This window comes from Umezawaea tangerina, from assembly GCF_003002815.1.
GTDB lineage: Bacteria > Actinomycetota > Actinomycetes > Mycobacteriales > Pseudonocardiaceae > Umezawaea > Umezawaea tangerina.
Window position 1 is genome coordinate 1 of sequence record NZ_PVTF01000025.1, and the last position, 57,671, is coordinate 57,671.

49 protein-coding genes and 1 pseudogene (1 of these 50 running past the window's edge) are annotated in these 57,671 nt (G+C 71.3%); 34 read left to right on the forward strand and 16 right to left on the reverse strand.

What is annotated here, in order from left to right:
- Positions 1–1,026 (reverse strand): annotated as a pseudogene (locus tag CLV43_RS45650) (hypothetical protein); the annotation flags it as partial.
- Positions 1,023–1,613 (reverse strand): RNA polymerase sigma factor, encoded by a 591-nt coding sequence (locus CLV43_RS45655; protein WP_106196829.1) that lies wholly within the window; start codon positions 1,611–1,613, stop codon positions 1,023–1,025. The gene CLV43_RS45655 and the pseudogene CLV43_RS45650, both read right to left, overlap by 4 nt.
- Positions 1,614–1,752: 139 nt before the next feature.
- On the opposite strand from CLV43_RS45655, the gene CLV43_RS48330 reads away from it, so the two are divergent.
- The 6 genes from CLV43_RS48330 to CLV43_RS45680 all read left to right on the forward strand — a co-directional run bounded on the left by CLV43_RS48330 (position 1,753) and on the right by CLV43_RS45680 (position 8,032).
- Positions 1,753–1,902, forward strand: a complete 150-nt coding sequence (locus CLV43_RS48330) for a hypothetical protein (protein ID WP_170156304.1) — start codon at positions 1,753–1,755, stop codon at positions 1,900–1,902.
- Positions 1,903–1,989: 87 nt separating this feature from the next.
- Entirely contained in the window at positions 1,990–2,535 is a 546-nt protein-coding gene (gene def, locus CLV43_RS45660; RefSeq protein WP_106196830.1) for a peptide deformylase, read from the forward strand.
- A gap of 1 nt (position 2,536) precedes the next feature.
- Positions 2,537–3,466 (forward strand): methionyl-tRNA formyltransferase, encoded by a 930-nt coding sequence (fmt, locus tag CLV43_RS45665; protein WP_106196831.1) that lies wholly within the window; start codon positions 2,537–2,539, stop codon positions 3,464–3,466.
- Complete coding sequence (locus CLV43_RS45670; RefSeq protein ID WP_106196832.1) at positions 3,463–4,908, forward strand: RsmB/NOP family class I SAM-dependent RNA methyltransferase; 1,446 nt, start codon at positions 3,463–3,465, stop codon at positions 4,906–4,908. Before fmt ends, CLV43_RS45670 begins: the two co-directional genes overlap by 4 nt.
- Positions 4,909–4,918: 10 nt before the next feature.
- Complete coding sequence (locus CLV43_RS45675; protein ID WP_106196833.1) at positions 4,919–5,458, forward strand: flavoprotein; 540 nt, start codon at positions 4,919–4,921, stop codon at positions 5,456–5,458.
- A gap of 75 nt (positions 5,459–5,533) precedes the next feature.
- The gene (locus CLV43_RS45680) at positions 5,534–8,032 is read left to right on the forward strand and encodes a helix-turn-helix transcriptional regulator (RefSeq protein WP_106196834.1); all 2,499 of its coding nucleotides are present in this window, start codon (positions 5,534–5,536) and stop codon (positions 8,030–8,032) included.
- A gap of 647 nt (positions 8,033–8,679) precedes the next feature.
- Here CLV43_RS45680 and CLV43_RS45685 read toward each other — a convergent pair.
- Entirely contained in the window at positions 8,680–9,366 is a 687-nt protein-coding gene (locus tag CLV43_RS45685; protein WP_106196835.1) for an SDR family NAD(P)-dependent oxidoreductase, read from the reverse strand.
- Positions 9,367–9,567: 201 nt separating this feature from the next.
- Between CLV43_RS45685 and rpe the strand changes: the two genes are divergently transcribed.
- From rpe to CLV43_RS49005, 7 genes are read left to right on the forward strand one after another with little or no spacing between them, the layout of a single operon-like run.
- Positions 9,568–10,230, forward strand: a complete 663-nt coding sequence (gene rpe / locus CLV43_RS45690; RefSeq protein WP_211304889.1) for a ribulose-phosphate 3-epimerase — start codon at positions 9,568–9,570, stop codon at positions 10,228–10,230.
- Complete coding sequence (ribD, locus tag CLV43_RS45695; RefSeq protein ID WP_106196837.1) at positions 10,227–11,237, forward strand: bifunctional diaminohydroxyphosphoribosylaminopyrimidine deaminase/5-amino-6-(5-phosphoribosylamino)uracil reductase RibD; 1,011 nt, start codon at positions 10,227–10,229, stop codon at positions 11,235–11,237. The genes rpe and ribD overlap by 4 nt, the downstream gene beginning before the upstream one ends.
- Before the next feature lie 9 nt (positions 11,238–11,246).
- Entirely contained in the window at positions 11,247–11,888 is a 642-nt protein-coding gene (locus CLV43_RS45700; protein ID WP_106196838.1) for a riboflavin synthase, read from the forward strand.
- Positions 11,885–13,150, forward strand: a complete 1,266-nt coding sequence (locus CLV43_RS45705; RefSeq protein WP_106196839.1) for a bifunctional 3,4-dihydroxy-2-butanone-4-phosphate synthase/GTP cyclohydrolase II — start codon at positions 11,885–11,887, stop codon at positions 13,148–13,150. The genes CLV43_RS45700 and CLV43_RS45705 overlap by 4 nt, the downstream gene beginning before the upstream one ends.
- Positions 13,147–13,617 carry a 6,7-dimethyl-8-ribityllumazine synthase gene (gene ribH, locus CLV43_RS45710; RefSeq protein ID WP_106196840.1) on the forward strand — a complete coding sequence of 157 codons (471 nt, stop codon included), beginning with the start codon at positions 13,147–13,149 and terminating at the stop codon, positions 13,615–13,617. Before CLV43_RS45705 ends, ribH begins: the two co-directional genes overlap by 4 nt.
- Complete coding sequence (locus CLV43_RS45715) at positions 13,614–14,069, forward strand: PH domain-containing protein (protein ID WP_425445812.1); 456 nt, start codon at positions 13,614–13,616, stop codon at positions 14,067–14,069. Before ribH ends, CLV43_RS45715 begins: the two co-directional genes overlap by 4 nt.
- Positions 14,070–14,115: 46 nt before the next feature.
- Positions 14,116–16,542 carry a hypothetical protein gene (locus CLV43_RS49005; RefSeq protein WP_211304885.1) on the forward strand — a complete coding sequence of 809 codons (2,427 nt, stop codon included), beginning with the start codon at positions 14,116–14,118 and terminating at the stop codon, positions 16,540–16,542.
- A 426-nt stretch (positions 16,543–16,968) separates the two neighbouring features.
- Here CLV43_RS49005 and CLV43_RS45730 read toward each other — a convergent pair whose 3' ends face one another.
- From CLV43_RS45730 to CLV43_RS45745, 4 genes are all read right to left on the reverse strand, one after another.
- On the reverse strand, positions 16,969–17,940 hold the full coding sequence (locus tag CLV43_RS45730; protein WP_106196841.1) for a helix-turn-helix transcriptional regulator: 972 nt from the start codon (positions 17,938–17,940) through the stop codon (positions 16,969–16,971).
- 46 nt (positions 17,941–17,986) lie between these two features.
- Complete coding sequence (locus CLV43_RS45735; RefSeq protein ID WP_106196842.1) at positions 17,987–18,778, reverse strand: hypothetical protein; 792 nt, start codon at positions 18,776–18,778, stop codon at positions 17,987–17,989.
- 530 nt (positions 18,779–19,308) lie between these two features.
- Positions 19,309–19,791: a hypothetical protein gene (locus CLV43_RS45740; protein WP_106196843.1), complete on the reverse strand. Its 483-nt coding sequence runs from the start codon at positions 19,789–19,791 to the stop codon at positions 19,309–19,311.
- Positions 19,792–21,348, reverse strand: a complete 1,557-nt coding sequence (locus CLV43_RS45745) for a helix-turn-helix domain-containing protein (protein WP_106196844.1) — start codon at positions 21,346–21,348, stop codon at positions 19,792–19,794.
- A gap of 288 nt (positions 21,349–21,636) precedes the next feature.
- Here CLV43_RS45745 and CLV43_RS45750 point away from each other — a divergent pair, with 288 nt between their 5' ends.
- The 12 genes from CLV43_RS45750 (at position 21,637) to CLV43_RS45805 (ending at position 32,806) form a co-directional block, all read left to right on the forward strand.
- On the forward strand, positions 21,637–22,134 hold the full coding sequence (locus CLV43_RS45750; RefSeq protein ID WP_106196845.1) for a hypothetical protein: 498 nt from the start codon (positions 21,637–21,639) through the stop codon (positions 22,132–22,134).
- A gap of 341 nt (positions 22,135–22,475) precedes the next feature.
- A complete protein-coding gene (locus CLV43_RS45755) occupies positions 22,476–22,877 on the forward strand; it encodes a Rieske (2Fe-2S) protein (RefSeq protein WP_106196846.1) in 402 nt (133 codons plus the stop codon).
- Positions 22,878–22,977: 100 nt separating this feature from the next.
- Positions 22,978–23,457: a Rieske (2Fe-2S) protein gene (locus CLV43_RS45760; RefSeq protein WP_245887519.1), complete on the forward strand. Its 480-nt coding sequence runs from the start codon at positions 22,978–22,980 to the stop codon at positions 23,455–23,457.
- Between the two features lie 58 nt (positions 23,458–23,515).
- Positions 23,516–25,474 carry an excinuclease ABC subunit UvrC gene (gene uvrC, locus CLV43_RS45765; RefSeq protein WP_106196848.1) on the forward strand — a complete coding sequence of 653 codons (1,959 nt, stop codon included), beginning with the start codon at positions 23,516–23,518 and terminating at the stop codon, positions 25,472–25,474.
- Between the two features lie 26 nt (positions 25,475–25,500).
- On the forward strand, positions 25,501–26,358 hold the full coding sequence (rapZ, locus tag CLV43_RS45770; protein ID WP_106196900.1) for an RNase adapter RapZ: 858 nt from the start codon (positions 25,501–25,503) through the stop codon (positions 26,356–26,358).
- A gap of 29 nt (positions 26,359–26,387) precedes the next feature.
- Positions 26,388–27,428, forward strand: a complete 1,041-nt coding sequence (locus tag CLV43_RS45775; RefSeq protein ID WP_245887520.1) for a gluconeogenesis factor YvcK family protein — start codon at positions 26,388–26,390, stop codon at positions 27,426–27,428.
- Positions 27,419–28,405, forward strand: coding sequence for a DNA-binding protein WhiA (gene whiA, locus CLV43_RS45780; protein WP_106196850.1), 987 nt, complete (start codon positions 27,419–27,421; stop codon positions 28,403–28,405). The genes CLV43_RS45775 and whiA overlap by 10 nt, the downstream gene beginning before the upstream one ends.
- 714 nt (positions 28,406–29,119) lie before the next feature.
- Positions 29,120–30,124 carry a type I glyceraldehyde-3-phosphate dehydrogenase gene (gene gap, locus CLV43_RS45785; protein WP_106196851.1) on the forward strand — a complete coding sequence of 335 codons (1,005 nt, stop codon included), beginning with the start codon at positions 29,120–29,122 and terminating at the stop codon, positions 30,122–30,124.
- Positions 30,125–30,132: 8 nt separating this feature from the next.
- Positions 30,133–31,296, forward strand: a complete 1,164-nt coding sequence (locus tag CLV43_RS45790) for a phosphoglycerate kinase (RefSeq protein ID WP_281262212.1) — start codon at positions 30,133–30,135, stop codon at positions 31,294–31,296.
- Positions 31,296–32,084, forward strand: coding sequence for a triose-phosphate isomerase (gene tpiA, locus CLV43_RS45795; protein WP_106196852.1), 789 nt, complete (start codon positions 31,296–31,298; stop codon positions 32,082–32,084). The genes CLV43_RS45790 and tpiA overlap by 1 nt, the downstream gene beginning before the upstream one ends.
- Positions 32,085–32,176: 92 nt before the next feature.
- Positions 32,177–32,410: a preprotein translocase subunit SecG gene (gene secG, locus CLV43_RS45800; RefSeq protein WP_106196853.1), complete on the forward strand. Its 234-nt coding sequence runs from the start codon at positions 32,177–32,179 to the stop codon at positions 32,408–32,410.
- Between the two features lie 51 nt (positions 32,411–32,461).
- The gene (locus CLV43_RS45805) at positions 32,462–32,806 is read left to right on the forward strand and encodes an RNA polymerase-binding protein RbpA (protein WP_106196854.1); all 345 of its coding nucleotides are present in this window, start codon (positions 32,462–32,464) and stop codon (positions 32,804–32,806) included.
- Between the two features lie 134 nt (positions 32,807–32,940).
- Here the strand turns inward: CLV43_RS45805 and CLV43_RS49895 are convergent, their stop codons facing one another.
- Positions 32,941–33,837: a hypothetical protein gene (locus CLV43_RS49895; RefSeq protein WP_245887521.1), complete on the reverse strand. Its 897-nt coding sequence runs from the start codon at positions 33,835–33,837 to the stop codon at positions 32,941–32,943.
- 117 nt (positions 33,838–33,954) lie between these two features.
- Here CLV43_RS49895 and CLV43_RS45815 point away from each other — a divergent pair, with 117 nt between their 5' ends.
- Both CLV43_RS45815 and CLV43_RS45820 read left to right on the forward strand, forming a co-directional pair.
- Entirely contained in the window at positions 33,955–34,779 is an 825-nt protein-coding gene (locus CLV43_RS45815; protein ID WP_211304887.1) for a hypothetical protein, read from the forward strand.
- Entirely contained in the window at positions 34,776–36,437 is a 1,662-nt protein-coding gene (locus CLV43_RS45820; protein ID WP_245887522.1) for a serine/threonine-protein kinase, read from the forward strand. Before CLV43_RS45815 ends, CLV43_RS45820 begins: the two co-directional genes overlap by 4 nt.
- A 447-nt stretch (positions 36,438–36,884) precedes the next feature.
- On the opposite strand, the gene CLV43_RS45825 is transcribed toward CLV43_RS45820, so the two are convergent.
- Complete coding sequence (locus tag CLV43_RS45825; protein WP_245887523.1) at positions 36,885–38,105, reverse strand: histidine kinase; 1,221 nt, start codon at positions 38,103–38,105, stop codon at positions 36,885–36,887.
- A gap of 158 nt (positions 38,106–38,263) precedes the next feature.
- Positions 38,264–39,139 carry a LysR family transcriptional regulator gene (locus CLV43_RS45830; protein WP_106196856.1) on the reverse strand — a complete coding sequence of 292 codons (876 nt, stop codon included), beginning with the start codon at positions 39,137–39,139 and terminating at the stop codon, positions 38,264–38,266.
- A 62-nt stretch (positions 39,140–39,201) separates the two neighbouring features.
- On the opposite strand from CLV43_RS45830, the gene CLV43_RS45835 reads away from it, so the two are divergent.
- Positions 39,202–40,050, forward strand: a complete 849-nt coding sequence (locus CLV43_RS45835; protein ID WP_106196857.1) for an LLM class F420-dependent oxidoreductase — start codon at positions 39,202–39,204, stop codon at positions 40,048–40,050.
- Positions 40,051–40,114: 64 nt separating this feature from the next.
- On the forward strand, positions 40,115–41,707 hold the full coding sequence (locus CLV43_RS45840) for an alkaline phosphatase D family protein (RefSeq protein WP_106196858.1): 1,593 nt from the start codon (positions 40,115–40,117) through the stop codon (positions 41,705–41,707).
- Positions 41,708–42,205: 498 nt separating this feature from the next.
- On the opposite strand, the gene pgl is transcribed toward CLV43_RS45840, so the two are convergent.
- From pgl to tkt, 6 genes are read right to left on the reverse strand one after another with little or no spacing between them, the layout of a single operon-like run.
- Positions 42,206–42,985 carry a 6-phosphogluconolactonase gene (gene pgl / locus CLV43_RS45845; protein ID WP_106196859.1) on the reverse strand — a complete coding sequence of 260 codons (780 nt, stop codon included), beginning with the start codon at positions 42,983–42,985 and terminating at the stop codon, positions 42,206–42,208.
- A complete protein-coding gene (gene opcA, locus CLV43_RS45850) occupies positions 42,982–44,082 on the reverse strand; it encodes a glucose-6-phosphate dehydrogenase assembly protein OpcA (protein ID WP_106196860.1) in 1,101 nt (366 codons plus the stop codon). The genes pgl and opcA overlap by 4 nt, the downstream gene beginning before the upstream one ends.
- On the reverse strand, positions 44,079–45,629 hold the full coding sequence (zwf, locus tag CLV43_RS45855; RefSeq protein WP_106196861.1) for a glucose-6-phosphate dehydrogenase: 1,551 nt from the start codon (positions 45,627–45,629) through the stop codon (positions 44,079–44,081). The genes opcA and zwf overlap by 4 nt, the downstream gene beginning before the upstream one ends.
- Positions 45,626–47,239, reverse strand: a complete 1,614-nt coding sequence (locus CLV43_RS45860; protein ID WP_106196862.1) for a glucose-6-phosphate isomerase — start codon at positions 47,237–47,239, stop codon at positions 45,626–45,628. Before CLV43_RS45860 ends, zwf begins: the two co-directional genes overlap by 4 nt.
- An 8-nt stretch (positions 47,240–47,247) precedes the next feature.
- Complete coding sequence (gene tal / locus CLV43_RS45865; RefSeq protein WP_106196863.1) at positions 47,248–48,360, reverse strand: transaldolase; 1,113 nt, start codon at positions 48,358–48,360, stop codon at positions 47,248–47,250.
- On the reverse strand, positions 48,357–50,453 hold the full coding sequence (gene tkt / locus CLV43_RS45870) for a transketolase (protein WP_106196904.1): 2,097 nt from the start codon (positions 50,451–50,453) through the stop codon (positions 48,357–48,359). Before tkt ends, tal begins: the two co-directional genes overlap by 4 nt.
- A gap of 285 nt (positions 50,454–50,738) precedes the next feature.
- On the opposite strand from tkt, the gene CLV43_RS45875 reads away from it, so the two are divergent.
- From CLV43_RS45875 to CLV43_RS45895, 5 genes are all read left to right on the forward strand, one after another.
- The gene (locus CLV43_RS45875; protein WP_106196864.1) at positions 50,739–51,662 is read left to right on the forward strand and encodes a heme o synthase; all 924 of its coding nucleotides are present in this window, start codon (positions 50,739–50,741) and stop codon (positions 51,660–51,662) included.
- A 390-nt stretch (positions 51,663–52,052) separates the two neighbouring features.
- Positions 52,053–52,922: a vWA domain-containing protein gene (locus CLV43_RS45880; RefSeq protein ID WP_106196865.1), complete on the forward strand. Its 870-nt coding sequence runs from the start codon at positions 52,053–52,055 to the stop codon at positions 52,920–52,922.
- Positions 52,919–53,644, forward strand: a complete 726-nt coding sequence (locus CLV43_RS45885) for a protein phosphatase 2C domain-containing protein (RefSeq protein ID WP_146175162.1) — start codon at positions 52,919–52,921, stop codon at positions 53,642–53,644. Before CLV43_RS45880 ends, CLV43_RS45885 begins: the two co-directional genes overlap by 4 nt.
- On the forward strand, positions 53,641–55,485 hold the full coding sequence (locus CLV43_RS45890) for a serine/threonine-protein kinase (protein ID WP_106196867.1): 1,845 nt from the start codon (positions 53,641–53,643) through the stop codon (positions 55,483–55,485). Before CLV43_RS45885 ends, CLV43_RS45890 begins: the two co-directional genes overlap by 4 nt.
- 41 nt (positions 55,486–55,526) lie before the next feature.
- Positions 55,527–57,671: the 5' portion of an AAA domain-containing protein gene (locus CLV43_RS45895; protein ID WP_106196868.1), read on the forward strand. It continues 714 nt past the right edge of the window; 2,145 of the gene's 2,859 nt are visible here — the first part of the coding sequence; it begins with the start codon at positions 55,527–55,529; its stop codon lies beyond the right edge, outside the window.

The following is a 57,671-nucleotide window of genomic DNA, read 5'->3' on the forward strand; positions in this document are numbered from 1 at the left end:
CACACCCCCCTCCGTGAACACCACCTTCCCCACCCCCGCCCGCAAACTCCCGGCCAGCACCACGTCCCCTCCCACACCCCCCGACCGGTACATCACGTCCACCGCCCCCTCGGACACCCCCAACGCCCCATCCCTCCCAACCCGAACCCCCACCAACTCCCCACCCCTGAACTCACAAAAAGCCATCCGCCCACCACTCCGAATCACCTGCACCCCGACCTCCCCCTCCACTCCCACGACAACCCCCCACCCCGCGGGATCCGAAGGCTCCGGCACGTCCACCATCCACCGATCCAGGCACGCGGCCATCCGGTTCCCCGGCACCCCCGGATCCCCCACCCCACTGGGAAAAACCCACCTCACCACCGACCAGTCCCCAGGCAGATCCCCCTTCACCACCTTCATCGTCCGGGGCGCCCACCCCCCGGACCCGAACTCCAGCGCGTCCACCTCCCGCCCCGACCGCACCACGAACCTCCCGTCCGGCAACAACGCCACCACCGCGTCCAGCGCCCCCGCGACCACCGTCCCCTCGGTGTCCGAGAACTTCACCGACGTGGACCCCGCGGGCGCCTTCCCGATGGTGAGGTGACCGGGGGTCTGCCACAGGACCACCCCGTCCCCCACCACCACGGGGTCCTTCTTCGCGGACGTCCGCACCGACGCGTACGTGAGCTCGCAGAACTCGTTCACCGGACTCACCACGATCCGCCGCCCCCGCATGACGACGGTGTAGTCCGGCCGCCAGTCCACCCCGCACCGCGCCAGGTCCTCGTCCGTCGTCGCCTCGGTCGTCACCGAGTCCGCGGGCACCGGTGTCCACCCGGCCGCGGGCGGGTGCTCACCGCCGACGGAGCGGGCCACGACCACCCCGCCCGCGGCGAGCAGCACCACCGCCGCGGCGACCAGCAACGGCCCCCGCCGGGAGGACCTGTCCCGCCGTCCTCGCATCACCCGGTCCCGCATCCGCTCCCGGACGTCGTCCGGCAGTTCGCGGTGGGCAGGCACCGGCAGCACGTCGTTCATCCCATCTCCTCCAGACTCGCCCGCAGCCGCCCCCGCGCCCTCGAGATCCGCGACCGGACGCTCGCCTCGGCGAGGCCCAGCACCACGGCGGCCTCGGCCACCGGGACCTCGCCGATCAGCACCAGCTCCACCGCCTCCCGCTCGCCCTTGGGCAGCCTCGCGACTGCGGCCATGACCGACCGCAGCTCGCGGTCGTTGTCGACGGAGGTGGCCACCTGGTCGGCGTGGTCGCGCACGGTGTCGTCGAGCGGGACGCGCCGCAGCAGCCGCCCGAACCGGGTGGTGCGCCGGAGCTCGCCCGCCGCCAGGTAGCCGGTGACGGTGTAGAGCCACGGCAGGGCGCTGTCCCGCACGAGCTTCACGGCGTGCCTGCGCCGCCACGCGGTCAGGAAGGTGCCCGACGTCAGGTCCTCGGCCGTGGACCACGAGCCGGTCAGCCGGTAGGCGTGGTTCCACACCGCCTCGGCGTGCCGGTCGTAGAGCTCGCCGAAGGCGTCGTCGTCGCCGCGCGCCCACAGCTCCGCGTCGGTGTCGGCCCTGCCCGCCAAGGTGGTCGCCCCTCGTCGGCCGGATCTCGTCAGCCTCATGCCAGTAGGTGTCCGCGACCCCTCGGGGTGTTGCGCGGGTCCGTACGACCTGGGGATGAGAGTGGACCACTACTCCGAGTGGACGCGCGCGGACGTCCCACCGGGGGACCGTGGAGGCACCAACGAAGAGGAGCAAGCCATGGTCGCCACCACGATCGCCACCCCGCACACCCCCGCTGTCGTCGTCGTCGCCGCGGCCCGCGGCGTCGTCACCGTCGCCCGCTTCCTCGGCCACTTCCTGCTCGCCCTGTTCGGCGTCGCCCTCCTCGGCACGGGTCTGGACCACTGAGTCCCCGCGGCCCCGGCCGAGGGAGCACGTCGGACCCGCCGTCCGCACTCTCCTAGACTGGACGTCTGCCCAGCGCGAGGAGTGTGCGTGACCGTCCAACCCATCCGGCTGTTCGGCGACCCGGTGCTGCGCACGGCCGCCACCGAGGTCACCGACTTCGACGCCGAGCTGCGCATCCTGGTCAAGGACCTGTGGGACACGATGACCGAGGCGGGCGGCGCCGGCCTGGCCGCGCCGCAGCTGGGCGTCGGCCTGCGGGTGTTCACCTACCACGTCGACGGCTTCGCCGGACACCTGGTCAACCCCACGTGGACCGTGGTCGGCGAGGAGTTCCAGGACGGCCCCGAGGGCTGCCTGTCGATCCCGGAGATGCGCTGGGACTGCCGTCGTCACCTCGACGTCGTCGCCAAGGGCTGGAACATGCACGGCGAACCGGTCGAGGTCGAGGGCACGAACACGCTGGCCCGCTGCATCCAGCACGAGACCGACCACCTCGACGGCGTGCTGTTCCTGGACCGGCTCGACGCCGAGACCCGCAAGCAGGCGATGCGCGAGATCCGCCAGGCCGAGTGGTTCGACGGAGGGGTCCCGATCCTCAAGCAGAGCCCGCACCCCCTGTTCGGGGGGAAGTGACGTGCGACTGGTCTTCGCCGGCACGCCCGAACCCGCCCTGCCCTCGCTGCGGGCGTTCATCGAGTCGTCCCGGCACGAGGTCGTCGCCGTGGTCACCCGCCCCGACGCGCCCGCGGGCCGCGGCCGCCACCTGGAGCGCTCACCGGTCGGCGCGCTGGCCGACGAGCACGGCATCGAGGTGCTCACGCCCGCCAAGGCGAGCGACCCGGAGTTCCAGGCCCGGCTCAAGGAGCTGGCCCCCGACGTGTGCCCGGTGGTCGCCTACGGCGCCCTGCTGCCGCAGTCCGCGCTCGACATCCCCGTCCACGGCTGGGTGAACCTGCACTTCTCGCTGCTGCCCGCCTGGCGCGGCGCGGCCCCCGTGCAGGCGGCCGTCCGCAACGGCGACGACGTCGTCGGCGCCTCCACGTTCCGGATCGTCAAGCCGCTCGACGCGGGCCCCGTGTTCGGCACGATCACCGAGGAGGCACGACCGCGCGACACCGCCGGTGAGCTGCTGGCCCGGTTCGCCGAACGCGGCGCGGCCCTGCTGCTGGCCACCGTCGACGGCATCGAGGACGGCACGCTGCGCGCGGTCGAGCAGCCGGAGGAGGGCGTCAGCTACGCCCCCAAGATCACCGTCGAGGACGCGCGGCTGGACTTCACCGCGCCCGCGCTCGCGGTCGACCGGCTGGCGCGCGCGGTGACCCCGGACCCGGGAGCGTGGGCGGAGTTCCGCGGCGAACGCCTCAAGCTGGGGCCGGTCACGCCGGTCGACGTCGAGGACAAGCCGGCACCGGGGGAGATCCTGGTGCAGCGCAGGCAGGTGCTCGTCGGCACCGCGACCACACCGGTGGCGCTGGGCGACGTGCAGGCACCGGGCAAGAAGCGAATGGCCGCGACCGACTGGGCGCGCGGCGTCCGGGTCGAGGCCGGGGAGCGGATCTCATGAACGGCAATTCCTCCTCCCGACCCTCGCGACCCTCACGGCCGCGCAAGCCCGCGCCGCCGCGTCGGCGCATGGGCCCCGAGCGTCCCCCCGTCGAGGACCCGGCCAGGCTGGCCGCGCTCGACACGCTGCGCGCGGTCCGCCAGCGCGACGCGTACGCGAACCTCGTGCTGCCGAAGCTGCTGCGGGAACGGCGGATCACCGGCCGCGACGCCGCGCTGGCCACCGAGCTCGCCTACGGCTCGGCACGCGCGCAGGGCCTGCTCGACGCGGTGATCGGGGCGTGCTCCGACCGCGCGCTGTCCGATGTGGACGGACTGCTGCTGGATGCCCTGAGGCTGGGCGCCTACCAGCTGCTGCGCACCAGGATCCCGGCGCACGCCGCGGTGGCGTCCACTGTGGACCTCGTGCGCGGCGGGCAGGGCTCGGGTGCCGCGGGGTTCGTGAACGCCGTGCTGCGCCGGATCACCCAGCAGGACGAGGCCGCGTGGATCGACGAGCTGGCCCCGGACCCGGACACCGACCCGATCGGCCACGTCGCGCTCGCCAACGCCCACCCGCGGTGGATCGCGCAAGCGTTCGCGGAGGCGCTGGGCAGCCGGGACGAGCCGCTGCGCGAGGCGCTCGCGGCCGACGACAGCCGCCCCGAGGTGCACCTGGCCGCCCGACCGGGCGAGGTGAGCGCGGAGGAGCTGGCCGCCATGACGGGCGGCGAGGTCGCCCCGTACTCGCCCTACGGCGTGCACCTGGAGTCCGGCGCGGGCGACCCCGGCGACCTCGACCCGCTGCGCGAACACCTCGCCGTCGTGCAGGACGAGGGCAGCCAGCTGTGCGCGGTGGCCCTGACCAACGTGCCCGTCGAGGGCAGCGACGAGCGCTGGCTCGACCTGTGCGCGGGCCCTGGCGGCAAGGCCGTGATGCTCGGCGCGCTGGCGGCGTTGAACGGCGGCACGCTCGACGCCGTCGAGCTGGCCCCGCACCGCGCGGAGCTGGTCCGCAAGGCGACCAAGGGCCTGCCGATCACCGTCCACGTCGGCGACGCCCGCGAGACCGAGCTGCCCGAGGGCGGCTTCGACCGCGTGCTGGTCGACGCCCCGTGCACCGGGCTGGGCGCGCTGCGCCGCAGGCCGGAGGCGCGCTGGCGGCGGCAGCCGTCGGACGTGGCCCCGCTGACCCGGTTGCAGCGCGAGCTGCTGACCAAGGCGCTGAAGCTGGTCCGTCCGGGCGGGGTCGTGGCCTACGTCGTGTGCTCGCCGCACCTGTCCGAGACGGTCGGCATCGTCGCGGACGTGGCCCGGCGGACCGGCGCGGAGCGGTTGGACACCAAGGAGTTCTTCCCCGGCGTCCCGAACCTCACCGACCCGCACAACGTCCAGCTGTGGCCGCACCTGCACGGCACCGACGCGATGTTCTGCGCGCTGCTCCGGCGGCCCGCGGAGGGGTGAGCGGCGCCCCGTGGACGGTGGAGTGCTGGGCCTGGTCGCGTCAGGCGGAGGTGGGGTCGAGCGGTGGTTGCGCACCGGCCTCGCCGCGCCCGCGGCCGAGCGCGGCTGGCGGCTGGCGGTCACGCTCACGCCGACGGCCGCCCGCTGGCTCGACGAGGCGGGGGAGCTGGAGGAGCTGGCCGCGCTGACCGACCTGCCGGTGCGCTGGACGTCCCGGCTGCCCAGCGAGCCCAAGCCGCACCCGCCGCCGGACTGCTTCGTGTTCGCGCCCGCGACGGCGAACTCCGTGGTCAAGCTCGCCCTGGGCATCTCGGACAACCAGGCGCTGACCGTCCTCAACGAGGCCTTGGGGCTGCCGGACGTGCCGGTCCTCGTGCAGCCGCAGTCCAACGAGGCGCAGCGGCGGCACCCGGCGTGGGCCGGGCACCTGGCGACCCTGCGCGCCGCCGGTGTGCTGCTCGTCCCCGAGGGCGGGCCGGGGCCGGTGCTGGCCGAGCTGGACCGCGTGCGGCGGGCGATGATCTTGCCGACCGGGTCGGACCTGGTCTGACCGGGCCGTTCGGCCATTAGAAGTATTCATCCGGGTCGAATTGACACGCACCTGACGGGCGTTGCAGGGTGCACCGTGTCGAAGGTCTGCGGGCGTGCGCGTGAGCTGGACTCGGTGCGCCGTTTTCTGCTCGCGGCCGACGCCGGTTCGGGTGGGGTGTTCGTCATCGACGGCCCGCCCGCGACCGGCAAGACGTTGCTGCTGCACGAGGCCGTGCGGCTGGCCCGCGGGCAGGGCCTCCCGGTCGTGCTGGTCTCGGCCGCGTCCGGTGACCTGTTCGGCGGGTCGTCCGATGTGGACGCCGCGCTGGCCGACGACAGGTCCGCGCTCGTCGCGATCGACCACGCCCACCTCGACCCCGCCGGTGTCCTGGCGTTGCTGCCGAAGCTGCGCGACCGACCGCTGTCGCTGCTGATGGCCATGAACGGCGCCACCGCGGGCCCCGAGGTGCAACGGGCCGTCGGGGCGCGCGCGGAGGTCGTCGTCGTGGGGCCGGTCGACGACAGCGTCGTCGACGAGATGGCCCACGAGCTGCTCGGCGCCGTCCCGCACCCGGACCTGCGCGCGCTGATCGCCGGCGCGGGCGGCAACCCCCGGCTGGTCACCGAGCTGGTCGAGGGCCTGCGCGAGGAGGGGCAGCTGGAGCTGCGCGGCGGTGTCGCCCACGTGCGCGGCGGGTGGCTGCCGCAACGGGTCGCCACGCTGGTCCGCGACCGGGTCGACGTCCTGTCGGCCAAGGCCACCCAGCTGCTGCGGGTCGCCGCCGTCGTCGGCCGGTCGTTCCTGCTGCACGACGTGGCCACGATGATGAGCGAGACGACCGCCTCGCTGCTGCTGGCCGTGGACGAGGTGTTGGACTCCGGGCTGCTGGTGCCGGTGCACGAGCGGCTGGAGTTCCCCAGCGACCTGGTGCGGCGCGCGGTCGTCGAGTCCATCCCGCGGTCGATCCTGCACGCCCTGCGCCACGACGTCGCCGTGCTGCGGCCGCCGTTCACCGTCGAGCCCACCGCCCGCCCGCCGCTGCCCACCGACGTCGGCGCCGACGTCGTGCATGGTGTCCGCACGCTCGCCGCGAGCGGCAGGCTCGGCTCGGCCATCGCGCTGGCTCGCGACACCCTCGCGCAGCGCGTGTCCCCGACCGTCGCGGCCGAGCTGCACTGCGTCCTGGCCGGGATCCTGCTCGCCGACGGCCGCCCCGGCGACGCCGTCGTCGAGACCGACCACGCCCTCACCATCCCGTCCCTGACCGGCCCGTTGCGCGGTCTCGCCGCCGCGGCCAGGCTGCTCGGCCTGTACTTCGCCAACGGCAGCCGCGTCCGCGAGCACGCGCTGTCGCTGCTGACCGTCCGCGACCGCGACCCCAGCGACGCCGACGCCGTCATGGCCGCGACCGTCCACTCGTGCCTGGAGTGGAACGCGGGCAACCTCACCGAGGGCGTCTACTGGGGCCGCGAGTCGACGAAGTGGCCGCCCACCGGCCCGTCCGCGTGGTGGTTCGCCCACACCCCGGTCGCCTACGCCCTGAAGCTCGCCGCGCTCGGCGAGTTCACCGAGGCCGAGGAGCTCCTGCTCGGCGACGGCCCCGACACCGACGAGGCCGTCACCAGCGGCGGCCCCGCCGCCCGCCTCATCGGCCGCTCCCGCGTCCTCCTCCAGGCGGGCCGCCTCGGCGAAGCCCAGGCCGCCGCCCAGGCAGGCCTCGCCATGGCCCACGACCGCGGCCTTCGACTGCTGGTCCCGCTCGCGTCCACCGTCCTGGGAACCGTCGCCATCCACCGCGGCGAGTACGACCTCGCCGCCGAGCACGTCCGCCGCTACCGCGGCGACCTCGCGGGCGGCGAGGCCGTCCTCCACTCCGGCCAGTACGACTGGGTCGAACTCCTCCTGGCCCACGCCCAGGGCGGCCCCGCCCGCGCCGCCGAGCTCGCCCGCCTCCGCGTCGCCGAGGAGAGCTCGCTCCGCCGCATGCTCATCGAGGAACCCGGCGCCGCCCCCTGGCTAGTCCGCCTCGCCCTCACCGTCAGCGACAGCCGCCTCGCCACAACAGTCCTCGCGGGCGCCGACGACCTCGCCGTCAACAACCCCGGCTACAGCTCCGTCTCGGTCTCCGCCGCCCACGCCCACGGCCTGGTGGACCGCGACATCGACGCTGTGTTGAATTCGGCAGGCCGCCACCGCCACCCCTGGGCCAAAGCCTGCGCCAACGCCGACCTCATGGTCCTCTTCACCGACCGAGGCGAACCCCGCGAAGCCGAACTCCACCTAGCCGTCGCCCGCCGCATCCTCGAACGCATGGGCGCTGATGGCGAAATCGCCCGCCTACGCACCAAACCAGACGAACCACCCCACCCCCACCCCACCTCCACCCAGGACTGGCACCGCCTCTCCGAACCAGAACGCGACATAGCCCGCCTGGTCGGCGCAGGCCTCACCAACCGCCAAGTGGCCAAACAACTCTTCCTCTCCCCCCACACCGTCAACTACCACCTGCGCGGCATCTTCAGAAAACTCAACATCAACTCCCGCGTCGAACTGGCCAGACTCGCCCACGAACAAACCACCACCCGCTCCTGACCGGGGCAAGGTGCCCGATGCGAAGCGAGGGAACGGGGGGTTGCCGGGAACGGGGGGGTTGCCGGGAACGGGGGGGTTGCCGGGAACGGGGGGTGGCCGGGAACGGGGGGTTGCCGGGAACGGGATAGCGAGGGCAGGGGATGCGGAACCGGCGCAGCCGCCACCTCGCATCCGACGCGGAGCGCCCACCCCGCTTGCCCGACGCGCAGCGAGGATCCCCACGACGGGCGAAGCCCGCCAGCGCGCATCCGGCGCGAAGCGCCTGGGGCCTTGTCCGCAGCGCAGCAAGGATGCCCGAGTCAGGCGAAGCCTGATGCTTGAGTCGAGCGGAGCTCGATGTCTGGCGAAGCCAGATCCCCTCCCGCCCCCGATACACAGCGCCCTCCTGCCTTGCCCATGTTTGTCAAGATGACTTTATCGTCTTGACAAACATGGGCAAGGCATTGAGACAATCGCGCGCCGGGGGCTGGGCTTCCCCAGGGGTGGGCATCCCAGAACGTGCCGCGATCAGCCCCACGACCACACCAAACCAGGCGTCCCCCACCCGTGAAGACCCCCCGATACACACGCTACCCACGGGGTACGACATTTCCCGGCCAAAGCCAGATCCCCCAGACCCAACCCAGGACCCTGAGCACCCCCAGTGCTCAGGCCCCCACAGCCGCCCCACCCACATACCCCGCCAACCCCGACACCCCAGCCAACACAGCCGCCACCACCCCCGCCACACCAGACGCCTGCCCCACCTCATCCACCGGCCTCAACACCGGCCCCTCCACCGGCGACACCACCGAGCAGCGCACCCCGAACCGCGCCACCTCCGCCGCCAACCCGTTCACATAAGCCGTAGCCGCCGCCTTCGACGCCGCGTAAGCCGCCAACCCACCCTGGTGCGCAACGGGCGACGCCGCGATCGTCACGATCGCCCCGCCCCGGCGCGGCACCATCCGCGCCGCGGCCGCCCGCGACAGGTGGAACACCGCGTGCGCGTTGACCGCGAAGCTCTGCGTCCAGTCCTCTTCCGTCAGCCCCACGGCGGATCCCGTCCGGACCAGGTCGGCCGCGTTCACGACGATGTCGATCGGTCCGACCTCGCGTTCCACCTGGTCCACCAGCGACTCCACGGCGGGTCCGGAGGCGATGTCGACCTGCCTGCCCGCGACGCGCAGCCCGCCGCGTTGCAGGCGTTCCACCAGGTCGCACAGTCCCCGCCCGTCGCGGTCGACGGCGGTCACCGCGGCACCTCGTGCCGCCAGCGCGGTCACCACTTCGGCGCCGACGGCACCGCACGCCCCGGTCACCACGGCGGTCTTGCGGTCGAACTCCCGGTTCATCACAGCCACTCCCAGATCAAGCCCCCTCCTCGACGGTATGCGCAGGCGCGCGCAGGCGGAACTACCTGTGTGTGTAGTGCGCGCCTCGTGGAATAACCGCAGGTCACAGGTTTTCTGACACTGATACAGCACGAACGAGTAGTCCCGGACCGCGGGAGGACCGGGGGGTACCTAGACTCCTGTCCCGTGGTCCACCAGCCGATGATCGCCCCGAGCATCCTGTCCGCCGACTTCGCCAACCTGGCGCGCGAGGCCGCCGCCGTCACCGGGGCGGAGTGGCTGCACGTCGACGTGATGGACGCGCACTTCGTGCCGAACCTGACACTGGGCCTGCCGGTGGTGAAGTCGCTGCTCAAGGCGACCGACATCCCGTTGGACTGCCACCTGATGATCGACGACCCGGACCGCTGGGCGATCGGGTACGCCGAGGCGGGCGCGCACAACGTGACGGTGCACGTCGAGGCCGCGGCGGACCCGGTGCAGCTGGCGAAGAACCTGCGCGCGGCGGGCTCGAAGGCGGGCCTGTCGATCAAGCCGGGCACGCCGCTGGAGCCCTACGTCGAGGTCCTCAAGCACTACGACACGCTGCTCGTGATGTCCGTGGAGCCCGGCTTCGGCGGGCAGTCGTTCATGGTCGAGGTGCTGGACAAGGTGCGCACCGCGCGCCGGCTGGTCGACACCGGCCACCTGAGGCTGCTGGTCGAGATCGACGGCGGCATCAACTCCGACACCATCGCCGCCGCCGCGGAGGCCGGTGTCGACTGCTTCGTCGCGGGGTCGGCCGTCTACGACGCCGAGGACCCCGGCCGCGCGGTCGAGGCGCTGCGCGCGCTGGCCGCCGCGAGCTCGCCGCACCGCGGATGAACGTCGAGCAGGCCATGGCGCTCGCGATCGGGCGCAGCGAGTCCGTGCGCGGCACCACCAGCCCCAACCCGCCGGTGGGCGCGGTCGTGCTGGACGCGCACGGCGAGGTCGTCGGCACCGGGGCGACCCGGCCGCCGGGCGGGCCGCACGCCGAGGTGGTGGCGCTGGCCGAGGCGGGGGAGCGGGCCCGCGGCGGCACGGCCGTCGTGACCCTCGAACCCTGCTCGCACCACGGCCGCACCCCGCCGTGCACGGGCGCGCTGCTCGCCGCGGGGATCGCGCGCGTCCGCTACGCCGTGCCCGACCCGAACCCGCTCGCCGCCGGGGGAGGGGCGGTGCTGCGCGCCGCCGGGGTCGACGCCGAGGAGGGCCCGCTGGGCCTGGAGGTCGCCCGCGGCCCGCTGCGCGCGTGGCTGCACTACGCCCGCACCGGCCGCCCGCACGTGACCTGGAAGTACGCCTCGACGCTGGACGGCAGGGTCGCCGCCGCCGACGGCACGAGCCGGTGGATCAGTTCGGCGGAATCCCGCCAGGAGGTCCACGCACTGCGCACGAAGATCGATGCCATCATGGTCGGCGGCGGCACCGTCCGCGCCGACGACCCCCGGCTCACCGCTCGGGGAATCCCGGTGGAGCGCCAGCCGTTGCGGGTGGTGGTGGGCAAGGGGGACCTGCCGCCCGGCGCCAGGGTGCTGGACGCCGAGGCGGAGACGGTCCACCTGCGCACCCACGACCCGGACGAGGTGCTCGCCGGACTGGCGGGTCGTGGGGTCGTGGACGTCCTGCTGGAAGGCGGTCCGACCCTCGTCGGGGCGTTCGTCGCGGCGGGCCGGATCGACAGGGTGTTGCTGTACGCGGCACCGAAGCTGTTGGGCGCGGGTCCGATGGCGTTGGGTGAGTCCGGGGTGGCGACCATCACCGACGCTGTCGGGCTGGTGGTCGAAGAGGTCAGTATGTGCGGGCCGGACGTGCGGATCTCCGCCGTGCCGGCGGTGGTTAGCGGCTGAGGAGGAACGGTGTTCACCGGGATCGTCGAAGAACTGGGTGAGGTCGTGCAGGTCACCGACCTGCCCGACGCGGCACGTCTGACCGTGGCGGGCGAGCTGGTCACCAGCGACGCCAAGCACGGTGACTCGATCGCGGTCAACGGTGTGTGCCTCACCGTCGTGGAGGTCGCCGACGGCTCCTTCACCGCGGACGTCATGCGCGAGACGCTCGTCCGCAGCAGCCTCGCCAAGGTCGCCGCGGGCGACCGGGTCAACCTGGAGCGCGCCGCCGCGGTCGGCCAGCGGCTCGGCGGCCACATCGTGCAGGGCCACGTCGACGGCACCGGCACGGTGCTGGCGCGCGAGACCACCCCGCACTGGGAGATCGTCCACATCGGACTGCCGCCCTCGTTGGCGCGCTACGTCGTGGAGAAGGGCTCCATCACGGTCGACGGCGTGTCCCTCACCGTCGTGACCGTCACCGACGACGAGTTCACCGTCAGCCTCATCCCGACCACGCTGGAGCTGACCACGCTGGGCAGGCGCGGCGTCGGCGACCCGGTCAACCTCGAGGTCGACGTGCTCGCCAAGTACGTGGAACGCCTCACCGCACCGCACCTGCGCCACAATGCACCCACGCCCGGCGCCGACCAGGAGGTGACCCGCTCATGAGGGACTTCTCCGACATCGAGCAGGCGATCAAGGACATCGCGGAGGGCAAGGCCGTCGTCGTCGTGGACGACGAGGACCGCGAGAACGAGGGCGACCTGGTCTTCGCGGCCGAGATGGCCACCCCGGAGCTCGTCGCGTTCGTGATGAACGAGTGCCGCGGCCTGCTCTGCACGCCGATGGAGGCGGAGGCGCTGGACCGCCTGGAGATCGGCCAGATGGTCTCCCACAACACCGAGCGCATGGGCACCGCCTTCACCGTCTCCGTGGACGCCCGCGAAGGCGTCACGACCGGCATCTCGGCGTCCGACCGGGCGCTGACGATCCGCACGCTGGCCGACCCGACGACCACGGCGTTCGACGTCGTGCGCCCCGGCCACGTGTTCCCGCTGCGCGCCAGGGAGGGCGGCGTCCTGCGCCGCCCCGGCCACACCGAGGCCGCCGTCGACCTGGCCCGCATGGCGGGCCTGCACCCGGCGGGCGCGATCTGCGAGATCGCCAACGCCGACGGCACCATGGCGCGGATGCCCGACCTGAAGGTCTTCGCCGAGAAGCACGGCCTGACGCTCATCTCGATCGTCGACCTCGTCGCCTACCGCAGGCGCCACGAGACCCAGGTGGCGCGCGTCGCCGAGGCCCGCATCCCGACCGCGCACGGCACGTTCACCGCCGTCGGCTACGACAGCCTGCTCGACGGCATCGAGCACGTCGCACTCGTCTACGGCGACATCGGCGACGGCGAGGACGTGCTGGTCCGGGTCCACTCCGAGTGCCTGACCGGCGACATCTTCGGCTCGCTGCGCTGCGACTGCGGCCCGCAGCTGGACGCCGCCCTGGAGGCCGTCGCCGCGCAGGGCCGCGGCGTCGTGCTCTACATGCGCGGCCACGAGGGCCGCGGCATCGGCCTGATGCACAAGCTGCAGGCCTACCAGCTGCAGGACCAGGGCGCGGACACCGTCGACGCCAACCTCCAGCAGGGCCTGCCCGCCGACGCCCGCGACTACGGCACCGGCGCGCAGATCCTCGCCGAGCTCGGCATCAAGTCCATGCGGCTGCTGACGAACAACCCGGCCAAGCGGGTCGGCCTGGAGGGCTACGGTCTGCGCGTGATCGACCGCGTGCCGCTGCCCATCTCGCCGAACCCGGAGAACCTCCGGTACCTGCGCACCAAGCGCGACCGGATGGGCCACGAGCTGCACCAGCTCGAGCAGTACGAGGCGCAGCGCGCGGGCATCGCGGCTGCCGGGACGGAAGGCCAGGAATGAGCGGCGAGGGCAGGCCGGAGATCGACGTCCCGCGGGGCGAGGGCCTGACACTGGCCATCGTCGCGACGCGGTGGCACACGAAGATCACCGACAACCTGGTGGCCCGCGCCGTCGAGGCCGCCGCCAAGGCGGGCATCGACGAGCCGACGGTGATCCGGGTCGCGGGCGCCGTCGAGCTGCCCGTGGTCGCGCAGGCGCTGGCCCGCACCCACGACGCCGTGGTCGCCCTGGGCGTGGTCATCCGCGGCGGCACCCCGCACTTCGAGTACGTGTGCGACGCCGTCACCGCCGGCCTGACGCGGGTGGCGCTGGACGAGTCCACCCCGGTCGGCAACGGCGTGCTCACCTGCGACACCGAGCAGCAGGCACTCGACCGCGCCGGGTTCCCCGACTCCGCGGAGGACAAGGGCGTCGAGGCCGTCTCGGCCGCGCTCGACACCGCGCTGGTCCTGCGGGGACTCGGGTGAGCGCGCCCGTGACCGACAAGCGGGTCGTCGAGTTCCGCCCCAAGCGCATCCGCCGCGTCACCGCCGTGTGCGCGGTCGTCCTGGTCGCCGTGTTCACCGTGGTCGGCATCCTGCTCGGCGACACCCCGACCGGCGTGATCTTCCGGGTGTCCGACCAGATCGCCATGGTGTGCCTCGGCGTGCTGCTCGCCTGCGGCGTCCTGCTGCTGGGCAGGCCCAGGGTCCGCGCCGACGCCGAGGGCATCGAGGTCCGCAACGTCGTGACCGCGAACCGTTACTCGTGGCAGGACGTTCTGCACGTGAGCTTCCCTGACGGGGCTTCGTGGGCGAGGCTGGAGCTGCCCGACGACGAGTACGTCTCGGTGATGGCCGTGCAGGCCGTCGACCGCGACCACGCGGTCGCCGCGGTTCGGGCGCTGCGGGACCTGCACAAGGCCGCCACGGCGGGGTGAAGGTTGTGAGCTGGAGGTGTTCGAGCGGTTGAGGGGTCGGCGGGGCGTGCGGAAGGACTCCGCGGCGCAGGAGGACCGTGCCGTGGTGCAGCAGCAGGTTGAGGTGGAACAGGTCATGCCGGTGGAGCAGCTCCAGGAAATGCGTCCCGAACCCGAGCCGCAGGCGCCTGCGCCGGTGAACGCCTCGGTCGTCTTCGCGGGTCCCACGCTCGTCGTCGGGCCGCCCGAGGGGGCGAGCCAGATGGCGTTGTCGCTCGCGCGGTCGCTGCCCGCCGACCGCGGCCGCACAGTGGCCGTCATCGACTTCCCGCCGGGCGGTGAGACCACGTTCTGGCAGTCCGCCGCCAACGCGCTGCGCGGCCGCGGCCCGATCCGGCTGGCCGTGTCGTACGCGGGCAGCATGCGGCCGACCGCCCCCGCCCAGTGGCTCGCCGCGCAGCTGCAGGCCGAGGTGATCGCCCCGGACGGCGCGCTCACCACCGTGCCCGGTGCCGCGTTCGTCACCGGCGCCACCGGCTACGGCAGCTGGCTGCGGTTCCTGCCCGGCGCGTCCCCCACCCCGTTCGGCAGGCGCTTCCCGGTCCCCGCGTGGGAGGCCATGGACCCGAACTCGGCCTGGCCGACCGGTGAGATCGGCATCGCCGAACCCATCCCGGCCGGTCTGTGGCTGCGCGCCCAGAGCGTGCCGTTCGACCCCAACTCGCAGGACGCGCGCGCCATCGTCGCGCTGCCGTGCCGCGAGAACGTGCTGACGATCGTGGTCGGCGGCCCCGGCCAGCCGTCGATCCCGACCGAGGAGATCTGCAGGCTGCTGACCGCGCTGCCCTCGGCCGCGCGCACCAGGGTCCGGCTCGTGCAGTACGACCTGGACGCGGGGGAGCAGGCGCAGCTGGTCGCCGAGCAGCTCGGCGAGGCCATCAACATCTACACCGGACTGCCGGTGTCGAACCTGCGCGAGGGCGGCGGCGCCGTCGTGGTCGCGGTCGACCGGCGCGGCCAGCCGACGTGGCACCCGTTCGTCACCGAGATGCGCTGCGTCCCGCGCGCCCTCCAGGAGGAGAACGAGGTCTCCGGCTACCGCAACCCGGTACCCGGCCTGGTCGAGCTGACCCCCGGCGTGTTCGGCCTCGGCGACGGCGTCGTGCTGGAGGTCGTCGCCTCCGGCCTGTGGGTCCGCGAGGCCACCAACGCGGGCGGCGCCGAGGTGCGCGCCCTGCCCGTCGACCCGGAGTGGGCGCGCCTCACCGTCGGCACCCCCGGCCGCACCACCCCCGGTGCCGTCGCCGTCGCGGGCGCCGCCCTCGTCGAACGCCTGGAGCCCGAGGTCCGCAAGCTGCTCCGCCTGGTGTTCTGCGACGCCACCGAGACCGCGATCCCGTGGCCCGAGGCCCCCGAGGAACCCACCACCGAGCCCGCCGCCGTCCCCGACCCGGTCGTGGACGACGAGGAGAACACCCGCTCCGGCCCGGCCCACGCCCTCATCACCGACCCGGAACCCGAGCCCGAACCCGAGCCCGTGCCGAGTCCCGATCCCGACACGGTCCGGGTGCCCGCGCCGGTCCCGAACTCCGTGCGGGCCCAGCTCTCCCCGCACGTCGAGCTCCCGACCCAGCTCACGTCCTCACCCGCGATCGAGGAACCTCCCGCCGAGCAACCACCCGAGGACGCCGCCGCCCTCGAGATCCCCCTCCGCATCGAGGGCCCGGTCCCGACCCCGCCGTCCCCGTCGTGGCAGCAGAAGAACTCCAGGTGGGGCGAGGAGCTGGCCAGCGACCGGGAGACCGTCGCCGCCGACCACCGCACCACCGACCTCGAACGCGACGCCGTCCGCCGCATCCTCGGCGAGCGCTACCCCGCTTTCGCCACCGCCGTCGGCCGCCTGCTCGCCCAACGCCCCGGCCCCCTCGTCGACCCCGTCCCGGTCGAGACCACCGTCACCGAACTGGCCGCCCTCTCGGCCTACTTGGGCCAAGACGAGGAACTGGTCGTCGAAACCCTCCGCACCGGCACCCTCGGCCGCCTCCAGCCCTACGTCGCCGCCGTCGTCGCGGGCCTCCGCCGCCTCCCCCTGCACCAGGGCATCACCACCTGCTGGAGCATCGCCCCACCCAACATCGCCACCCACTTCCGCACCGGCGACGTCCTCGTCGAACACGGCATCCTCAACACCCACGCCAACCCCCAGGAATCCTTCGACGGCGGCGTCGAATACCTCGTCTGGTCCCTCACCGGCCGCCGCGTCGAAGTCGTCGACCGCCGCGCAGGCGTCGTCAACGAACGCGTCCTCTTCCCACCCGCCACCGCCTTCAAGGTGCTCGCGGTCTCCGAATCAGACGGCTCCGCCCCCACCCAGGTGCTCCTCCAGGAAGTCGGCGACGCCCGCAACGAACGCCAACTGGCCCAACTACGCCCTGACGTCCTCACCCAACTGGAACGCGCCGCAATCGCCCTGCGCTCCCTCTCCAACGCCTGACAAAGGGTGTGCGCGCCTTGGCTTTGGGTGCGGCGCGCACACCTTTGTCCGACGGCGCAGCCGAGGATCCGCAGTTGGGCGCAGCCCGCCAGCGCGCATCCGGCGCGGAGCGCCTGGGGCATTGTCGGCGCCAGCCGATGCCTTGTCCGACGGCGAAGCCCAGGATGCCCTGTCGAGCGCAGCTCGATGCTGGCGAAGCCAGATCTACCCCTGCCCCCGATACACAGCGCCCTCCTGCCTCACCCTTGTTTGTCAAGACAGCATTATCGTCTTGACAAACAAGGGTGAGGCATTGAGACAATCGCGCGCCGGGGGCTGGGTTTCGCGGGGTGGGGACCCCGAAACACGCCGAGGGCTGGGCTTCGCTTCCCCACGCCCACCCCGAACCAGGCGTCCCCCACCCGTGAGAACCCCCCGATGCACACGCTACAACTCGGGTACGACATCCCCCGCCGCCCGACTCAACCGCCCCCCGATCACCCTCAAGTGCTCCCTCAACTCCTCCGGCTCCAGCACCTCGAACTCGATCCCCATCATCCCCAGGTGCACCGCCAACGCGTACAAGCTCTCCGCCCCCGTGGTCATCAAACAACTCGACTCGTCGATCGCCTCCAAGTGAGCCGACGTAGGCGACGTCTCCCCTCGCACCACCTCCAACGGCGCATGCATCACCAGCCTCGCCCGATGCCGGTACACCGCCCCGCTCACCTGCCGCGAGATGTACTCCGCGAGATCCGCGTGCGGCGGCTCCCGCGGCGGGAACCGGGCAGCCGGCACCGGTGTCCCCTCCACCCGGTCCAACCGGAAAGTCCGCCAGTCCCGCCGGTCCACGTCCCAGGCGACCAGGTACCAGCGCCGCCCCGTGTGCACCATCCCCTGCGGCTCCACGTGCCGGGTGGTCGCCGCCCCGTCCCGCCCCTGGTACCCGAACCGCAGGGCTTGGTGGTCCCGGCTCGCCCCGGCGACCACCGTCAGCACGTCCGCGTCCACCGTCGGCCCGAACGCCGCCAGCGTCGTGGTGTGCGCGCTCAACGCCGAGACCCGTCGCCGCAGCCGTGACGGCAGCACCTGCTCCAGCTTCGTCAGGGCCCGCACCGACGTCTCCTCGATGCCGGACACCGTGCCGTTCGCCGCCGTCCGCAACCCGACGGCCACCGCCACGGCCTCGTCGTCGTCCAGCAGCAACGGCGGCAGCTCCGCGCCCGCCCCGAGCTGGTAGCCGCCGGACACGCCGGACGTGGCGTTCACCGGGTAGCCGAGGCTCCGCAGCTTGTCCACGTCGCGGCGCACCGTCCGCACGTCCACGCCCAGCCGCTCCGCCAGGTCCGAGCCGGTCCAGTCGCGTCGGACCTGCAGCAGCGACAGCAGGCGCAACAGGCGAGCCGAGGTCTCCAACATGCCCCGAGTCTCGCACCGATCGCGGACACCTCGTGTCCGCGATGACTCAGAACGCCGGGACGTCGCTGGTCGACGCGTTGCCCGCGGGCGTCGCCTGGAGGTCGATCTGCCAGTCCGACTCGCCGGTGAACAGGTCGTCGAACTTCTCGTACGAGCAGTCCCGCGTGAACCCGTTGCGCCCCGCGTCCCAGTCCACCCCGGACTTGAAGTACACCTCGTAGTCCCCGTCGATCCCGCTCACCGACGTGTCCGAGCTGCCCTGCACGTACACCGTGACCTGCGGGTTCGCCGGATCTCCCGACACCACCGACACCGCGACGTCCCCCGGCGTCCCGTTCGTGATCTTCAACGTCCCCGGCCCCTGCCCACCGCCGCGCTGCACGACCTCACCGTTGCCTGCCCGCCGCTCCTCCAGCACCGGCGCGACCGCGGGCGGCGGCACGAACGCCCCGACCTGGAACCCCAACGTCGTCAACGGCGCGAAGTACACCTGCCCCAGATCCCGCACCTTGTCGTCCACAGCGGTCTTCGCCGCCGGCAACGTCGGCACCGTGACCCCGCAGCTGTTCGGCGCCGCCGCCGCCACGGTCACCCCGCGCACCCCGGTCGCCGCCACCGTCAACCCCCGCGCCAGCCCGCTGTGCGCGGTCTCCACCGCCACCGGCGCCACCAGCCCGTCCAGCACGACCGCCTGCGCCCCCAGCACATCGGCCAACTCCCGTTGCGCCACACCGAAATCCGCGTCCGCCCCAGCCCCGTGCACCCGCTCCAACACCGGCCGCACCGCCTCGTCGAACTTCGTCAACGCGGCCTGGTACTCCGCGGGCGACACCGGCACCGGCGCACTGGAACTGCTGGCCGCAACAGCCCCACCCCCACCCCCGCCACCACCGGAACACCCCGAAACCCCAACCACCACAACGGCAACCGCCACAACAGCACGACCGGCAATCCCCACCACAACCCCACCCCTCACGGCCACCCCACCGCTCCGCCGCCCACACGACGATCTTCAGTGTGACGCCCCCACCCCCACCCCAGTTCCCCAACATCACCCCCACCCCGAACTACGCTCATTCGGCCGAACCGCAACCGGAGCCGTTGTCGGCGCAGCCGCCACCTCGCATCCGGCGCGGAGCGCCCGCCGCTTCGTCCGACGCGGAGCGAGGATGCCCGAGTCGGGCGGAGCCCGATGCTGGCGAAGCCAGAACTACCCCTGCCCCCGATACACAGCGCCCTCCTGCCTTGCCCCATCTTGTCAAGATGGCTTTATCGTCTTGACAAGATGGGGCAAGGCATTGAGAGAATTGCGCTGCGGGGGCCGGGCTTCGCACGGGTTGGCACGACGCAACCGACAGCCCCCAAGACCTACCCCCTCCGAGCCCCCTCAGGCCACACCACGACCACCGGCACCCCACTCGCCCGAGCGTGCTCCACCACTTCCCCCGTCCCGCCCCGCCCCCCGGCAGGCCCCCCGTCCCACACGGCCACCAGCAGCTCCACGCTCGCCAGCATCCGCTCGTTGGCCGCCACGTACGCCTGCCGCCCCGACAGCATGAACGGCAGCACGCTCACCACGTCCGCTTTGGCGATGAGCTCGTCGTACTCCGCCACCCCGTCCGGTTTGATCTTCCCCCGGTAGTCGCTGGCGGGCAGGACCACCTCCACCTTCCCGCCCAGCTCCAGCACCACCCGCGCGAACACCTGGTCCGCGCCGGGGGCCAGGCAGGTCACCCCGATCAGGGATGACCCGCCCGCCGTCTCCTCGTGGAGCACCTCGCGGATCGCCGCGTGCACGGCGTCCACGCACTCCGGCACCAAGTTGCTGTGCCCGGTGATGCCTATCCGCATTCAGGCCGTCCGCATGGCGCGGATCGCGTCGCGCGTCTCCTGGACTCCGGGCAGGTCCCGGTGCCGCTCCGATTCCTTCGCGAAGTCCTGCAGCTTGCGCAGCACCCGGCCCGAGGAGAGCCGTTCCGCGGTCGGCAGGACCTCCTTGATGAGATCGCAGGCCTCTTCCGGCTGGCCCGCCACCATCTTGGTCCGCGCCAGGCCGATCACGTCGAACGCCCGGTTGCGCACCAGTGACGGGTCGCGCAGGTCGAGCGCCCGCCGGATGTGCTTCTCGGCCGCTACCGCCAGCCGCGGGTCGTGCCCCGCGGCCAGGTCGCGCGTCCGCGCCCCGATGACGCCCTCCATCTCGGCCTCGTCGAAGCTGTGCAGCCACCTCGGCTCGTCCTTGGCCTTGCGCTGGCTGAAGCTGTCCTGCGCCAGGCCGACGACCCGTTCGAACTCCCGCACCCGGCCCAGCTGCGCGTACGCCCACGCCTCCCTGGTCAGCAGCAGGGACTGCAACGTGGGCGTCGCCGAGCGCCGGGTGCCGTACTGCGCGAGCTGCACGAGCTCCAGCCCGTCCTCGGGACGTCCGAGGTCGAACATCTGCCTGGCCATGGCGGCCAGGCACAGGGCGGCGAACGGGTCGTTGCGGCCCGCTTTCGCCATGCGGACGGCCAGCACGTAGTAGCGCTGGGCCGCGTCGTGCAGCCCCGCGTCCCACGACATGCTTGCCGCCACCTTCGACAGTTCCGCACCGATGAAGAAGGCCCGTTCCGTGGTCGGACCCGCCGGTGCCCGCGACAGCCTCTCGGCCAGTTCGTCCAACTGGCCGAGGACCGCCTTGCGGGCCAACCCGAACCCGCCCCTCCCGCTCCAGCCGCGCAACCCGTCCGCGACGCGCTGCAACGCCGCCAACTCCTCCTCGCTGATCGCCGAACTCGACGACCACCGGGACATCGTCTGCAACGGATGTAGCCACCGCTGAAGCGGTTCGACCAGTGCGGGACCCACTGCAACCGCGGCCGCTCCCGCGAGCGCCGCTCGTCTGCTGATCGCCAAGTCGTTCCTCGCCGTCTCCTCGACCGATCGGGCAATGCTCGACGCGTCCCACGCCGCGGCGAGCACATCGGGCGGGGCACCGGTGTCCGGGCCCGCCTGGCTTTGGATCCCGGCGCGGTCGAACCACAACCGGTCACCGGGAATGCCCAACGTCTGCGCGAAGTGCCGCAGTCGGTCCATCCGGTCGATCGGGTTCTCACCGCTCTCGTACCGGGAGAGTTGCGCCTGGCTGATCCCGAGCCACCCGGCCATGCGGTCCTGGGTGACGCGGCTGACGTGCTGGGGGTGGTGGCGGTACGCGGCGAGGACCGCGCCCATGTCGCGTTCCGCGAGCGCGCCCGCGATGACCGAGTGGTCCCAGAACTCGGCGGGCACCTCGGGCGGTCCGAAGACGTCGATCCGCGCGTTGCGCCTGCACCGGTGGCACAGCCGGTCGGTGTTGTCGGCGGCGATCAGCGCCCCGCACGGGCATGCGCGCCTGGTACTGGATCCCCTGTGGCTGATCTGTGCCATGGCTTTCGCTCCCGTCACTGAGCGTGCACAACAGTGTATGTCCTGGTGATCGGGAGTCCATGCATTTCGTGCATAAGTCGCGGTCGGCGTCGTGAAAGCCCGAACGTGACGCCGAGTGGTGGATGTCGCTGATGCATCCGGTGCATGAGGCGCACCCGTCCGGCGTGTGGTGCCGGCGCCTCCGCCGACGGACCCTGCACCCATCACCGACAACGGGTTGATCCCCGTGCCGGAGGACACCTCGAACGTCCAGGAGTGCGACCACCCGACCAGGGAGGACGACAGCCGATGAGCATCACCGCCGCAACCACCGCCGAGACCGCCGAGGGGCGGCCGGGGGTCCCGCACAGTCGGGCTCACGAGCAGTTACTCGGCGAGGCGATCGCCGGGTACCGACTCCTCGGCTGGCGGGTATCCGTCACCGAGCAGGGCGTGTTCCTGCTGCTCGGCCCCTCGACCACCGCGCTCGTCATGCCCGCCCGCATCGGGTCGCGGGTGCTGGCCGACCTCAAGGCCCGCATGCTCGCGGGCCCGGTCACCGTCATCCCCGGCCCGCGCGAGCACTGGATCTTCCTGGCCGAGCTGGTCGCGCTGCTGCCCACCCACCTCAAGGCCCCGCCCGAGGTGCAGTTCGTCCGCTCCCCGCAGCGCATCGCCCTGCCGCCGACCATGACCCGCTACGGCTCGCTGCGCTGGGCGAACCCGCCGTCGCACAGCAGGCACTGGTTCCCGCCGTTCACGGCGGTGCTGGCGCTGGCCAGGAGCGCGGCGGCGAACGACCGCTGATGTCCGCCGGGCAGGACTTCGCCCTGCCCGAGCCGGAGTTCCACGCAGGTCCGCTGTCCACGGGGAAGGGGCAGGGGAGAGGACACGCCACCGCGGCATGACCGCGGTGGGGGTCCGACCGCGACGCACCTGGTTACGGCGATCCCGGGGCCAGGTGCTCGGACTGGTGATCCCGCGCTCGCCGCGGGGTGTTCGTGCTGGTGGCCGACCTGACACCGGATCCGCCTCGGGTCCGGGAGACCGGTGCGGTGCTCGTCGACGGCTGTCGTCCGCCTCCGGGCCCCGCACCCACCGCGCCACCGACCGGGAGCCGTGCCGGGGGCGCGGGCAGACTGGGCGGGGTGAACCGCCGAACCCTCCTGTGCGGACTGGCCGCGCTCGCCGTCACCGGGTGCGCCACGACCGCGACGGGCAAGAAGACCCCCGGTGTCGGGACCGCGAAGCCGGGGGACCGGGTCGCCGCGCTCGACGCCGTGCCGGTGGGCGGGGGAGTCCTCGTCGACATGCCCGGTGACGGGCAGCTGCTGCTCGTCCGGCCCACCGAGGGCGTGGTGAAGGCGTTCAACCCGGCCTGCCCGCACCAGGGGACGACGGTGAACCCGCCGACGGGTGGGGAGATCACCTGCCCGACGCACCGCAGCGGGTTCGACCCGGCGACGGGGGCCGTGCGCTCCGGACCTGCGCCGAAGGGGCTGGCGGAGGTGGCGGTGGTGGTCACCCGAACGGATGTCGTGCTCGCCTGATGGTTTCGATATGCGTCGAATACCTGAACTGGTGATCGGCCGATCGCGTAATGGGTTGGTGTACCCGAACCACCACACCCACCACCAAGCGGAGGATCGGTTGACTTCCCTCACCGAGAACGCGGCCCTGACGTCCCGCAGGTCGATGCTGTGCGGTCTGGCGGTCGCGATGGTCGTGCCCGGCGGTCTCGCCGCGTGCTCCACCACGACCAGCACCCCCAGCACCGGCGGGACGACCGGCGGCGGTTCCACGCCGACGACGGGCGGCACCGGCACGACGGGTGGCGCGGCGAGCGGGTTGGCGGCGTTGGCGGACGTGCCGGACGGCGGCGGGCTGATCGTCGAGTCGGCGGGCAAGCCGCTGGTGCTGACCCGGACCGGCGAGACCGTGAAGGCGTTCGGCGCGGCGTGCCCGCACCAGGGCACCACGGTCGGCGCCCCCAAGAGCGGCGTCATCACCTGCCCGAACCACGGCAGCCAGTTCAGCGCCACCGACGGCTCGCTGAAGAAGGGGCCCGCCACCAAGGGCCTCACCGAGGTGCCCGTGAAGGTCGCCGACGGCCAGGTCGTCATGGCCTGAGCCCGGCCTCGGGTCGGCCACGCGAAGAACTGTCGGTGGCCGCACGTAGGCTTGTCGCGTGGCCGACCCGTCGACCTACCGCCCCCCGCCCGGCACCATCCCGGAAGCCCCCGGCGTCTACAAGTTCCGCGACGCCGGCGGCCGTGTGGTGTACGTGGGCAAGGCGAAAAGCCTGCGCTCCCGGTTGAACTCCTACTTCGCCGACCTCGCCGGGCTGCACGACCGCACCCGGCAGATGGTGACCACGGCCGCCAGTGTCGAGTGGACGATCGTCAGCACCGAGGTCGAGGCGCTGCAGCTCGAGTACAACTGGATCAAGGAGTTCGACCCGAGGTTCAACGTCCGGTACCGGGACGACAAGTCCTACCCGGTCCTCGCGGTCACCCTGAACGAGCAGTTCCCCCGGCTGCACGTCTACCGCGGCCCCCGGCGCAAGGGCGTCCGCTACTTCGGCCCGTACGCGCACGCGTGGGCGATCCGCGAGACGCTGGACCTGCTGCTGCGGGTCTTCCCGGCGCGCACCTGCTCGGCGGGCGTGTTCAAGCGGCACAACCAGATGGGCCGCCCCTGCCTGCTCGGCTACATCGACAAGTGCTCCGCGCCCTGCGTCGGCCGGGTCAGCGCGGACGAGCACCGCGACATCGTGGACGACTTCTGCGACTTCCTCGCGGGCAGGACCGACGCGATGGTGCGCCGTGTCGAGAAGGAGATGCTGGCCGCCTCCGAGGAGCTGGAGTTCGAGCGCGCGGCCCGGCTGCGCGACGACCTCGGGGCGCTGCGCCGGGCGCTGGAGAAGCAGGCCGTGGTGCTCGGCGACGGCACGGACGCGGACGTGGTGGCCTTCGCGCAGGACGAGCTGGAGGCCTCCGTGCAGGTCTTCCACGTGCGCGGCGGCCGGGTGCGCGGCCAGCGCGGCTGGGTGGTCGACAAGGTCGAGGACGTCGACGTGCCCGGCCTGGTCGACCAGTTCGCCACCCAGTTCTACGGCGAGCAGGTCGAGGGCGCGGAGTCCACGGGTGTGGTCGCCATGGCCGTTCCGCGCGAGGTGCTCGTGCCGGAGCTGCCCGCCGACGCCGAGGTCCTCGAACGCTGGCTGAGCGACCTGCGCGGCAGCAAGGTGCAGCTCAGGGTCCCGCAGCGGGGGGACAAGCGGGCGCTGATGGAGACGGTCGAGCGGAACGCGAAGGAGCAGTTCCAGCAGCACAAGCTCAAGCGCGCGGGCGACCTGACGGCCCGCTCGGCCGCGTTGCAGGAGCTCCAGGAGCTGCTCGGCCTGGACACGGCGCCGCTGCGCATCGAGTGCACGGACATCAGCCACGTGCAGGGCACCGACGTGGTGGCCTCGCTCGTGGTGTTCGAGGACGGGCTGGCGCGCAAGTCCGAGTACCGCCGCTTCGCCATCCGCGAAGCCGCCGACGAGGGCGACGTGGCCTCGATCGCCGAGGTCGTCCGCCGCCGGTTCCAGGCCTACCTGCGCGAGACCGCGAACGACGCGCCCGGCCAGACCCCCGGCATCGACCCCGAGACGGGCAGGCCGCGCCGGTTCTCCTACGCGCCGAACCTGCTGGTGGTCGACGGCGCGGGCCCGCAGGCGCAGGCCGCCTCCGACGTGCTGGCCGAGCTGGGCATCACCGACGTGGCCGTCATCGGCCTGGCCAAGCGGCTGGAGGAGGTGTGGGTGCCCGGCGAGCCCGACCCGGTCATCCTGCCCCGCGCCAGCGAAGCCCTCTACCTGCTGCAACGGGTGCGCGACGAGGCGCACCGGTTCGCCATCGCCTACCACCGGCAGAAGCGCTCCAAGCGGATGACCACCTCCGAGCTCGACGAGGTGCCCGGCCTCGGCCAGACCCGCAAGGCGGCGCTGCTCAAGCACTTCGGCTCGCTGAAGAAGCTTCGCGAGGCGAGCATCGACGAGATCAGCGGTGTGCCCGGCGTGGGCAGGCGCACCGCGGAAGCCGTGCACGCGTCCCTGACGACGGGGAGCGGCGCGGCGAGTACCGAAGGGGAAAAATCGTGAGTGCACCGGCCGGCGAGAAGTCCGGCATCGAAGTCGCGGTCGTGACCGGCCTGTCGGGAGCAGGGCGCAGCACGGCCGCGAAGTGCTTGGAGGACCTCGGCTGGTTCGTGGTCGACAACCTGCCGCCCGAGCTGATCGCGACCATGGTCGAGCTGGGCGCGCAGGCGCGCGGCGCGATCACCAGGGTCGCGGTCGTGATGGACGTGCGCAGCCGCGCGTTCACCGAGGACCTGGCCGCCATCATCAAGGACCTCGACGCCCGCGGCTACAAGCCGAAGGTGCTGTTCCTGGAGGCGACCGACGACGTGCTGATCCGCCGGTTCGAGGCGGTCCGGCGGGGCCACCCGATGCAGGGGGACGGGCGGCTCGCGGACGGCATCGAGTCCGAGCGGATCCTGCTCACGCCGCTGCGCGAGGAAGCGGACCTGGTGCTGGACACCTCGGCGCTGTCCATCCACCAGCTGCGCGCCAAGATCGAGGACACGTTCGGCACCGAGTCGGCGACCCGCACCCGCGTCACGGTGTTGTCGTTCGGCTACAAGTACGGCCTGCCGATGGACTCCGACCTGGTCATGGACGTCCGGTTCCTGCCGAACCCGTTCTGGATCCCCGAGCTGCGCGAGCAGACCGGCCTGGACGGCGACGTGCGCAACTACGTGCTCAGCCAGGAGGGCGCCGAGGAGTTCCTCGACCGCTACCACGAGCTGCTGCGCCTGATCGGTGCGGGCTACCGGCGCGAGGGCAAGCGCTACCTGACCCTGGCGGTCGGCTGCACCGGCGGCAAGCACCGCAGCGTCGCGATCTCCGAGGAGCTGGCCTCGCGGCTGGCCACCGAGGACGGCATGGCCGTGAAGGTCGTCCACCGGGATCTGGGTCGCGAGTGACGGGAATGCCGTCGGCGGAGCCGACAACCGTGCGGAGCGGCACGGGAGGTCCCAGGGCGGTGGCGCTCGGTGGTGGTCACGGCCTCCACGCGACGCTCACCGCGCTGCGGCTGATCACCGACGACGTGACCGCCGTGGTCACCGTCGCCGACGACGGCGGGTCGTCCGGACGGCTGCGCCGCGAGCTCGGCCTGCTGCCGCCCGGCGACCTGCGCAAGGCCATGGCCGCGCTGGCGGGCACGGACGAGTCCAGCCAGCTGTGGACGAGCCTGTTCCGGCACCGCTTCGGCGGCACCGGCGCGCTCGCGGGCCACGCGGTCGGGAATTTGGTGCTCGCCGGGCTGTTGGAGCAGTTGGGCGACCCGGTCGCCGTGCTGGACGAGGCGTGCAAGCTGCTCGGCGTTCGCGGGCGGGTGCTGCCGATGAGCGTCCAGCCGTTGCAGATCGAGGCGGACGTGATCGGCTTGGACGAGGACGCGGCCCAGGTGCGGCGCATCCGCGGCCAGGTCGCGGTCGCCACCACCCCCGGCCGGGTGCAGCGCATCCGGCTGCGGGGCCCCGGTGGCGAACGCGCGCGCGGCTGCGCGCAGGCCGTCGACGCCGTCCTGGGAGCGGACGTGGTGCTCCTCGGACCGGGGTCGTGGTTCACCAGCGTGCTGCCGCACCTGCTCGTGCCGGAACTGCGCGAGGCGCTCGAAGCGACCGCCGCGAAGCGCGTCGTGGTGCTGAACCTCGTCCCCCAACCGGGCGAAACCGAAGGCTTCTCGCCGGAGCACCACCTCGACGTGCTGTGGCAGCACGCGCCGGATCTCAAGATCGACGCGATCATCGCGGACGTCGACTCGGTGCCCGTTCCGGACCGCCTGCGCCGCGCAGCCGCTGCTCTGGGCGCTGCGGCGCTCCTCTCGCCCATCGCCGAACGGGGTGAACCGGAGCGCCACGACCCCGTCGCGTTGGCCGCGAGTCTGCGCCACGCGTTGGGTGGCCCAGGTGAAAGCGCCGGTCAGGCGTCCAGTACAACGCTCCACAGGAGTAGTCAGCACAGGGGAGGCGAGGAATCATGGCGATGACCTCGGCGGTCAAGGACGAGCTGAGCAGGCTCGCCGTCTCGAAGACCTGCTGCCGCCGTGCCGAGGTGTCCTCGTTGCTGCGGTTCGCCGGTGGCCTGCACATCGTGGCGGGCCGGGTGGTGGTGGAAGCAGAGGTTGACCTCGGGTCCACGGCGCGCAGGTTGCGACGGGAGATCCACGAGCTCTACGGGCACCAGTCGGAGGTCTTCACGATCACCTCCAGCGGCCTGCGCAAGGGCACCCGCTACGTCGTGCGGGTCGTCAAGGACGGCGAGGGCCTGGCCCGCCAGACGGGCCTGCTCGACCCCCGCGGCCGACCGGTCCGCGGCCTGCCCGCACCGGTCGTCTCCGGCGGCGTCTGCGACGCCGAAGCGGCCTGGCGAGGCGCGTTCCTCGCCCACGGCTCGTTGACCGAGCCCGGCCGCTCCTCGTCCCTGGAGATCACCTGCCCCGGCCCGGAAGCCGCGCTGGCCCTGGTCGGAGCCGCGAGGCGGATGGGCATCGCCTCCAAGTCCCGCGAGGTCCGCGGTGCCGAGCGCGTCGTCATCCGCGACGGCGACGCCATCGGCGCCATGCTCACCAGGCTCGGCGCCCACGACAGCGTCCTGGCCTGGGAGGAACGGCGCATGCGCCGCGAGGTCCGCGCCACCGCCAACCGCCTGGCCAACTTCGACGACGCCAACCTCCGCCGCTCCGCCCGCGCGGCCGTCGCCGCGGCCGCCCGCGTCCAACGCGCCCTCGAAATCCTCGGCCCCGAGGCCCCGGACCACCTGGCCGCAGCCGGCGCCCTCCGCCTCGCCCACCGCCAGGCCTCACTCGAAGAACTGGGCCAACTGTCCGAACCCCAGATGACCAAGGACGCCGTCGCGGGCCGCATAAGGCGCCTGCTGGCCATGGCCGACAAACGCGCCAAGGACCTGGGCATGGACGACACCGAATCAGCCGTCACCGCCGACATGCTGGAAGCCGAGGTCTAACCACCGACCTCCAAGCACACCCACAGCAGCCCACCTCAGTGCCCCGCCCCCCACCCGGGTGCGGGGCACTGCCATGCCCACCCGAGCCAACCCGCCCAGAGCACCAACCGATCCAAGCCAACCCGCCCAGAGCACCAACCGATCCAAGCCAACCCATCACAGAGCACCGCACCGAGCCGAGCCACACCGAGCCGAACCAACCTGCCGATTGAGCACCAAACCGACCCCACCCGTCCGCCAGCGGCCGACTTGACTTGGGGTTTTTGGGCTTAAACTTGCGGCGGCGGGCAGGCTCTACCACCTGCCCTTTTTCGCCCGACGAAGCCCAAAAAAGGGGCCCCAAGTCAAGTCGGCCGCACCCCCCACGGCCGCAGCGCCACCCAACGCCGAGGCATCAGCCAACCAATACCCGGCGTCAACCACCCCCGGCGTCAACCACCCCCAGCGTCAACCACCCCCAGCGTCGAGCACCCCCACACCGAGCACCCCCACACCCAGAACACCCCCCCCAAAAAGTTCAGGTGCTGGGATTAACACCCCCGCAACCTGGATTTTCTTGCTCGATCAAGAGATCCTGTAGGTCCACGTGACCAGCGCCGCAACGGTGGGGATAGTCTGGCCGTGGCTTTCCGACAGCTCACCTGTACAGGCCACCCGTACAGCCCATCCGTACGCCCTGGCGCACCCGCCAGTCGAGTATCGAGGAGACGCACCGTGACGGTTCGCGTAGGTGTCAATGGTTTCGGCCGCATCGGTCGCAACTTCTGGCGCGCCGTTCAGGCCAGTGGGCACGACATCGAGATCGTCGCGTTCAACGACCTCGGTGACGTCAAGACCATGGCCCACCTGCTGAAGTACGACAGCATCCTCGGCCGCCTGCCGTTCGACGTGGCCGTGAACGACGAGGGCATCTCGGTCGACGGCAAGACCATCAAGGCGCTGGCCGAGCGCGACCCCGGCAAGCTGCCGTGGAAGGACCTGGGCGTCGACGTGGTCGTCGAGTCCACCGGGTTCTTCACCGACGCCAACGTCGCGCGCAAGCACGTCGACGAGGGTGGTGCCAAGAAGGTCATCATCTCGGCGCCCGCGAAGAACGAGGACCTGACGGTCGTCCTCGGCGCCAACGAGGACAAGTACGACGGCTCGCAGACCGTCATCTCCAACGCCTCGTGCACCACGAACTGCCTCGCGCCGCTGGCGAAGGTCCTGCACGACACCTTCACCATCGAGCGCGGTCTCATGACCACGATCCACGCGTACACGCAGGACCAGAACCTGCAGGACGCGCCGCACGCGGACCTCCGCCGCGCGCGCGCCGCCGCGCTGAACATCGTGCCGACCAGCACCGGTGCCGCGAAGGCCATCGGCCTGGTCCTGCCGGAGCTCAAGGGCAAGCTGGACGGCTACGCGCTGCGCGTGCCGATCCCCACCGGCTCCGCGACCGACCTGACCGTGACGCTGGGTCGCGAGACCACCGTCGAAGAGGTCAACGCCGCCTACAAGGCCGCGGCCGACGGCGCGCTCAAGGGCTACCTGCGCTACAACACCGACCCGATCGTGTCCTCGGACATCGTGACGGACCCGGCGTCGTGCATCTTCGACGCGCCGCTCACCAAGGTCATCGGCGACCAGGTCAAGGTCGTCGGCTGGTACGACAACGAGTGGGGCTACTCCAACCGCCTCGCGGACCTGGTCAGCCTCGTCGCCTCCAAGCTCTGAGGATCACGTTGAAGACTCTTAGCGACCTGCTCGCCGAGGGTGTCTCGGGTCGGCGCGTCCTCGTGCGCGCCGACCTGAACGTGCCCCTCGACGGAGACAAGATCACCGACGACGGCCGCGTCCGCGCGTCGGTGCCCACCCTCAAGGCGTTGACCGAGGCCGGTGCCCGCGTGCTCGTGGCCGCCCACCTCGGCCGCCCGAAGGGCGAGCCGGACCCGAAGTTCTCCCTCGCGCCCGTCGTGGCGCGGCTGGGCGAGCTGCTCGGGGCACCGGTGGAGATCGGCACCGAGGCCGGGGCCGAGGGCACCGTGGTGCTGCTGGAGAACATCCGCTTCGACGCCCGCGAGACCAGCAAGGTCGACGCGGAGCGCGAGGCCCTCGCCGACGAGCTGGCGGCCAAGGCCGACGCGTTCGTCTCCGACGGCTTCGGCGTCGTGCACCGCAAGCAGGCGTCGGTCTACGACGTCGCGAAGAAGCTGCCCGCCTACGCGGGTGGCCTGGTGCTGTCCGAGGTTCAGGTGCTGCACAAGCTCACCGAGGATCTCAAGCGTCCGTACGTCGTGGTGCTCGGCGGCGCGAAGGTGTCGGACAAGCTCGGCGTCATCGCGAACCTGCTGTCCAAGGTCGACCGCCTGCTCGTCGGCGGAGGCATGGCGTACACCTTCCTCAAGGCCCAGGGCCACGAGGTCGGCAACTCGCTGCTCCAGGCCGACCAGCTCGACCAGGTCCGCGGCTTCCTCGCCGAGGCGGAGAAGCGCGGCGTGGAGCTGGTGCTGCCGGTCGACGTGCTGGCCGCGACGAAGTTCGCGCCCGACGCCGAGTTCGAGGTCGTCGACGCGACCGCGATCCCGGCCGACCGCGAGGGCCTGGACATCGGCCCGAAGACCCGCGAGCTGTTCGCGTCCAAGCTGTCCGACGCGGCCACCGTGTTCTGGAACGGCCCGATGGGCGTGTTCGAGTTCGAGTCCTTCGCCGGTGGCACGCGTGCCGTCGCCGAGGCGCTCGTCGCGAGCGACGCGTTCACCGTGGTCGGCGGCGGCGACTCGGCCGCGGCCGTGCGCGCGCTGGGCCTGCCCGAGGACGGGTTCTCGCACATCTCCACCGGTGGTGGGGCTTCCCTGGAGTTCCTTGAGGGCAAGGAACTCCCCGGCGTTTCCGTTCTGGAGCAGTGATGGCGACCCGTCTGCCGCTCATCGCGGGCAACTGGAAGATGAACCTCAACCACCTCGAGGCCATCTCCCTGACGCAGAAGATCGCGTTCTCGCTGCCGGAGAAGTACTACGCCAAGGTCGAGGTCGTGGTGCTCCCGCCGTTCACCGACATCCGCAGCGTGCAGACGCTGACGGACGGCGACAAGCTGCTGCTCAAGTACGGCGCGCAGGACCTCTCGCCGCACGACTCCGGTGCCTACACCGGTGACGTGTCGGGCCTGATGCTCGCCAAGCTCGGCTGCAGCTACGTCACGGTCGGGCACTCCGAGCGCCGCGAGTACCACAACGAGTCCGACGAGCTGGTCAACAGCAAGGTGAAGGCCGCGCTCAAGCACGGCATCTCGCCGATCCTGTGCGTGGGCGAGCGGCTGGAGGTCCGCGAGGCTGGCAACCACGTCGAGCACTGCAACGCCCAGCTGGTCGAGGGCCTCAAGGGCCTCACCGGCGAGCAGGTCACCAAGGTCGTCATCGCCTACGAGCCCGTGTGGGCGATCGGCACCGGCCGGGTGGCCAGCTCCACCGACGCGCAGGAGGTCTGCGCCGCGCTCCGCGTCCAGATCGCCGAGTCCTTCGGCGAGGAGGTCGCGGCCACCGTCCGCGTGCTCTACGGCGGTTCGGTGAAGTCCGGCAGCATCGGCGAGCTCATCGCGCAGAAGGACATCGACGGCGCCCTGGTGGGCGGCGCGAGCCTGCAGGCCGACGAGTTCACGAAGCTCAGCGCCCTCGCCGCGGGCGGTCCACTACCCTGATCCCCATTCGTCCCCATTTTCCACAGGGTGGGTCCACGTTCGGCAGTTGAACCGGTACTCTGTGGCGTCAACTGCCTGACAGCGAGGAAGAAATGATCCTGTTCCTTCAGATCCTTTTGATCGTGTCCAGCCTGCTGCTGATTCTGCTGGTCCTGCTTCACCGCGGCCGTGGCGGCGGTCTGTCCTCGCTGTTCGGTGGCGGCATGCAGTCGAGCCTGTCCGGCTCCAGCGTCGTGGAGAAGAACCTGGACCGCCTGACGCTGTTCGTCGGCGCGGTGTGGGTCATCGCCATCGTCGGGATCGGGCTGCTCGTCAAGGTCGGCTGAGCTCGGGTCTATCAGGTGCAGGACAACCACGTGGTGGGGGTGTAAGGGTCGATGGCTGGTGGTAACGCGATTCGCGGTACCCGCGTCGGCGCAGGTCCGATGGGCGAGTCGGAGCGCGGGGAGTCCGCGCCTCGAAATCGGGTGTCGTACTGGTGTGCCAATGGGCACGAGTCACGGCCTTCGTTCGCGATGGAGGCGGACATCCCCGAGGTCTGGGACTGCCCGCGCTGCGGGCTCCCGGCCGGACGGGACGAGCAGGCCCCGCCTGCTCCTCCGCGCAACGAGCCGTACAAGACGCACCTGGCGTACGTGAAGGAACGGCGTTCCGACGCCGACGGCGAGGCGATCCTCCAGGAAGCGCTCACCAAACTGCGCAAGCAGCGCGAAGTGCCGTAAATCGGATGTCGACGAAGGCCCGCACCTTTCGGGGTGCGGGCCTTCGTCGTGCGTTGGGCCGAATGCGCGCGCATTCGCATCAGGTGTTTTCCGGAAAACGGTCCGCGGCCATTCGGTGCAGAACCGCTTCGGCGTCAGTTCTTGGTGGGCACGCGCAGCGCGCTGAACTGGCGGCGCAGCATGGTCGCCCCGATCAGCACGAAGAACACCAGCACCACGAGCGTCGACGACGTGCCGCCGGTCGCGCTCGTCAGCGACACGTCGACGCTGCCGACCAGCAGGATGTCGCACTGCGCCCGGATGACGTGGCGGCCCGGTTCGATGGTGCCGAACTCGACCGGCGCGCTGAACCGGCCGGAGCCGTCCGCCTTGGCCTTGCCGACCTTCTCGTCGAGCGAGCTGAGCTGGACGTCCGAGCCGGGGGAGCAGCCGGTGCCGGTGGCGTTCAACGGGTCGCCGGGCTGGATGTTGTCCTTGTCCAGGGTCAGCGCGCCGTCCCCGATGAGCGGGGCCGTGCTCGACGAGCCGCTGCTGCTCGACGACGGGGCCGACGACGAGGACGACGAGCTCGGGTCGGTGGTCGTCGTCGTGGTGGCGGTCGTCGTGGTCGTCACGACGGGCCGCGTAGTGGTCGTCGTCGGGTTCACGACGACCGGCGGCGTCGTGGTCGTCACCGGGGGAGGCGGCGTGGTCGTGGTCGTCGGCGGGACCGGGATGACGACGGTGAAGACGGCCCTGGGGCCGTCGCACGCGCTCTGCGCGACGACGGTGTGGGTGCCGGCTGAAGCCCCGGCGGGCACGGCCACGCCCGCCGAGCCGGATCTCGTCCTGCCGAACGTGCCGCTGCCGATCGGCTGCTGGTTGTCCCACAGGACCGTGACGGTGTTGTCCTTGCAGGGGTAGGCGAAGTTGGCCCACGTGACGGTGAACCCGCTGCCCGGCGCGCCCGAGTTCGGTGCGGCCGTGACGGACGGTGCCTGCTGAGCGACGGCGGGTGCGACCGCGAGCACCGTAACGGAGAGGGCGGCCAAACCGAGTACACCCAATGTCCTGGTCGCCCGCATGCCATCTCCCGGAATGTGTCGCTGTCGGCGGCGCCGGAATGTAGCATCCGCCCGCAGAACGCCGTGCTGAACTAGAGGTGCCTTGTGAGACGTTTGTCCGGCGGTGCGGGTTCACTCCTGCTGTGCGGCATTTTGCTGGGATCGGTCCTGCCGGCCTCCGCGGCGGCGGGCGAGGTCACCCTGGACGCCACCGTCGACCGGAAACCGGTCGGCGGCACCGAGCGCCTGGTGCTCGACCCGGCCAAGTCGATCCGGGTCGAGGTGACCGTCCACAACGAGACGGACACCGTGCGCCACGTGAAGACCGTGCGGCTGTCCGGCACGGCGCTGGCGCTGACGTTCTTCGCCTACGACACGACGCTCCCGTTCGACGTGCCCGCGCAGGAGACCGCCACCCGCGCGTTCGTGCTCGACCTCGCCGACCTCGGCGGCCAGGCCACCGGCCTGCTGCCCACGGAGCTCGAGGTCCTCGACAGCTCCCGCGATGTGGTGGCCTCGGTCGAGGCGACCGGTGACGTGCGCGGCTCGATGTGGTCGGTGTACGCGGTGTTCGGTCTCGGCGTGCTGCTGCTGACCGTGCTGTCGTGGGCGGGCGCGTTGTTCGCGCTGGCCCGCCGCAGGCTGCCCGCCAACCGGTGGCAGCGCGCGATGCGCTTCCTGCCCGCGGGCATCGGCACCGGGCTCGTCGCCGTGATCTCGTTGTCGGTGCTGAAGCTGATGGCCCCGTCGCCGACCGCCGAGATCCCGTTCATCCTCGGCGCGGCCGCCATCGCGCTCGGTCTCGGCTACCTGACCCCGCACCCCGGTGAGGTCGACGCCGCCGACCGGTTCGACCGCGACTTCGACCGCGACGAGACCCCGTTGACCGAGCGCATCACGCGGCCGCTGCCGCCCGGCGGTGCGGTGTGAGCATCGCTCCGAGCGTGGTCGCCGCGCTCCCGCAGTACCAGCTCGGTGAGCAGATCGGCTCCGGTGGCATGGGCGTCGTCTACTCGGCCGTGCACCGCCCGCTGGGCAGGCCCGTCGCCATCAAGCGGTTGCCGGGCATGCTGGCCGAGGACCAGAAGATGAGCGCCCGCTTCGAGCACGAGGCCCGCCTGCTGGCCCGGCTCGACCACCCGCACATCGTGCCCGTGTACGACTACGTCCAGAACCACGGCGAGCACCTGCTGGTGATGGAGAAGCTCGACGGCGGCACGGTCTGGTCCAAGTTCACGGAGGAAGGCCTTACCGCCGGTCAGGCCTGCGCGATCGGCCTCGCGACCCTGTCCGGTCTGCACGCCGCGCACGGCGCCGGTGTGCTGCACCTGGACGTGAAGCCCAAGAACCTGCTGTTCACCTCGTCCGGTGTCCTCAAGGTCGCCGACTTCGGCATCTCCCAGGTCGTCAGCGAGGGCGCCACCCTCATGACCCACGCGGGCCAGGTGCTCGGCACCCCCGCCTACATCGCCCCGGAGCAGGCGCTCGGCAACCCGCTCACGCCCGCCGCCGACGTCTACGGCGCGGGCACGGTCCTGTACGAGCTGCTGTCCGGCACCCTGCCGTACGAGAGCGGCGGCGGCGCTCTCGCCATGATCCAACGCCACGTCTACCAGGAACCCCGCCCCCTGGACCCGTCCGTGCCCCGCCCGCTCGCCGAGGTCGTCATGCGCAGCCTCGCCAGGGACCCGCAGGCCCGCTACCGCAACGCCGAGACGTTCGCCATCGACCTGGCGGGCGCCGCCGCCCAGGTGTTCGGCCCCGACTGGCTCACCCGCCTCGGCGTCCGCGTCCACCTGGCGCCCGCCGTCGCCACCGGCAGCACCCGCCCGTCACTGCACCCCACCCAACCACGGGAAACCCTCGCCCTCGGCCAGAACCGCGTCCGCGCCACCATGGTCGACCACACCCCACCGGCGACCGCCGCCCAGCTCGGCAGCCAGACCCTCATCCCCGCCAGCTCGGTCCTGGCCGACACCCCTCACCGCAAGACCCCGCGCTGGTTCGCCTTGGCAGGCACCCTCACCGCCCTCGTCATGCTCGCCCTGCCGTTCTCCGTCACCAGCCGCACCCTCCCCACCCTCCCCGCCGACCTCAGCACCCCACTCGTCGTCCCCTTGCCGGAAACCCCCTCCGCCCACCTGCTCATCTCCGCCGCCGGCATCCCCCTGGCCGACGTCACCGGCAACCCCAACACCGGCTTCACCCTCCCCGGCGCCACCCGCTGGATCGTCGGCGGCGCAGCACTGGGCACCGTCAAGACGGGCACGGAAGACCGCGAGTACCTGATCACCCCACCGCAGAACCCGATGCTCAGCATCATGGGCGTGGGCAGCGCCGTCCTCCTCCTCTTCACCCTCGCCTACCTCGAATCCATCCTGCGCTCCCTGCGCAAACGCCAAGCCGGCACCGGCGCCACCCTCATCGCCGCCCCCCTCGGCTTCGGCCTAGGCGCAGCAGTCTGGCTACTCCCCACAGTCCTACTGCGCAACGAACCCGCCCTACTCCCCACCCTCGCCTGCGGCCTACTAGGCGCCACCTCCGCCGTCTGCATCGCCATAGCCACCCGCAGAACAGCCACCCGCTAAACACCAGCAGGGATAACGCGCCCAACACACGGCAAACAAACACCCACCAACCCCACGCCAGTTGGGCGCAGCCCGCCAGCGCGCATCCGGCGCGGAGCGCCTGGGGCCTCGTCGGCGCCAGCCGATGCCTTGTCGAGCGAAGCTCGATGCCCTGTCCAACGGCGAAGCCGAGGATGCAGTGTCCGACGCGCAGCGAGGATGCTTGAGTCAGGCGGAGCCTGATGCTGGCGAAGCCAGACTTCCCCTCTGCCCCCGATCCACAGCGCCCTCCTGCCCGATCTTCGTTGTCAAGACAGCTCTATCGTCTTGACAACGAAGATCGGGCATTGAGACAATCGCGCGCCGGGGGCCGGGCTTCCCTGGGGTGGGAGGGCCGGAACCGGACTTCACCAGGGGGGCCCGAGACTGGGCTACACGGGGCGGACACCCCCCGGAATCCGAGAACCCTCACCTCAACGTAGGAATCTCCACCCTCACCACGAACCCCCCATCCTCCGTAGCCCCCGCCTCGAACTCCCCGTTCAACAGGTTCGCCCTCTCCTTCAACCCCATCAACCCGTGCCCCCCGCTGGGCAGCCCCCCACCCCCTTGCTGCGCCGGCGGCGGCCCGTTCCTCACCTCAACCCTCAAAGCGTCGTCGTTCAAGTCCACCCGCACGGTCACCACCGACCCGTTCGCGTACTTCCGGATGTTGGTCAGCGCCTCCTGCACCGTCCGGTAAGCCGCCCCCGAGATCGACGCGGGCATCGGCGTCGTCCCCAGCACCGTCAGCGTCACCGGCATCCCGGCCCCCGCCACCAGCTGCCCCAGCTCTTCCACGCCCGGCTGCGGCGAGTCGTCCCCCGATGTCGTGCGCAGCACGCTCACCAGCTGCCGCAGCTCGTCCAGGGTCCGCGTGCTCAACGTCCGGATGGTCCCGGCGACCTGCTTCGCGTTCTGGTCCACCGAGGCGACCCGCAACGCCCCGGCCTGCATCGCGATCAGGCTCACCTGGTGCGACACCACGTCGTGCATCTCGCGCGCCAGCCTGGCCCGTTCGTCGGCCCGGATCGCGTGGGCGTGCAGCAGCCGCTCCCGTTCGCGGCTCACCGCCAGTTCCGCGATCCGGTTCGCCAGCTCCTCGCGGGCATGGGCGAGCAGTGCGATCGCCAATGGCAGCCCGGCGACCAGGCACCCGTAGATCGCGTTGTGCACGTGCTGCTGCCATTCGGCGGCGAGGAACTTGTCCGGCGGCCACCAGAAGAACCGGGCCGCCCACACCAGCGCGGCGCCGACGATCGTCTGCCAGCCCAGCACGCGCCTGCGCGCGACCGTCCCGAGCGCGATCATCGCCGCGAGCTCGGACCAGCCGACGAAGAAGCCGGGCACGGTCAGCAGCAGCGTGAGGAACGGGAAGCGGCGGCGCAGCACGAGGGCCGCGGCGGCGACGCCGGACAGCACGAGCGAGTACAGCTCGGCGTCGCGGTTCCAGCTGTAGCCGAGCCACACGTCCGCGGCGCCGATGAGCACCGCGGCGATGTCCAGCAGCAGCTGCCGGTGTTTGGCCAGCCGCGCCCACCGGGCGGGCACCCGCGGTTCCGCGGGTGCGACCGGTGTCCCGGACACGTCGGCGTCGGGACGTCTCCGCACCGCGTTGCCGACCAGGACCCGACCTCCAGAGTCACCCAACTGCCGATCCTCACCGTACTGCGCCGGTGTCACGGTTGGCATGGCCGCCCCTTCACCCCGGCGCACCTGACGTGCCCCGTTACCCATGGAGACGAGTCGAACACGGGAACGGGACGTTTGAGTCGGCAGAACATGACACAAATGTGCGGACGCACACGTCAAGCGCACAAACAGCGCACGCAGGAGTCGACGAACACCCGCACGGCGTCCCGCCGATCGGCCCTGCCCCACACCACGGCCAGCTCGGCGGGCGGCAGCCCGGTGACGGCCCGGTAGACGACGTCCTCGCGCGGCTCGACGTTGCCGGACGCGAGCAGCGCCACGCCGAGCCCGGAGGCGACGGCCTCGATCGTCTCGTCGGACGTGGCGGCCTCGGCGGCGACCTTCGCGGGCCGGTCGCGGTGCCGAGTGGCGAGCCAGAAGTCGCGCAGCTCCCCGGAGGAGGCGGGCAGGGCGATGAACGGCTCGTCCAGCAGCTCCTGGAACGGCACCACGCCCGCGTCGACCAGCCGGTGCCGCGGCGGCAGCGCGACCCACCTGTTCTCGGTGCTCACCACCCGCCACGCGAAGTCGCCGGTGCCGGGCACCGGCAGCCAGGCGATCGCCACGTCCACGTCGCCGCCGGCGAGCCCGGCCGTGGCGTCGGCCCAGGACACCTGCCGGAACTGCAGCCGCCAGTCGGGCAGCTCGTCGGCCATCCGCGCCGTGACCGACGGGATGAGGCCGCGGCCGATCCGGGTCTGGAACCCGACGGTCAACGTCGTCGCGCCCACCTCGACGACCGCCAGCCGGGCGGCGTCCCACTGCTCGATGATCGACCGCGCCCTCGGCAGCAGCTCCTCGCCCGCCGGGGTCAGCCGGATGGAGCGCCGGTCGCGGTCGAACAGCTTCGCCCGCAGCGACGTCTCCAGCTGCCGGATCTGCTTGCTCAACGCGGGCTGCGACACGTACAGCCGCTCGCCCGCCGCCCGCGTGAAGCTCAGCTCCTCGGCGACCGCGACGAAGTACCGCAGGTCCAGTACCCGCACATCCATAACCAGAGGTTATTACAACCGGTCTTGGACGCCCGGATGGTGGGCGGCCGACCATGGTTCCCATGGACATCGGTGTGTTCGGCCTCAACGCCAAAGCGGCGGCAGGCCCTGGGGAGACCGCTTCGCTCGCGCGCAAGGCCGTGGAGCTCGGCTACACGTCGTGGTGGGTGGGAGAGCACGTCGTCCTGCCGACCCCGCGCACCCCGAGCACGCCGATGGACCCGCTCGACCCGATCCTGGACCCGCTCGTGCACCTGGCGTTCGTCGCCGCCGTCACCGACCGGCTCGAGCTCGGCACCGGGATCGTCATCCTGCCGCAGCGCAACCCCGTGGTGCTCGCGAAGCAGGCCGCCAGCCTCGACGTGCTCAGCGGCGGCCGCCTGCACCTCGGCGTCGGGGCCGGGTACCTGGAGCCGGAGATGACCGCGATCGGCGTCCCGATGGCCGACCGGGGCAGGCGCACCGACGAGTACATCGACGCCATGACCGCGCTGTGGACGCAGGAGCGGCCGGGCTTCCACGGGAAGTACGTCTCGTTCGACCACGTCGACGCGCATCCGCGCCCGGTCGGCGGGCCCAGGGTGCTCGTCGGCGGGCACAGCCCGGCGGCGTTCCGGCGCGCGGTGGCCCGTGGGCACGGGTGGATCGGCAACGGGACGAGCCCGGCCGACCTGCGCGGGCACCTGGCGGGTCTGGCGAAGGCGGCCGAGGAGGTGGAGCGCCCGGCCCGGCTGGGGAAGCTGGAGATCACGTTCATGCCGGTGGACCCGGTGGAGATCCCCGACGGCCATGCCGACGAGTACCGCGATCTGGGGGTGGACCGGCTGCTGGTGTACCCGCTGCCGCTGGAGGACCCGGCCGACATCGCGGCGCTGTTGGAACGCCAGGGCGAACGTTTGCGTGGTAGGTGAGGAGGGCTCGTGGATTCGCCCGCGGTCGTCCACGGGTTCGCTAGGGTGCGGACGCCGTACGGAGATGATCAAGGGGGAGGCGTTCGTGTCCGAGTTCGTGGTGAGCAGGCGCAAGGCGTTGGTGGGGGTCGCGGCCGCCGTCGGCGCGGCGGTGGTCGGGATGCCGTCGGCGATCGCGGAGACGGCCTCGCCGTTCCTGCTGGGCGTGGCGAGCGGTGACCCGCTGCCCGACGGGGTCGTGCTGTGGACCCGGCTGGTGCGGGAGGAGCCGCTGCCCGACCGCGCGGTGTCGGTGGGGTGGCAGGTCGCGGAGGACGAGCGGTTCTGCCGGGTCGTGCGGTCGGGCGTCGCCCTGGCCCGGCCGGAACTGGCGCACTCGGTGCACGTGGACGTGCGGGGGCTGCTGCCCGGCCGGGAGTACTTCTACCGGTTCCGCACCGGCGCCGACCTGAGCCCGGTGGGGAGGACGAAGACCACCGGGTCCGACGAGCGGTTGCGGCTGGGCGTGGTGAGCTGCCAGGACTTCCAGAACGGGTACTGGCCCGCGTACGTCGGACTGTCCGAAGAGGACCTGGACGTGGTGCTGCACCTCGGGGACTACATCTACGAGAACGACCCCGGCAGCCGGTTCGCCGACCGGGTCCACACGACACCGGAGACGCCGGGGCTGGGGCAGTTGAAGACCCTGGCCGACTACCGCGCTCGGCACGCGCAGTACAAGGGCGACCCGGCGCTGCGGGCGGCGCACGCCGCGCACGCCTTCGTGTCCACTTGGGACGACCACGACGTGGAGAGCAACTACGCCGGGGTGGTCGACGAGGCGGACGACACCGGAGAGCGGCACCAGACGCCCGAGGAGTTCGCGGTCCAGCGGGCGGCCGGGTACCAGGCCTACTACGAGCACATGCCGATCCGGGCGTCCGTGCTGCCCGGCACCGGTGGGATGCGGATCTACCGGCGCTTCGACTTCGGGCGGCTGGTCCGGCTGAACGTGCTGGACACCCGGCAGTACCGGACCCAGCAGCCAGGCGGCTTCCCCGACAACATCGGGCCCGAGGCGGCCGGAGCGGGCAACACCGCGGGGACGCTGACCGGCGGCGAGCAGGAGGCGTGGCTGAACGAAGGGCTCGTCGGGTCGCCCGCGCGGTGGAACGTGATCGCGCAGCAGGTGATGATGTCCCGCACCCGCCTGCCCAACCCGTTCCCGCCGCACGTGCCGCCGACGGTGGTGAACCTGGACCAGTGGGACGGGTACCAGCCGCACCGGGAGAGGCTGTTGCGGTTCGTGGGGGAGGCGGGGGTGGCCAATCCCGTTGTGCTGGCGGGGGACATCCATTCGACGTGGGTGAACGAGTTGAGGGCCGACTTCGATGATCTGGGGTCGGCGCCGGTGGCTGTGGAGTTCGTGGGTACGTCTGTCAGTTCGGATTTTCCGGTGGCTTTGGATGGGCCGTTGAAGGCGGCGAATCCTGTGTTGAACCCGCATGTGAAGTACTTCGACGGGTTGAAGAGGGGGTATTTGAGGTGTGAGGTGGATCGGGGTAGTTGGAGGACGGATGTGCGGAATGTGGAGAGCGTTGAGGTGAGGGAGTCGCCGGTGAGTACTGCGGCGTCGTTTGTGGTGGAGGCGGGGAGTTCGGTGGTGCATCGGGGGTGAGGGGGTGTTGGAGGGGTGGGTTTGGTTCTGTTGCCCTGGGGGTTTTCTCGCGTCTGGTGGAGCCGGGTCGGTTGCCCGGCGAGTTCGGCCCCTGGTGGACCCGGCTTTTTGCCCTCCCACCCTCTGGCGAAGCCCGGCCCCCGGCGCGCGATTGTCTCAATGCCCGATCTTCGTTGTCAAGACGATAAAGCTGTCTTGACAACGAAGATCGGGCAGGAGGGCGCTGTGGATCGGGGGCAGAGGGGAAGTCTGGCTTCGCCAGCATCAGGCTTCGCCTGACTCGGGCATCCTCGGCTTCGCCGTCGGACAAGGCCCCAGGCGCTTCGCGCCGGATGCGCGCTGGCGGGCTTCGCCCATCGTGGGTGGGGTGGGTGTTCGTTGTGCGTTGGGTAAAGCGAAGACGGCGCCCCTTGTTTCTTGGGGCGCCGTCTTCGCTTTGTTTGCTTTGTCCCTGCTTTTGTCTTTCTCCTTGCCCTTGCCCTTCCCTTGTCTTGCCTTTTAGGCGAGGGGTGGGGTGAAGAGGTCTGGGACTTTTGAGGCTGCTGTGGTGTCCAGTAGCCAGAGGGTGCGGCGTTGGCCGGTGGCGCCGGCGGCGGGGAGTTGGATTTCGCCTGCGCCGGTGAGGGCCATGGAGACGGCGGCTGCTTTGGCCTCGCCGGTGGTCATGAGCCAGACCTCGCGGGCCTGGCGGATGGCGGGGAGGGTGAGGGAGATGCGGGTGGGTGGGGGTTTGGGGCAGTTGCGGACGGCGACGACCGAGCGGGTCGACTCGTGGATGGCGGGGGAGTCGGGGAAGAGGGAGGCCACGTGGCCTTCCTCGCCGACGCCCAGGAGGAACACGTCGAACGCGGGTACGGCGCCGTGGTCCTCTGGTTGTGCTTGTGCGGCCAGGACGTCGGCGTAGGCCTCGGCGGCGGCGTCGGGGTCGTCGCCGAAGCGGCCGTCGGACGGTTCGACGGCGTGGACGCGGGTCGGGTCGAGGTGGAGGTGGTCGAGAAGGGCCTCGCGGGCCTGGGTTTCGTTGCGGTCCGGGTGGTTGGCGGGGAGGAAGCGCTCGTCGCCCCAGTAGAGGTCCACCTTGGACCAGTCGACGGCGTGCAGGGCCGGAAGGGCGCGGAGGTGTTCGAGCACCGCGGTGCCGGTGCGGCCGCCGGTGAGCACGAGCGAGGCGTGGCCGCGGGCGGCCTGCGCGTCGACCAGGCGGGTCACCAGGCGTGCGGCCGTGGCGGCGGCCAGGAGGTCGCCGTCACGGTGCACCACCACTTGCGGGTCGTTCACGAACCGGCCTTCGCCTTGGCGGGCTTCTTCGCCGCCTTCGGGGCCGCGGCACCGTTGGTCGAGGGCTCGGCCTTGGTCTCGGCTTCCGCCTTGGCCGCGGCCTTGGCGCTGGCCGGGACCTTGGCGGCGGCGGGCTTCGCCGCGGGCTTGCGGACGGTGGGCTTGGTGGCCGGGGTGCGGCCGCGGACGACCTTGCCCAGCGACTTCAGCGCCAGCTCGTACACCTCGTCGGGGTCGAGCCTGCGCAGCTCCTCGGCGAGGCAGTCGCGGATGGAACGGCGCTGCAGGGCGACCCGGCGCTCGGGCTGGCCGGGCTGGACCAGGGTGCCGATGCGGCCGTCCGGGCGGGACAGCTCGACGGCGCCGGACTTGCGGTCCAGCACGACGTTGCAGATGCCCTCGCCGCGCACGGCCTTGGTGCGCTTGACCGGGATCTTCAGCCCGGACGCCAACCACGCCGCGAGCAGCTCGGTGGACGGGGAGTCCGCCTCGCCGCTGACCTCGGCGTCGGTGATCTTCTCGAACGGCGGCAGGTCGAGCGAGGAGGCGAGCATCGCGCGCCACAGCGTCAACCTGGTCCACGCGAGGTCGGTGTCACCCGGAACGTAGGCGGCCTTGCGGTTCTCCAGGGCCTTGATCGGGTTCTTCTCCGCGGCGGCATCGGTGATCCGCCGCTGGGCGAGCACGCCGATCGGGTCCTTCGACGGCACCGCGGGCGCCTCGAAGGGCCACCAGGCCACGACGGGGGTGTCCGGCAGCAGCAGCGGGACGACGCAGCTCGCGCCCTCGTCCGCCAGCTCGCCGTACAGGCGCAGCACGATGACCTCGCTGGCGCCCGCGTCACCGCCCACGCGGATCTGGGCGTCCAGGCGGGGCGACGCCTTGCGGGCGCCGCGCGCCACCACGATCACCCGGCAGGGGTGCTCGCGGCTGGCCTCGTTGGCCGCTTCCACGGCCTCCTCGGTCTTCTCGCCGTCGTCGGTGACGATGACCAGCGTCAGCACGCGCCCGAGGGTGACCGCGCCACCCTCGTCGCGCAGCCGCACCAGCTTGCTGTTGATCCGTGACGTGGTCGTCGACGGCAGGTCGATGATCACGGTCGCCTCCAGTTGCGCCCGGTGCGGGCGACCATCTCGTCGGCGGACGGTGGCCCCCACGTGCCCGCCTTGTACGGTTCGAGAGCGGGCTCGTCCTTCTTGGCCCAGAACTCCAGGATCGGGTCGAGGATCTCCCACGACAGCTCCACCTCGTCGTTCTTCGGGAACAACGACGGCTCGCCGAGCAGCACGTCCAGCAGCAGCCGCTCGTAGGCCTCCGGCGACGACTCGGTGAACGCGTGGCCGTAGCCGAAGTCCATCGTGACGTCGCGGACCTCCATCGTGTTGCCCGGCACCTTCGAGCCGAACCTGATGGTCACGCCCTCGTCGGGCTGCACGCGCACGACCAGCGCGTTCTGGCCCAGCTCCTCGGTCGCGGTGTCGTCGAACGGCAGGTGCGGCGCGCGCTTGAACACCACGGCCACCTCCGTCACCCGACGGCCCAGCCGCTTGCCGGTGCGCAGGTAGAACGGCACGCCCGCCCAGCGCCGGGTGTTGACCCCGACGGTGATGGCGCCGAACGTCTCCGTCTTCGACTCGGGCGAGAAACCGCCCTCCTCCAGCAGACCGGGCACCTTCTGCCCGCCCTGCCAGCCACCGGTGTACTGGCCGCGCGCGCTCGTCTCGTCGAACGGCTCGACCGGCTTGGTCGCCGAGAGGACCTTCACCTTCTCCGCCCGCAGGTCCGACGGCGCGAAGGAGACGGGCTCCTCCATCGCGGTCAGCGCCAGCAGCTGGAGCAGGTGGTTCTGGATCACGTCGCGGGTCGCGCCGATGCCGTCGTAGTACCCCGCGCGACCGCCGAGACCGATGTCCTCGGCCATGGTGATCTGCACGTGGTCCACGTAGTTCGCGTTCCAGATGGGCTCGTACAGCTGGTTCGCGAAGCGCAGCGCCAGGATGTTCTGGACGGTCTCCTTGCCGAGGTAGTGGTCGATGCGGAACACCGACTCCTCGGGGAAGACGTCGTTCACGGTCTTGTTGAGCTGCTTCGCGCTGGCCAGGTCGTGGCCGAACGGCTTCTCGATGACCACGCGGCGCCACTGGGCGGCGTTGTCACCGGGCGGCTGCGCCAGACCCGAGCGCTTCAGCTGGTTGATCACCAGCGGGAACGCGCTCGGGGGCACCGACAGGTAGAACGCGTGGTTGCCGCCCGTGCCGCGCTCGCGGTCGAGGTCGGCGATCGTCGTGGCGAGGTTGTCGAACGCCTCGTCGTCGTCGAAGCTGCCCTGCACGAACCGGATGCCCTCGGCGAGCTGCTCCCACACGGCCTCCCGGAACGGGGTGCGCGCGTGCTCCTTGACCGCCTGGTGCACGACCTCCATGAAGTCCTGGTCGGCCCAGTCGCGGCGGGCGAACCCGACGAGCGCGAAGCCCGGCGGCAGCAGGCCGCGGTTGGCCAAGTCGTAGATCGCGGGCATGAGCTTCTTGCGCGACAGGTCACCCGTCACACCGAAGATCACCAGGCCGCACGGCCCCGCGATGCGGGGGAGCCGCTTGTCGCGGGGGTCGCGCAACGGGTTGCGCCACTTGGTACTCGGGCTCACGAACCATCCTCCTGAATGGCTTCGACCAGCTGCGCCAGGCCGGCGACGCGGTCGGTGAGGTGCAGTCGCAGCACCGGCCTGCGGCTCGCCAGCACCTGGCCGTCGCCCAGTGCCTGCGCGAGCTGCAGGACGCTCAGCGTGTACGGCCGGTCGGGGACCTCGAGGTCGGTCTCGGACGCACCGGTGATCTGCAGGAAGACGCCGTTCTGGTGTCCGCCCTTGTGGTACTGGCCGGTGGAGTGCAGGAACCGCGGACCCCAGCCGAACGTGGTCTGCAGGTGCGACCGGCGGCCGATCTCGGGGCGCAGCAACGCGAACGACGCGTCGTCGAGCCGGTCGAGGTAGGCCTGGACCGAGATGTAGCCGTGCTCCGGCGCCACCGCGAACAGCGCCTTCAGCGCGTCGGCCACGGTCTTGGTGTTCTTGGGCAGCCAGTCGCCGCTCGGGTAGACCTCGACCGGGCCCTCCACGAACAGCGGCGCGACCGGCTCGGAGGCCGGGGCGTCCAGCAGTGCCCTGGCGGCCTTCTTCGCGGCCTCGACGTCCGGCTGGTCGAACGGGTTGATGCCCAGCACCCGGCCGACGATCGCGGTCGCGTACTCCCACAGCAGGAACTGCGCGCCGAGCGAGCCCTCCACGGCCACCGACGAGGACCCGGTGGCCGGGCCGATCGCGACGGTTGTGGTGTCCGAGCGCGCGTCCACGAAACCGGGCACGCCCGGTCCGTCGACCGCGACCGGCAGCAGGCCGGTGCCGTTCTTGCCGGTGGACTCGGCGATCAGCTGCTCGACCCAGTCGGCGAAGCCCTTGATGCCCGAACCGGTGTCGGCGAAGACGACCTTCTCGGCACCGTGCGCGTGCGCCGCGCCGAACGTCGCCGCCAGCTGGATCGCGGGGTTGTCGGGGGAGTCCGCCGACAGCACCTTCGCCGCTTCGCCTGCCTGGTCGAGCAGCGCGCCGACGTCCGCGCCCGCGAGACCGGACGGCACGAGGCCGAACGCGGTCAGCGCGGAGTAGCGGCCGCCGACGTTCGGGTCGGCCAGGAACACCTTGCGGTAGCCCAGTTCCCTCGACAGCGACTCGAACGGGGAGCCGGGGTCGGTCACCACGACGATGCGCGACGCGGCGTCGACACCCGCGTCGGCGAACGCCTTGGCGAAGATCCGCCGGTGGCTGTCGGTCTCGACGGTGCCGCCGGACTTCGACGACACCACGATCACGGTGCGCTGGAGGTCGCCCGCCAGGGCGTCGGCCACCTGCGCCGGGTCCGTGGTGTCCAGCACGACGAGCGGGACGCCCGCCGTGCCGGTGATCACCTCGGGTGCCAGCGAGGAGCCGCCCATGCCCGCGAGCACGACCCGGTCCACGCCCTCGGCGTGCAGCTCGGCGCGCAGCGCCAGGACCTCGTCGACCAGCGGCCGGGACGTCTCGTGCAACGACGTCCAGGACAGCCTGATGGCCGACTCGGACTCCGCCTCGGGACCCCACAGCGTGGCGTCGTGGGCGGCGATCCGGCCCGCCACGCCGTCGGCGACGAGCTCGCCGACGATCGTGTCGACCTGGTCCTGGTTCGGCGTGCGGACGATCTCCACGGAGATCACGTCGGTCATGTGGAGGTTCAGCCCTTCGCCTTGTCGAGCTGGCCCGTCACGGTCTCCAGCAGCTCTTCCCAGGACTTCTCGAACTTCTCGACGCCCTCGGTCTCCAGGGTGACGAACACGTCGTCGATGTCGATCCCGGCCTCCACCAGCGCGTCGAAGACCTCCTGGGCCTCCTCGGCGCCACCGGTCACCGTGTCGCCGACGACGTTGCCGTGGTCGGCCACCGCGTCGAGGGTCTTCTCCGGCATGGTGTTCACGACGTTCTCGACGACGAGCTCGTCCACGTAGCGCGTGTCCGAGTACGCCGGGTCCTTCACGCCGGTCGACGCCCACAGCGGGCGCTGCGCCCGCGCGCCCGCGGCCACGAGGGCTTCCCAGCGGTCGCCCGCGAAGGCCTCCTCGTAGGCGGCGTAGGCGAGCCGGGCGTTGGCGATGGCGGCCTGGCCGCGCAGCGCGAGCGCCTCGGGCGTGCCGATCGCGTTGAGGCGCTTGTCGATCTCGGTGTCCACACGGGACACGAAGAAGGACGCGACGGAGTGGATGGTGGACAGGTCGTGGCCGTTGGCCTTGGCCTGCTCCAGACCCGCGATGAAGGCCTCGATCACGTGCCGGTAGCGCTCGACGGAGAAGATCAGCGTCACGTTCACGCTGACGCCCTCGGCGATCACCTTGGTGATCGCGGGGATGCCCTCCAGGCTGGCCGGGATCTTCACCATCAGGTTGGGGCGGTCGACCGTCTTCCACAGGTCGAGCGCCTCGGCGATGGTGGCCTCGGTGTCGCCCGCGAGCCGCGGGTCGACCTCCAGGGACACCCGGCCGTCGACGCCGTCGGTGGCCGCGTACACGTCGCGGAACAGGTCGCACGCGACCCGCACGTCCGTCGTGGTGATCTCCTTGACGGTGGCCTCGGTGCTCGCGTCGCGCGCGGCCAGCTCCCGGACCTGCTCGTCGTAGGACTCGCCCTTCGACAGGGCGCTCGCGAAGATCGTCGGGTTCGTGGTCACGCCGACCACGTTCTTGGTGGCGACCAGCTCGGCCAGGTTGCCGGTGTTGAGCCGCTCGCGGGACAGGTCGTCGAGCCAGATGGAGACGCCCGCTTCGCTCAGGGCGGTCAGGTTGGGGTTGCTCACTTGCTCTCCTCCACGTGCTGCAGCGAAAGGTGAGCCGCCGCAACGACATTCTCGGTGGTGAAACCGAATTCCTTGAACAGAGTCTGGTAGTCGGCGGAAGCGCCGAAGTGCTCGATCGAGACGATCTCGCCCGCGTCGCCGACCCAGCGGTGCCAGGACTGGGCGATGCCCGCCTCGACCGCGACGCGCGCCTTGACCGACGGCGGGATCACGCTGTCGCGGTAGGACTTGTCCTGCGCCTCGAACCACTCGAAGCACGGCATGGACACGACGCGGGTGGGGACGCCCTCGCCCTCCAGGACCTTGGCGGCCTCGACGGCGATCTGCAGCTCCGAGCCGGTGCCGATCAGCACCAGCCGCGGCGTGCCGCCGGACGCCTCGGACAGCACGTACGCGCCCTTGGCCACGCCCTCGTAGGAGGTGCCCTCCAGGGTCGGCACGTTCTGCCGGGTCAGCGCCAGGCCCGCGGGGGCGGCGTTCTCCAGGATCGTGCGCCACGCGAACGCGGTCTCGTTCGCGTCGCCGGGGCGGACCACGGCCAGGCCGGGGATCGCGCGCAGCGCGGACAGGTGCTCGATCGGCTGGTGCGTCGGGCCGTCCTCGCCCAGGCCGATGGAGTCGTGCGTCCACACGTAGGTGACCGACGCCTCCATGATCGCCGCGAGCCGCACGGCCGGGCGCATGTAGTCGGAGAACACCATGAACGTGCCGCCGTAGGGGCGGGTCGGGCCGTGCAGCGCGATGCCGTTGAGGATCGAGCCCATCGCGTGCTCGCGGACGCCGAAGTGCAGCGTGCGGCCGTACGGGTCGGTCTTCCACATGTCCGTGGTGATGCTCGTCGGACCGAAGGACTTCTCGCCCTTGATCGACGTCAGGTTGCTCTCGGCGAGGTCGGCCGAACCGCCCCACAGCTCGGGCAGCACACCGGCGATCGCGTTGATGACCTCACCGGAGGCCTTGCGGGTCGAGGTGCCCTTCGCGTCGACCGGGTAGGTCGGCAGCGAGTCGGTCCAGCCCTCGGGCAGCTTCTTGGCCACGAGCCGGTCCAGCAGCGCCTTGCGCTCCGGGTTGGCCTGCGCCCAGGCGTCGAAGCCCTTCTGCCACTCCGCCTTCGCGTGCTCGCCGCGCTTGCCGACCTCGCGGGCGTGCGCCAGGACCTCGTCGGAGACCTCGAAGGTCTGCTCCGGGTCGAAGCCCAGCGCGACCTTGACGGCCTTGACCTCGTCGTCGCCCAGCGCCGCGCCGTGCGCCGCGCCGGTGTTCATCTTCTTCGGCGCGGGGTAGCCGATGATCGTGCGCAGCAGGATGAACGACGGCCGGTCGGTCTCGGCCTTCGCGGCCTTGAGCGCCGCCTCGAGACCGGTGACGTTCTCGCCGCCCTCGACGACCTGCACGTGCCAGCCGTACGCCTCGTACCGCTTGGCCGTGTCCTCGCCGAGGGCGATGGTCGTGTCGTCCTCGATGGAGATCTTGTTGTCGTCGTAGACGACCGTCAGGTTGCCCAGCTGCTGGGTGCCCGCGAGCGAGGACGCCTCGGACGTCACGCCCTCCTCGATGTCGCCGTCGGAGGCGATCACGAAGATGTCGTGGTCGAACGGGCTCTCGCCCGGCGCGGCGTCCGGGTCGAACAGGCCGCGCTCGCGGCGGGCGGCCATCGCCATGCCCACCGCGGAGGCGAGCCCCTGGCCCAGCGGGCCGGTGGTGATCTCGACGCCGTTGGTGTGCCGGTACTCCGGGTGGCCGGGGGTCTTGGAACCCCACGTGCGCAACGCCTTCAGGTCGTCCAGCTCCAGGCCGTACCCGGCCAGGAACAGCTGGATGTACAGCGTCAGGCTGGAGTGGCCCGCGGACAGCACGAAGCGGTCGCGGCCGATCCAGTCGGCGTCGGCCGGGTCGTGGCGCATGACGCGTTGGAAGAGGGTGTAGGCCAGGGGCGCCAGGCTCATCGCCGTACCGGGGTGGCCGTTGCCGACCTTCTGCACGGCGTCGGCCGCGAGGACCCGCACCGTGTCCACCGCTCGCTTGTCCAGCTCGGTCCAGTCGTCGGGCAGATGGGCCTCGGTCAACCGGGTGATGTCGTCGCTCACGGACACGGACACAGCTCCACTCTCACGTAGGCGGAAACGGCCTTCTCCATCGATACAGTCGACCTGTTCCCGCGGGTTCCCTCGTCCTCCTCCCAGCCTAGTCCCGAGGGTCCGCGCATGTGATCTGAGCGCGGACGACACGACTGTGCGTGTCGGCACAAGGTGGTAAGGAGTCATACGGACGAGGCTGTTGATCTGTTCAGGTGCGACCGGGGCGGCCCCGGTCGGGTGTGACCGGTGGCACGCGGTTACGATTCCGGCATCCCCGACCTGGTAGAGGAGCGCGACGCGATGAGTGCCGTCACCGAGGCCCCGACGCGGTCGCCCCGACAGGTGGTGGGCGCCTACGTGGCGCTGACGAAGCCCCGCGTGATCGAGCTCCTCCTGATCACCACGATCCCCGCGATGCTGCTCGCCGCCCGCGGCGTGCCGCCGCTGTGGCTGATCGCCTGCACGCTCGCCGGTGGGACGCTCGCGGCCGGCTCCGCGAACGCTCTCAACTGCTACGTGGACGCCGACATCGACTCGGTCATGAAGCGGACCACGGCCCGCCCGCTCGCCCAGCAGACGATCCCGCCGCGCAACGCCCTGGTGTTCGGCGTCGTCCTCGGCGTGCTGTCGTTCGCGTTCCTGTGGATCACCACGAACCTGATGTCCGCGGTGTTCGCCGTGGCGACCATCCTGTTCTACATCTTCGTCTACACGCTGGTGCTCAAGCGGCGCACGTCGCAGAACATCATCTGGGGCGGCATGGCCGGCTGCATGCCGGTGATCATCGGGTGGTCCGCGGTGACCGGCACCGTCGGCTGGCCCGCGCTCGTCATGTTCGGCGTCATCTTCTTCTGGACCCCGCCGCACACGTGGGCGCTGGCGATGAAGTTCAAGGAGGACTACGCGCGCGCCGGGGTCCCCATGCTCCCGGTGGTCGCGACCGCCCAGCAGGTGACCCGGCAGATCGTGATCTACTCCTGGATCACCGTCGTGTGCACGCTGCTGCTCGCGCCGGTCACCGGGTGGATCTACGTGGGCGTGGCCGCCGTGTCCGGGGTGTGGTTCGCGGTGTTCGCCCACAAGCTGCACAACGTGGTCCGGCGGGGCGGGTCGACGAACACGATGAAGTTCTTCCACATGTCGAACCTGTACCTGATGTTCGTGTTCTGCGGCCTCGCCGTCGACGCCGTCGTCGGCCTGCCCATCCTCGGGTGGCCGTTCTAGTCCTGTCGTCCGGTCGGGGTTCACCACCTCAACACCTGTGCCATGAGGGTCGCCCGGTCCATTCGGGCGGCCCTCATGGCATGTTCGCGATTCCAATCAGGACGGTGACCGCCGGATTCGCGGGCATGGCCATTCGGGCGAATTCTGGCTTCGTTTATCCGCAAAACTGCGTAGACCCTGACGGGTTCCTCTGGTTCCGCGCTCGGGGTTCGCCGGTGGCAGAGGCTTTCTTGTTGTGTGTGGTGTGCAGGGAACTGTTGCCGCACAACGGTTCCCTGTCGCACGATAGCGACGCGCGCATTCCTCGAGTTACCGTCGGGTATTCCGATCAAGGCCCATTTCGGCCGGCTACGATCAGGTGATCGTCGGTACCAGTCTTGGGAGCTCTTCTTGTACTCGGCCGAAATCAATCGCAAGCAGCCCGCTCTGCTGCTGATTCTCGTCGACCAGTCGTACTCCATGTCGGAACCGTGGGGCACCAGTGGTCAGTCGAAGGCGAACACCCTGGCGCTGGCGGTCAACCGGCTGCTCGGCAACGCCGTCCTGCAGTGCAGCAAGGGTGACAACCGCGTGCACGACTACTTCGAGGTCGGGGTGGTCGGGTACGGCGCGGACATCACCCTCGCGCTCCACGGCGCGGACCCGGCGCGTCCCGTGCTCCCCATCGGTGAGGTCGCCAGGAACCCGCGTCGTGTCGACCAGGTGATGCGGAGGATGTCCGACGGCGCCGGCGGGATCATGGAAGTGCCGATGAACGCGGCCGTGTGGATCGACCCGGTCACCAACGGACCCACGCCCATGGTCGAGGCGTTCCAGACCGCCGAGAAGGTCGTCTCGGCGTGGTGCCACCTGCACCCGACCAGCTTCCCGCCCATCGTCATCAACCTGACCGACGGGGTCAGCACGGACGGCGACCCGTCCGCCGCGGCGGAGGCGATCCGGTCGGTGGGTACCGATGACGGTCAGGCGCTGCTGTTCAACCTGCACCTGTCGGCCCTCGCCGCGGGTGAGGTGGTGTTCCCCAGTTCCGCCGCCACCTTGGTCGACCGGCATGCGTCACACCTGTTCGAGATGTCGAGCGTGCTGCCGGCGCAGATGGCCGAGGCGGCGTCCGGTCTCGGGTACGGGATCACCGAGGGTGCTCGCGGGTTCCTCTACAACGCCCAGGTGACCTCGGTGATCGACTTCTTGGACATCGGCACCCGAGCGGTGACCCCGACGGGGTTGAAGGAACTCGGCGGCGGTGACCCGACGTCGTGAGCACGCGTTCGACGCGGACGAACGGGGCGGTGTTCCGCGCCACGACGAGGACCACGGGCAAGCGCGACGGCCTGCCCCACGAGAACGAGGACAGCGTCTCGGTGAACGCCGAGGAGGGCTGGTTCGCCGTGTCCGACGGAGCGTCCACGGCAGCTCGTTCCGAGGTGTGGAGCGGGCTGCTGACGAGGGCTTTCACCCGTGGTGAGGATCCGTTCGACCCCGTGACGACAGCCAGGCTGGGCAGTGAGTGGTGGGAGGCCGTGTTCGCCCCGGACCTGCCGTGGTTCGCCCACGAGAAACTGGTCCGGGGATCCGCGGCGACGCTCGTCGGGTTGCGCCTGTCGGGGCACTCCTACGAGGCGACCGCGATCGGCGACTCCTGCCTGTTCCACATCAGGGAAGGTGCGCTCCTGCTCGCGGCCCCGCTGGACGGTTCGGCGCGGTTCTCCCGCTTCACCCCGTTGCTCGGCACCGGTGTGGACGGTGGTCACGCACCGGACGACGTGTGGTCGGGTCGGGGGGAGTTCGTCGACGGGGACCTGTTCCTGCTGGCCACCGACGCCGTCTCCAAGCGCCTGCTCCGCCACCACGAGGAGCACGGCACCCTCTGGCCGGTCTGCGACCACGTGTCCGACGACGAGGTGTTCGCCGAGTTCGTCGAACGCGAGCGCGACCGGGGGCTGGACAACGACGACTCGACGGTGTGCGTGGTGCGCACGTGAGGCTGCCCCAGTTCATCGACTACCAGCAAGCCGTCCAGTTCCCGGACAAGCTGTTCGTGGATCCCGCCCTGCGCCGCGGACGGGTCAAGCTCGACCAGCTCGGTGGACCGACGGCCGCCACCGGCGGATTCGCCATCACCTTCGACGTGACGGTCGACCGCACCCGGTTCGCCGTGAGGTGCTTCCGCAGGCTCGGCGACCACTTGGAGCGGCGCTACTCCGAGATCGCGGAGTTCATCCGCGTCAACCGGGCGGGCATGGACTTCCTGGTCGACGTGGAGTACCAGCACGAGGGCATCCGGGTGGACGCCGGTGTCTACCCGATCGTGCGCATGTCGTGGGTCGACGGCACGAGGCTGGACAGCTGGGTCGACGACCACCTCGCGGAACCCGACGCGCTCGACGACGTGCGGGCGCAGTTGGCCCGCGCCGTGCGGTCGATGAGCACGGCCGGAGTCGCCCACGGCGACCTCCAGCACGGCAACGTCATGGTCGACTCGGGTGGTCGGGTCAGGCTCGTCGACTACGACGGGATGTACCTCCCGGCGCTGGGCGGACTCGGTGTCCAGGAGGTCGGTCACCGCCATTACCAGCACCCCGAGCGAGGCGGCAGCTTCGACGCGAGCTTGGACCGGTTCTCCGCGGCGGTGATCGACCTCTCGCTGGACGCGCTCAGGCTCGACCCCGGACTGTGGTCGGAGTTCAACAACAGCGACAACCTGATCTTCGTCGCGGAGGACTTCGCGTCACCGGAGAAGTCGGCGCTCTTCACCGAGCTGCTGGGCAGGGCACCGCTCGCGGAACGCGCCCGTCGGCTTCGGGACGCCTGCGGAGCGGAGTTCGCCGCGGTGCCGTCGATCCTGGCCGGTGATCGGGTGGCAGGTGGCCCCTGGCGTTCGCGGGCGGCCCGAGTACGTGCGCCGGAGCAGGCGGTGGTGGCCGCGACCGAGCGGGAGGCGTTGCTCGGTCACCTCGGCGACGAGGTCACGGTGGTGGGCCGGGTCGTCGGGGTCAAGCAGCTCATCACGAGGTTCGGGAAGCCGATGACCTTCGTCGACTTCGGCGACTACCGGCGGGGTGACTTCGGGGTCGTCGCATTCGAGCACGTGTCGGCCCAGCTGAAGACGGCCTTCGGCGCCGACCTCGGCCGGTTGAAGGGCTCCTGGGTGTCGGTGACCGGGATGGTGACGCCGTACAAGCCGGACAAGCACGGCACCAGGGTCACACCCCAGATCCAGCTCAAGCAGCTGCGCGCGCTCAGGTCGCTGGACGAGGACAGGGCCGCCGACCTGCTTGCCCCGAAGGTCGAGCCGTCGGTGCACGACGAGCCGACGCTCGGCCGTCCGCAGAGGGAGGACCGGCCCCGGCCCAGGACCGATCCGCCCGCGGACGGCCTCTACCGCTGGTCGGCCCCGCCCGAGCAGCCGTCGGGCGGTCCGGTACCGCCCGAGCAGCTGTCGGACGACATCGACGAAGGCGTTTCACGCCTCTACTCGACACCGGGGTTCGTGTGGTCACCTGCCACTCCGGCACCGCCCCGGTCTGCGCGGGAGACACCTCGACCCGCGGCGGCGCAGCCCGCCCCACCGCGTCAGCCGTCCCCCTACCGGTTGTCGAACCCGCCTCGGCCCGCCTCGAACCCGTCCCGGTCGGGGCCGGCGAACCAGCAACCGCCGCAGCACTTCCCGCCGCGGCCGCCGCAGAGCCAACCGCCCCGGCCGCAGAGCCAACCTCCCCCACCGAGGCAGGCCTCGCCGCCGCCGTTCGTGCCGAGGCCCGCGTACCGGCGCCCCGTGCGGCTGTCCTGGTGGCAGCGGTTGCGCAGGCGCATGGGGATCTGACAGCGGTGCGGACTTCGAGCGGCAGGAGGTAGGACGGGCGGATGGTGGCGGGCAAGAGGAACCACCCGGTCGACGACTTCCTCCGGGCGATCGGGAACGAGATCGAGGCGCAGCTGGCGGGCAGTGGTCCGGGGGACGGCAGGATCGGGTTGAAGGACGGCCTGCTCGTCGGTGTCGACGGCTCGGAGTTCGACTACGTGTTCTCCCCGGTGAAGAAGTGGGAGGCCGACGCGGGGGACAGGTTCCTCGTCCGCTCGTCGGCGTCACGGCGACGATGGGAGCGCGCCACCGTCGCACCCATGCCGGACGGGAAGGTCCGGGTCACCACCGCGGCCGAACTGGGCAGGACTCCCGGCACCGTGCAACTGGCCAAGGACGAGACCGGTTCGTCCGAGCTGCTGGCGGGGCGCGTGTCCGGTGTGAGCGGTTCGGTGAACCGGGCCACGGCCGACCTGGTCCTCGGTGAAGGAGCACCGCGCATCGGTCGGTGCGCTGACGTCGACCGCCTCATCCACGGCTACCGCGCCCTGGCGCTCAACACACGGCAGAGGATGGCGATCGAACACGCGCTGGCCAGCGATGTCACCTTCATCTGGGGGCCACCGGGAACGGGCAAGACCGAAGTCGTCTGCCGGATCGTCGAGGGCTGCCTCCGCCAAGGGCTGAAGGTGCTCTTCCTGGCCCCCACCAAGATCGCCGTCGATCAGGCAGTGGAACGGCTCTGCGTTCTTCTCCAGCACGAGGAGGGGTTCGACACGGGGCTGCTCCAACGACTGGGGGAGATCGAGTCCCGTTCGCTCGTCGACGGGTTCGGGCCCTGCGTCAGTCCGGACATGATCGTGGCGAAGCTCGCGAGGGAGATCGACGAGCGCGCCGCGGCGGTGGAAAGCAGGGGGGACCAGGTGCGTGCGGGCATCGATCTGCACGCCGCACTGTCCGACACCGCGCGGCTGCTCGGCGAGGAGCGGGACCGCCGGACCGACCTGACCCGCGGTGCCGTGGCAGGAGGTCAGGTCGACGGGGAGCTGGAACGGTGCCGGAGAACCATCAAGGCGCTGGAGCGGAAGCTGGCGGAGTGCAGCGCCGCGGTGAGCGCTGTCGAACCCCTTGCCGGACTGCGTGATGTCGACGCGCGGATGACGAGGGAGCTGGCCGCGATCCAGGACGAACGCCGTGCGCTCGTCGACGCCGTGCGCGAGCGACGTCGAGTGGTCGCCACCACGGTGGCCAAGGCGATCCAGTCCCGTCCGCTCATGGACACCGTGGACGTCGTGGTCATCGACGAAGCGGGCATGGTCGCGTTGCCGTCCGCGTGGTGCGCCGCGGGTCTCGCGGACAAGCGGGTCGTCATCGCGGGCGACTTCCGGCAGTTACCCGCGGTCACCCACGGCTCGACCAGCAGAACGGCGACCGCCGAGGACCAGCGGCACTCGCTCACGTGGATGGACCGGGACGCCTTCACCGCTGCCGGACTCGTGGACCCCGACGGCGCCGCCCGGTCCGACTCGCGGATGATCTGCCTGGACTCCCAGTACCGGATGCGGCGCGCGATCTGCGCGGTCGTGAACGAGGTCGCCTACCCGGACTCCCCGCTGCGCACGGAACGGGACGACGTCAGCAGGCTCCCGGGATCAAGGCTGATCAGCGGCTCCCTGGTGCTCGTGGACACGACGTCGCGGAGGATCCCCTACTCCGCGAGGCGTCGCAACGCGCACAAGAGCAACATCGTCCACGAAGCCGTGGTCCACGAACTCGTGCGCGGTCTGCAGTTCGACTCCGTGCTCCCCACCCGGAAGCGAACGGACCTGGCGCGCGGCGAGCGCGCCACAGACCGCATGGCCGTCATCGTTCCCTACCGGGACCAGGCGAAAACGCTCCGGAAGAGCCTCGCTCACCGCTTCGGCGAGGAGTACGACGGGCTGGTCGACACCGTCCACCGGTTCCAGGGCAGCCAACGGCCCCTGGTCGTCGTCGACACGGTCGCGGGCGCGGGCGACAAGCCGGGGTGGTTCTACGAGCAGAAAGGCCTTTCCTCCGCGACCTGCCGTCTGCTCAACGTGGCCTTGAGCCGTGCGCAGGACCACCTGGTGGTGATCGCGGATGTCGACTTCCTCCGCCGTGCCGTGCCCGCGGACAGCGAGGTCGCCCGGTTGGTCGACCACCTGGTCCGGCACGCGGACAGGCTG

Excerpts from the sequence above, each read along its gene's own strand:
- ribD (WP_106196837.1), top strand. The coding sequence starts at position 10,227 with ATGAACGTCGAGCAGGCCATGGCGCTCGCGATCGGGCGCAGCGAGTCC.
- tpiA (WP_106196852.1), top strand. The coding sequence starts at position 31,296 with ATGGCGACCCGTCTGCCGCTCATCGCGGGCAACTGGAAGATGAACCTC.
- CLV43_RS45670 (WP_106196832.1), top strand. The coding sequence starts at position 3,463 with ATGAACGGCAATTCCTCCTCCCGACCCTCGCGACCCTCACGGCCGCGC.
- CLV43_RS45860 (WP_106196862.1), bottom strand. The coding sequence starts at position 47,239 with ATGACCGACGTGATCTCCGTGGAGATCGTCCGCACGCCGAACCAGGAC.
- CLV43_RS45750 (WP_106196845.1), top strand. The coding sequence starts at position 21,637 with ATGAGCATCACCGCCGCAACCACCGCCGAGACCGCCGAGGGGCGGCCG.
- rpe (WP_211304889.1), top strand. The coding sequence starts at position 9,568 with ATGATCGCCCCGAGCATCCTGTCCGCCGACTTCGCCAACCTGGCGCGC.
- CLV43_RS48330 (WP_170156304.1), top strand. The coding sequence starts at position 1,753 with ATGGTCGCCACCACGATCGCCACCCCGCACACCCCCGCTGTCGTCGTC.
- secG (WP_106196853.1), top strand. The coding sequence starts at position 32,177 with ATGATCCTGTTCCTTCAGATCCTTTTGATCGTGTCCAGCCTGCTGCTG.
- CLV43_RS45875 (WP_106196864.1), top strand. The coding sequence starts at position 50,739 with ATGAGTGCCGTCACCGAGGCCCCGACGCGGTCGCCCCGACAGGTGGTG.
- CLV43_RS45745 (WP_106196844.1), bottom strand. The coding sequence starts at position 21,348 with ATGGCACAGATCAGCCACAGGGGATCCAGTACCAGGCGCGCATGCCCG.
- CLV43_RS45685 (WP_106196835.1), bottom strand. The coding sequence starts at position 9,366 with ATGAACCGGGAGTTCGACCGCAAGACCGCCGTGGTGACCGGGGCGTGC.
- CLV43_RS45655 (WP_106196829.1), bottom strand. The coding sequence starts at position 1,613 with ATGAGGCTGACGAGATCCGGCCGACGAGGGGCGACCACCTTGGCGGGC.
- CLV43_RS45835 (WP_106196857.1), top strand. The coding sequence starts at position 39,202 with ATGGACATCGGTGTGTTCGGCCTCAACGCCAAAGCGGCGGCAGGCCCT.
- CLV43_RS45830 (WP_106196856.1), bottom strand. The coding sequence starts at position 39,139 with ATGGATGTGCGGGTACTGGACCTGCGGTACTTCGTCGCGGTCGCCGAG.
- CLV43_RS45705 (WP_106196839.1), top strand. The coding sequence starts at position 11,885 with ATGAGGGACTTCTCCGACATCGAGCAGGCGATCAAGGACATCGCGGAG.
- CLV43_RS45840 (WP_106196858.1), top strand. The coding sequence starts at position 40,115 with ATGATCAAGGGGGAGGCGTTCGTGTCCGAGTTCGTGGTGAGCAGGCGC.
- whiA (WP_106196850.1), top strand. The coding sequence starts at position 27,419 with ATGGCGATGACCTCGGCGGTCAAGGACGAGCTGAGCAGGCTCGCCGTC.
- CLV43_RS45740 (WP_106196843.1), bottom strand. The coding sequence starts at position 19,791 with ATGCGGATAGGCATCACCGGGCACAGCAACTTGGTGCCGGAGTGCGTG.
- ribH (WP_106196840.1), top strand. The coding sequence starts at position 13,147 with ATGAGCGGCGAGGGCAGGCCGGAGATCGACGTCCCGCGGGGCGAGGGC.
- CLV43_RS45730 (WP_106196841.1), bottom strand. The coding sequence starts at position 17,940 with ATGTTGGAGACCTCGGCTCGCCTGTTGCGCCTGCTGTCGCTGCTGCAG.
- CLV43_RS45805 (WP_106196854.1), top strand. The coding sequence starts at position 32,462 with ATGGCTGGTGGTAACGCGATTCGCGGTACCCGCGTCGGCGCAGGTCCG.